Genomic DNA, 57347 nt, shown 5'->3' on the forward strand with positions numbered 1-57347 from the left:
AAGCTCGTCAACCACTTGGCCACGCGAGCGATGACGTCCTCAACAGACTCGCCGCCGTGTGGTGCAGCAGAGGGATCTGTCAGCCACGAGAAGTCCGTGATGTCGTTGAGCGCACGGCCGCGCCACGACCCGAAATCCTGATCGGCCAACGCTTCGTCGACCGTGCCGGGCACGCCGAGCCCGGTGGCGGTCTGACGGCAGCGAAGCTCGGGCCCGGTCACGAATCGGGTGAACCGCCCAAGATCGACAGGGTGGAGGTCCTCGGGGCGTTCCACCGGTTCATCAGTGGGAAACGCCGCCCGCCGGGTCGCCGCCGTGGCCGCGTGACTGATCAAGATGACCCTGGTCGAGGCATTCGGGTGAGCAGCGTCTCCCAGCGTTGACACGGTGTGCGGCTCCTGCCTACGTTCCTGTGGCCATTGGACGGAGTAAGCCGGTGAGATCCCGGCACGGTCGCGCCACTGTATGCGGGCATCAGGTCCCGTGAGTCAGACACTCCGGCCTTCCACTACGAAGCCCCATTGGGTCGCGTCAGCCCGAGGAGGTCACGCCGGTGACTACAGCAGCTGTGCCCGTACCGGTCCCGATTTCGATTCCCGTTCGCGAGATCCTGCCGTGGGCAGTGCTCACCGCGATCCTGTCCCTGGTGCTGCTCTACTTCGTGGGTACCGCGCAGGGCGCGGACAGCATCATCCACGAGTTCGTGCACGACGGCCGGCACCTGCTCGGCTTCCCGTGCCACTGAAAGCAAAGCGCGGCGCCTAAATGAAAATCGGAACAGTTCTTGTCCGGGGCATGCTCGCCGGACTGCTGGCGGCTGTCCTCGCCTTCGCCTTCGCGTCGGTCTTCGGTGAGCCCCAGGTCGACAACGCCATCGCGGTCGAGGAAGCCGGAGCGGGCCACGACCATGGCGGCGCTGCTGAGCCCGGTGCTGAGGAAGAAGAGGTCGTCAGCCGCGGGGTGCAGAGCACCCTCGGTCTCGCGGTGGCCACTGGCGCGTACGGCCTGGCGTTCGGCGGGCTCTTCGCCCTCGCGTTCGCCTTCTCGTACGGCAGGGTCGGCCGCCTCAGCGCTCGCGCGACCGCGGGCGTGCTCGGAATTGTCGCTTTTGTGACGGTATTCCTCGTGCCGTTCTTGAAGTACCCGTCGAACCCGCCGGCGGTCGGGCAGCCGGACACCATCAACACCCGGACGACCTGGTACTTCGTGATGGTCCTGATCTCGGTGGTCGCGGCCATCGCGGCGACTGTGCTGGCCAGCCGCCTCGCCGCGCGCCTTGGCAGCTGGAACGCGGTGCTGCTCGGGGTGCTCGGCTACCTCGTGGTCGTCGGAGTGGCCGCGCTGCTGCTGCCCGTGGTCAACGAGGTGCCTGAGGGTTTCCCGGCCAGCTTGCTCTGGAACTTCCGGGTGGCCTCGCTCGGCACCCAGCTGCTCCTGTGGGCGGGGATAGGCCTGTTGTTCGGCGTATTCATCGAACGCGCTACCCGGCGTGTCGCGGCGGCGCGCGCATAGTGTCCCGTTGACCTGCGGATCCGCAACCTCTCTTGCCGGTTGGCCCCCTAACTTTCGTTGGGGGGCCAATCCTGTGTCCGGCGTCACGTTTGGTGACGTATCATAGGTCACAGCGAGCTCGGGGATCGCTCTAATGGAGCAACAGGCGAAGACAGGGGTAAGGGAATCCGTAATGACAACGATGACACAACCGGCTCCGGCCTGGCTGCGGGATTTGGCCGCCTCCCGGGCCCACTATGAGGAAACCTTCGGCTGGCCGGTGGCCGTCCAGGTCGGTCAGCGTCAGCTGGCCGTGGCCCTCGGTCAGGTGCTCGACGCGATCACCATGCCTGCCGACCTGGCGGATCAGGTGAACCAGCAGCTGGGCATCGCCATGCTGGCCGGCCCAGTCATCGCGCACGAGGACAGTGGGCGATGGACCTTCCTGACCCAGGCCGCGACGATGATGCGTGGGGACATCGTCGAAGGACTGGCTGACCACGAAGTGCGGCACGCGGGGGCGGGCTCGTACACGGTCGTTCCGACCGAATCCAGTGACGGGGGATGCCGCTGGATCACCGAGCCGCGACCGCACCAGATGCTTCCTTCGGCTTACGCCGTAATCGCGACCGCGCGCCGGCTCTGCGCAGCGGCGGCAGCGGCCAACGCGGCTTGATCCACCAGGTTTGACGACCGGGCGGGCATTCGTTCCGCCCGATTTTGTTATGACGGGATCGGATGCCGTGAAGGTCACCTTCGCGGCGTTGAACGCGTCAAACTCGGCCTTCGCGCCCCTGAACACGTCATGCCCGCACTCCTCGCCGGGCGGCCAGTCCCACCCGCGTCAGCCAGAGATTATCGCAGGTCAACCGCCCGAGCCCGTCGACAGTCTCGATCGAACTCCGAACCTCAAGTTCCTGGCATTGGCATCCAACGCGCCAAAGGAGGCCCTCGCGCATTCACGCAGGACAAAAAATCGTCCCGTCAGCCACATGTGCCACACCAGCCCCACCTACCACGGGACGGGATGCCGTCAAGGTCACCTTCGCGGCGTTCAACGCACCAAACTCGGCCCTCACACCCCTGAACGACGACAAGCAATACCCGCACCCCTGCCACGGCGGCCGGTTACAGCACCGACCCGCCCCGCCAGCCACAAGTATTCACAGGTCAACCACCCACGCCCGCCGTCAGCCTCGGCCAAACTCCAAACCCCAAGTTCCTGGCATTGGCGTTCAACGCTCCGAATCTCCCCCTCACAACGGCCCACTACCCGCACCGAGCCTTGGCAGGTCACTCTGACGCGCAGCCATAGCACCCTTTGCTTTGTCAGCAAACAAACCTGCAGGTCGAAGGCCGGAACGCCGGTCCAGCCACGCTCGATCAACGAGCCCTCAAGCTCCTGGCGTGGACCCTAGAACCAGTGCAGGACACGCTCCTTCGACGACGAGGACATGTGGACGACGAGGTATGACTTGTCCACGAAGTCGAGCCGCAGACCGTCGCGAGTGGGCTGCATGTCGATCAGCCCGTTGCCGACCGAGTTCCACCTGACCTGACCGGTCGCGTCCGCGATGGCCACGACATCCTTCGCCACCGCCAGCCAGAACGTCTCTCCCGGTTGGTCGTCGGTGATGAAGACCTGACGAGCCCCGTGACCAGGATCAGGGAGAACGTTCATACGTCGTGGACCGCGCGGGTAGAAGAACCCGCCGCCAAAAAGAGCCGTCATCACGACAGCGCCCAATGCTTTCTCGATGCCTGAGGGCTGCACTTCAGGCAAGGGATCCCGGCGCGGCGCGCTCGGGGACCGCAATCCACACGGCTCGACCGCGCGCGGCTGCCACTGCAAATCCAGCGACTGCCGTATCCGCCTGCGAGATCCCCACATGCCGTGTCAACGCTGCTCCTGGACCTGAGGTTCCAACAGGATGATCGGGATCTCACGGTCGGTTTTCTGCTGGTACTCGCCGTAAAGCGGGAAGATGCCGACCATCTTGGGCCAGAGGTGCTCACGCTCGGCCGAGGACGCGACGCGGGCGCGAGCGGTGAACCGGCGGGGCCCGACCTGCACCCCGACGCTCGGGTCTGCCTCGAGGTTCATGAACCAAGCCGGGTTCTCGTCCGCACCGCCCTTGGATGCGACGACGACGTAATCGTCGCCGGACGTGCCGTAGATCAGGCAGTTGCGGCGGGGCGTTCCCGTTCGGCGCCCGGTTGTGGCGATCACGAGGGTGTGCAAGCCGTTGTTCTCATGGCCTTCGGTGCCACCCGAGGCCAGGTACGTGCGGGTTTGCTCGGCGACCCAGCCCCACTGTGAGTCGGTCGCGCGGTCGAGGTCGTCAGCGGTGGCCATGATGGCTGTCCTTCCGGTTAGTTCTTGATCTCGTAGCGCAGGATGACCACGCCGTTGTCGTACCCGGCGGCGTCGACGAGCTTCAGGTCCTGACGATCCTCGAAAAGGCGCGTTCCCTTGCCGCGGGACACCGGGCAGACCATCAGCCGGATCTCGTCGACAACGCCCGCATCCAGCAAGGAGTGCATCAACGTCAGGCTTCCCCACAGCCAGATGTCCTTGCCGTCCTGGCTTTTGAGTTCCTGGATGGTGGCGATCGGGTCGCGTGTCACGGTCGCGGCCGGAAAGTCGCCCCATTGAGCGTCAGCCAGCTTGGACGAGGCGACGAACTTGGTCAGGTTGTTGAGCTTCTGGCCGTATTTGCCCTGGTCTTCGGCGTGCGGCCAGTAGTCCTTTGTCGCGTTGTAGGTGTTCGCGCCGAGGATCATCGTGTCGACCGAGTCGATGAAACCCATCACGGCGTTCTGGTAGGGGTTGTCGGTGACCTCGTCGTCGAACGGTGCCACGGAGACAAAGCTGAGGCCGCCGTCCTCCTCCGCGGCGATGTTGTCGACGGTGACCCACTGCTGGACGATGAGCTTTCGCATGGCCGGTATCTCCTCGGGCTGGTTGGTTCTGGCCCTGGGACGCGGCCGTCACGCCGGTTTCGACAACCCGGTCAGATATTTTTGACGACACCGAACGGTTCATAGCCGGAACCGTCAGAGTCGGACCATTCCTCGGTGACGATGACCTCGGTCTGGTCGTGGCTGATGGCGACCGTGGCACGCACCAGACCAGGAGGTTGTTCGTCGTGCAGCTGGGCAGCGTGGTCTGCGGCGGGGAATCGCCGAACTGTCCACCTTCGGGCGTCCGTGTCGGCGTACGTGGCCGCGTCGACGACTTCGGTCAGCGAGCGTTGCCGCTCGATATTGGGCACTTGGTCGTCGATCGAGGTACGAGGGATCGTCGCGACGTGGTGGACGTAGTGGTCGCGTGCGGCGGCCCGCCACCAGCTGTCGATCCGGCCAGTCGATTGATCATGAGTTCACTCTGGAAGATGAACCTCGGTTGAGGTCAAGGCGACTACAGAAAAGCCCCTGGTTGTTTCCCCGGTCAGCCGTTCTTCATGGCCGTGACGAGTTCACCGTTGGTCGTGTCGCCGGACAGTTCCCAGAAGAAGGAGCCGCCGAGGCCCTGGCTGCGGGCCCAGCTCATCTTTCCGGTGATCGTGGACGGCGTGTCGTAGCTCCACCATTGCGAGCCACACTTCGCGTAAGCGGTCCCCGCGATGGTTCCGTTCGCCGGGCACCGCGTCTTCAGGACCTTGTAGTCCTCAATACCTGCTTCATACGTTCCCGGCGCGGCGCCTGTGGCCGAACCGCCTGGCGCGGCCTGCGAGACGCCGGTCCAGCCGCGTCCGTAGAAGCCGATGCCGATCCACAGCTTGCTGGCCGGAACGCCCTTGGCTTTCAGTTTCGCGATCGCATCGGCCGTCGTGAAGCCGGATTGCGGGATTCCGGCGTACGACGTCAGTGGCGAGTGCGGTGCGGTCGGGCCGGTCGCCGCCCACGCGCCGAAGAAGTCGTAGGACATCACGTTGTACCAGTTGAAGTACTGGGCGGCGGACGCGTAGTTCGCCTTGTCGATCTTGCCGCCCGCTGAGGCGTCGGCCGTGATCGCCGCGGTGACCAGCTTCGACGAGCCGAACCGGGCGCGCATGGCCTGCGCGACCCTGGTCAGGGCCTCCGGACCGCTGGCGTCGCAGGTCAGACCGCAGGCGTTGGGGTATTCCCAGTCGAGGTCGATGCCGTCGAACACGCCTGCCCAGCGCGGGTCGTTGACCAGGTTGTAACAGGAGTTCGCGAAGGCCGTCGGGTTCTGCGCGGCCTGGGTGAAGCCGCTTGACCAGGTCCAGCCGCCGAACGAGAACAGCACCTTGATCTGCGGGTGCAGCCGCTTCAACTTGCGCAGCTGGTTGAAGTTGCCGCGCAACGCACCCGCGTCCCACGTGTCGGATACGCCGTCCACACTGGACGCCGCGTCGTAGAACTTGTTGTAGTCGGCCTCGGCGTCGCCGATGGCGCACTGGCCGTTGACGACGTTGCCGAACGCGTAGTTGATGTGGGTGAGCTTGGTGGCGGCGCCGCTCGTCCTGATGTTCTTCACGTGGTAGTTGCGCTGGTAGACGCCCCATTGGGCAAAGTAACCGAGGACGTTGCCGTTCGGTGCGGCTTGCGCCGCCGGTGTCGCTGTCGGGACTGCGGTCACTACCGCGAGCGCTGTGACCAGTGCGCTCGAGAAAGCCAGAAATCTTCTGGACATGCGTTCTCCGTAGGTGACGCGGTGCGCCAATGCACCGCACCCAGCAGAGAACCGCAGAGCCCGCGCCTGGCCGGCGGTTTGGTCGAACCATGTTCAAAGTAGAGTGGACTAGACCAATACGTCAACCATTACCAGTGGCCGTCTTCCAGCACTCGCTTGAGGACCTTGCCGGTCGCGTTGCGCGGCAGGCCGTCGACGAACACGACGTCCCGGGGAACGGCGAAGCGTGCCAGTCGTTGGTGCACGTATCCCCGCACGGTATCGGCGTCGATGCGGGCGCCGGGTTTGAGCACGATGTACGCGGCCAGCCGTTGCCCGTACTCGTTGTCCGGCACGCCGATCACGGCGGCCTCGCGGACCTGGGGCAGCGCGACCAAGGCTTCTTCGACGGGCCGTGGGAACACGTTTTCGCCGCCGGACACGATCATTTCGTCGTCCCGGCCCGCGACGAACAGGCGGCCGTCGGCGTCGAGGTAGCCGCGATCGCCCGTGTCCATCAGCGAATGGCGCAAGGCCAGGTTGGCGCCGTTGGTGTAGCCGTCGAACAGCATGTCGTTGCCGACGAAGATCCGTCCTACCGCGCCGGGCGGCGACGGATATCCCTCGCTGTCGAGGATTCCGATGCGGGTTCCGTTCGGCGGCAGGCCTGCCGTAGTGCGTGCGGCCCGAAGGTCCGACGGGTCGGCGATGGTCGCCCATGACACTTCGGTTGAGCCATAGAGGTTGTAGAGCACGTCGCCGAACGTGTCCATGAACTGCTCGACCAACCGGCCAGGCAGCGCCGAGCCGCTGCTCGCCACGACCCGCAGCGAGGAAGTGTCATAATTGGACCGCACGCGTTCCGGTAGATCCAGCATGCGCTGCAACATGATCGGCACCGCGAACATCGATGTGACACGGTGTTTCTCGATCGCCTGCAAAGCCGACTGCGGGTCGAAACGGCGTTGTAGTACCAAACTCGCCCGCAACGGCATACCCAGCTGCATCGCGGCCAGTCCCCATGTGTGGAACAGTGGCGCGGCCACGAGCATTCTTTCCCCGGCACGCAAAGGGATTCGTGACAGGACGGCGGCAGCGTCACCGAGGCCGCGCGGCGTCGGTCGGCGTGCGCCCTTCGGCGGGCCGGAGGTGCCGGACGTCAGCACCACGATCCGTCCGGGCTGCTTGGGCGGCGTGAGCTTGTCCTTGGCGCCGTTGGCGATCAGGTCGTCCACGGTCGGCCCGGAACCCGTTGGCTCGGCCCATGTCCGGACGCGCGGCAACTCCGGCGGGAGGTACGTCGTGAGGCTCGCGAACTCGTCGTCCGCCATGAGCAGTACGGGATCGTGGTTGCGGACGACCTCGGCGACCTGGTTGGCGGCCAGGCCCGTGTTCATCAGCACGACGTCCGCACCGAGTTTCCCGCACGCGATGAACGATTCGACCATCCGGCCGTGGTTGCGCGACATCACCGCAACCCTCGATCCTGCTGTCACCCGGTATCGGGACAGCGCGTTGGCCAGGCGGCTCGTGCGTTCGTCGATCTCGGCGAAGGTCCGTGGGCCATCCTCGTCGTAGTACGCGATCTCATGCGGACCCCGTGCCGCGGAAGCCTGGTAGCCGCCGACAACCGTGGCGCCCCAGCGCGCCAAGGATGCCAGTTGCCGCAAGGTCCGGTCGGGCCGCGCTGGCGTGAGGACACCGGCTTTGACCAGCGTTTTCGCGATGCTGAGGGTGGATCCACGAGCCGAGGACGGGTCGCGCGGCTCGGGTGGCAGGTGAGCGGGGGCGCCGTCGAGATGGTCACGTAGACGCGCCAGCGCGTCGTCGATCCTGCGCCGGAGCGCGGTCACGTTCTGGTCAGCCGACTGCAACGACACCAAAACGCTGATTTCCGTGCCTTTGGGTGTCGGCCTGAGCTGGATCGACAGCCGGTGCGTCTGGCGGCGGACGCTGGACCATACCAGGTGCTCGTCCTGTCGGAAGATCAGCAACTCGACTTCGTCCTCGTATCCGACGCGCACCAAATACCGTGCACCACGGCCCTGATGCGGCGTCACACGCTCACACCAGCTCAACCCGCGGACGTAACGCGGGTACAACTCCGGGTCGCTGATGACCGCCCACACCTCTGCGGGTGGTTGGCTCACGACCGCTTGCGCCTCAACGCTGTCGGATCCCATTACCTACTGATGAGTAGCAGTGTTCCGCTGGGCGGTGCAACCCTGTCGCCCGAACGGACTAGCGGTGAGAAAAGGCCACCCGTGCCGGATGTTCGGGCACGAGCGGCCTTTCCCCGCTGAAGACCTTAGAAGGTCAGCCGCCACAGATCGACGAATCCGACATCAGCCGAATAAATGTCCTGGACTTTTAGCTGCCAGGTGCCGTTGGCGGCCTCCGAGGAGGCGTCGACGGTGTACGTCTCGTTCACGTTGTCCGCCGAGTCGCCCGAGCTCGCGCCCTTCAGGCGATACGCGGTGCCGTCCGGCGCGACCAGGTCGATCACCAGGTCACCGCGGTAGCTGTGCTTGATGTCCACGGCCACCTTCAACGCGGCTGGCGCGTTGCCGTCCCGGTTGGCCACCGTGATCGAGCTGGTCACGGCCGAGCCGCCGTCCGGAATCTGCACGTCGGTCGTGTTCTCGTACGGGCCAGGGCCCGGCGGCGGCGTGGTGCCGCAGTACTGCTGCTCCTTGCCGATCGCCCGTTGTGGACAGTCCGAGACCTCGAGCAGCTGCAGCACGGCCTCCTTGTTGCGGGCGGTTTCCCGGTCGATCACCTCGTCCGGCGGGTAGAACCCGCCGCCGCTCGCGCCCTTCGGGTACATCTCGAAGGTATAGCCGAAGATCTTCTGGTCGCCCCACAGCCAGTCGTCGATCGAGCCGTCCGTGATGTACAAATCGGACGATTGCTCAGGCGTGTAGTTGTTGGTGGCGGCCATGTCCCGGCCGATCCGGGCGAACGTGGCCTGATCGTCAGCGGTCATCCCAGGAGCGAGATCGTCGTACGTGTAGCCGTACGGCCACAGGACGAGCTCGCTGTAGGTGTGGAAGTCGATCCCGGTCCTGATCTGTTGCTTGCCACCGATGTTGCGGCCGCGGACGAAGTCGGCGAACGCCTTGACCTCAGGCGAGGACTCGGCCGAGGGGCCACGGTAGGTCTCACTGCTCGTGCTGCCGGAGGAACCGTTGCAGCAGCCCCATTTGAAGGCCCAGTTGCGGTTCAGGTCAGTGCCCACATTGGACGAACCGGCGTTCGGCTGCCGGTTCTTGCGCCAGGAGCGGTACGAGCCGGTGGCGATGTCGTACTCGCCGCCGTCCGGGTTGAGGTCGGGCAGCAGCCAGATCTCGCGGGAGTTGACGATGTTGGTGATCCGCTGGTCCGAGCCGTAGCCCGTGGTCAGCTGGTTGAGCAGGTAGAGGCCCATTTCCTTGGTCAGGTGCTCACGCGCGTGCTGGTGCGCGGTGAACAGGACCTCGGGCTCGTTCTCGTCGGTGGCCACGTTGTCGGAGATCTTGATGGCGATCAGGTCGCGGCCCTCGTAGGACTTGCCGATCACCTGCTTGGACACGATCGCCGGGAAGTTCTGCGCGGCCGCGTTCACTTCGGCGGTGAGCTCGCCGAAGTTGTGGTACTTCGAGTCGGCGGGCGGGAAGTCCAGCGTGCCCGTGTCCGGCTGGGTCGGCGCGGCCTGCGGGCGCACGGTGAAGCCGAACTGCTTGATCTGCTCGACTTCCTCGGGGGTGGCCGTGATACCGACGACGCCGTGCTCGACATACGTGACGGCGGCGCCGGTCGAGGCGATCCGGCTGCGCTGCTTGCTGGTCTTGGCGCCTTCGACCTGGTATTCGGCCGACGTGCGCTGCGGCGCGCTCGACGACGGCCAGCGGTGCCTGGCGACAGCACGACGAAACTCAGCGCGACCGCGAGTGCCAGCGAAACGGACAATCTACTTCGGATCACGCAGGGCCTCCTGGGTTCAGGGCGTCCGCAAGATCTTGCGGTGGCGCGCCGATGCGCGCCATCCGTCGCCCGAGGGCAGTAATTGCCAGATTCCCAGCTCACAGGTCGCGGTGACTGAAAATCAATGCCCCTTGGTCAATCCCTTCTTCTCCCATGTCCCGTTTGAACTCAAGCCGTAGAGGTGCTTGATCGGTCCCGCTGCCCGCGTATCGAAGTGCATGATGTCGCGGCCACCACCGATCGTGTCGTCGCCGAGCCACGTCAGACCCGCGTCCACCATGGCCATCACAAGGCGCTTGTCCAGGTCGAGGAAACCCTGTTCCGGCTTGGCCCAGTCCTTGCTCGCACTGATGGCCGGGAGCTTCTTGCGGTCATCCGCGATGGCCTTCGCCCACTGGTCAACCGTGCGTTTCTTCGGATCCGTGCCGCCGAGCGCGGCCACTTTCTCCTCAAGGTCGGCACGGCGTTCCTTGGCGCCAAGCGCGAAGTACTCCTGCATGGCGTCCGATGCCTCGTCCAGCTTGTCGTACGACGCCTCGGCCCGCTCATGCGCGCCATCGCCAGCCGGACGCTCCTGGAACTTCTCCACATCGGCCGTCTTCTGCTCGATCAGCAGCACCGCGCGGTCGATGATCCCGCGCACAATGGACTTCTCATTCTGCTGTTTCGGATCGGCCTCATTGGACGTCGCGTTGAAGATGTACGGATTCGTCGACGCGTTCACATCGATCGCCAAGCCGAGGCCATGCAACCCGGAGCCGGGTGGACGCAGGCCGCTGAGTTCACGTGCCACCGGGACTTGTTGACCGGCAATGGATTGCTCGACAGCCGCCAGTTTCTCGGCGAGAATCTTGTGCACCTGCACCGGCTTCCCGAGAAACGTGATCGTGACGATCTCGGCGAACCATTCCTCCGGCGTGACGTTGATGTCCGCCAAGGCCCTTGCTTCGGCTGAGCGCAGCAAGGCGTTGTTCCGGTCCGGAGTGAGGAACGCGGACAGTTGGAACAGCTCGTCTTCCTGTTCCTTGGTCCGTTTGGTGCCAAGGGCGGTCAGCTCCGCGCGCCGGGTGCGGGCCTTGATGATCTCCGCTTCGCCGCCGTTGCCAAGCAGTTCAGCGTCGTTTGCAGTCGGAATGTGGTTTGGTGCCCCGGTTTTCTCCCCGCCCGGTGCTGGTGTCGCGGCACGGGCTCTCGCCAGACCGTCCACAAAGTCCGGGATCTGCCCGTTCTTGACAGTCTGGCTGCTGCCGGAACCCGGATCGAGGTTCTGCGCGGCCAGTGCCCGATAGGTACGGTCATACTGCTCGTTGGTGAGGAACCATTTGACGTGCATCGAGTTCATCGCCAGCACGACGTCGTCACTGCGCGACGAGCCGCCGCCGATGGCCGCGTGCAGCCGGACGCCAAGGATCCGCTTGGCTTCCTCCGGGCTCATCTCGGCACGGGCGATCATGCCTGCTATTGCGTGATTGCCCGCCTCGGCGATCGGATCCCGCTGTACCCGGACCGGGTTCGGCTGGTTTTGCGCAGCGTCGGGCCGGTCGGATTTCTCCCGCTCCACGTCAGTCCCCTAGTGTCCAGCCCCAGCGAAAACGAGTGTACAGCCGCGCTATGGTTGGGTCACTCGAACGATCACGCTCTCTTCGCAAGTACGCCGCAGATGGAGAGCGACGCCCGGTGAAGGGCGGCAGAGGGGCGGCAGCACTGTCACGCACCCTCTACAAAGGATCAACCTTGACGAACACAGGTCTCGGTCTGCCCATCGCAGACCCGGAATCGCTACTCACCTGGGCCCGTCTCGCCGACGAAGGCCCATTCTCCACCCTCGGTCTGCTCGACCGGCTCGTGTACGACAACCCTGAACCCCTGGTCACGCTGGCCGCGATCGCCGGTGCCACGACACGAATCCGCGTGCAGACCGAGGTTCTGCTGGCGCCGTTGCGATCCACAGTGCTGCTGGCCAAACAGGCCGCGACGCTCGACCGGATCTCCGGCGGCCGCTTCACTCTTGGTCTTGGCGTCGGCGGCCGCATCGACGACCACCTCGCCGCAGGAACGGATATTCGCACTCGCGGCCGTCGGCTCGACGAACAAATGTCCGAGATGCGCCGGATATGGTCCGGTTCGGCGTGGAATGCCGAAGTAGGCCCGATCGGGCCGAAGCCTTTTCGGGCTGGTGGCCCCGAAGTATTGTTCGGCGCCTTTCGTGATCGCGCATTGGCGCGTGTCGCTCAGTGGGGTGACGGCTTTCTTTCCGCAGCTCCTGTTGAATGGTGTGGCCGCCTTTTCGATACGGTCCGTGAGTCATGGGCGGCCGCTGGTCGTCTTGGCGCGCCAAGGTTGGTTGCCCAGGTCAACGTTGCTTTAGGGCATACGGTGGACGACGCGCGCCGGAACATCGCCGACTACTACGGACAAGATGCGCGATGGGCGCTGGATCGTTTGGTGACCAATTCCCGGCAACTCCGGGACACGGTGGCCGCGTTCGCTGATCTCGGTGCGGACGAAGTGATGCTTTATTGCTGGTCACCGGATATTAGCCAGCTGGGTATTATTGCGGAAGCGTGTGCCGTCAAGAACGGGATCTGAGGATCTCGGCGGCCCACTCGCACCATTCGGCCTGGTCCTCGTGGTACATCTTGCCGCGGGTGCACGCCAGGTACGCGCCGACGTTGTCGGCTGACGCGAGGTAGTCCGTTTCTGTTTTGTCGCCGCGCAGCTTCTCGAGCTGGGAGCCGAGGAACTCGGCCTTGGCTCGGGACTGCGCGGCGCGGTCGGTCAGCTGTTTGATCAGCGTGCCGGGGTCGGCGGCCTGTTCGGCGTACGCCTTGACCATCAGGTCGTCGCGGATCGATGTTGGCTTTGTCGGGGCGCTGGTGAAGCGTGCGAGCTCGTGGCGGCCCTCGTCGGTGAGCACGAACACGCGCTTGTTCGGGCGGCCTTGCTGGACGACTTCGTGGCCGGTGAGCAGGCCGTCGGCTTCGAGTTTGGCGAGTTCGGCGTAGAGCTGCTGGGACGACGCGTGCCAGAACGAGGACGCGCCGAGGTCGAACAGCTTGCTTAGCTGGTAGCCGCTCAACTCCCGGTCGAGGAGGGCGGCAAGCAGTGCGTGCCGAAGCGCCATGTGTCTCCCGTCTCTTGTGAAGATGATACTCAAGGATATGATTACTCAAGAAATTGAGTAGCGGGAGGCGCTCGTGAAGCTCGGATTCCACACCGGCTACTGGTCATCGGGCCCGCCCGCGGGTGTCGAAGAGGCCATTGCCGAGGCAGAACGGCTTGGCCTCGACTCGATCTGGGCCGCGGAGGCGTACGGATCCGACTGCCTGACGCCGCTGGCCTGGTGGGGCTCGCGAACCAAGACGGTCCGGCTCGGCACGAACATCCTGCAGATGTCCGCGCGCACGCCCACCGCGACCGCGATGGCGGCACTGACCCTGGACCACCTGTCCGGTGGACGGTTCGTGCTGGGGATCGGCGCGTCCGGGCCTCAGGTGGTCGAAGGCTGGTACGGGCAGCCGTATCCCAAGCCGCTCGCGCGCACGCGTGAGTACGTCGACATCGTGCGCAAGGTCGTGGCCCGTGAGCGAGTGGAGTACTCCGGGCAGTTCTTCCAGTTGCCGTACCAAGGTGGCGCCGGGCTCGGCAAGCCGCTGAAGTCCACAGTGCATCCACTTCGGACGGACATCCCGATCTACCTCGCCGCGGAAGGCCCGAAGAACGTGGCGTTGTCCGCGGAGATCGCCGACGGCTGGCTGCCAATGTTCTTTTCCCCGCGCAGCAACGATTTCTTCCGCACGGCGTTGCAGGAAGGCTTCTCCCGCCCTGGCGCGCGGCGTAACTGGGACACCTTCGAGGTGCCCGCGTTCCTGCCGGTGATCGTGAACGACGACGTGGAGAAAGCGGCCGACTGGGTGCGGCCGATGCTCGCGCTCTACATCGGCGGGATGGGCGCGAAGGGCGCGAACTTCCACTTCGACGTGTTCGTCCGGCTCGGCTACGAAGCCGAATGCCAGAAGATCCAGGAACTCTACCTCGACGGTCACAAAGCGGAAGCCGTCGCGGCCGTGCCGACGAAAATGGTCGAAGACATCGCGTTGGTCGGACCACTGGCCAAGATCCGGGACGAACTGCCCGCATGGCAGGAAAGCGTGGTGACGTCCCTTTTGGTCAACACGGACGTGCAAACGTTGCGTGCGTTGGCGGAGCTCGTCGCATGAGCACCGCCCCGGCCGAGCCGAGCGCGCAGGGTCAGTGGGAAGCGTGGAAGCGCAAGGAATTACCGCCGGTTGAGCGAGTGCGGGACGACCTGTGGTCGATCCCGGTGCCGATCCCGCACAATCCCTTGCGATACACGATCACGTACCTGTCGGTGTCGGACTCCGGTGTCGTCGTGGTCGACCCAGGCTGGTTCGCGACCGAGACATGGGACGCTTTGGTTGCGGGACTTGAGATCGCGGGCGCGTCAGTGTCCGATGTGGTCGGTGTGGTGGTCACTCACATCCACGCGGACCACCACGGCCTGAGCGCGCGGCTGAAGCAAGAGTCGGGCGCGTGGATCGCGATGCACCCGGCAGAGCGTGAAGTCCTGCCGGTTCGGCTGTCCCAGACCACTTCGGACAATTTTGACCGAGACTGGTTGCGTGCTTCGGGCGTGCCCGTCGATGTCACGGAGAAGCTGTCCTTCAGCCCGGACACGATGAAACCGTTTATGGAACTGGCGTTGCCGGACATTCTATTGTCCGATGGCGACGTGGTCCCGGATGCCTCAGGGACAATGCGTGCAGTGTGGACACCTGGGCACACGCCCGGCCACATCTGTCTGCACGACTCGGTTCGTGGCGTGTTGCTGACCGGCGACCACGTGTTGCCCCGGATCAGCCCGAACATCGGGATGATGGTCGGCGATGACGATCCGTTGTCGAGTTACATCGCTTCTCTTGAACGTATCGCGGCTTACGACTCCGCTGAGGTTCTGCCCGCTCACGAATACCGGTTCCACGGTGTCGCCCGCCGGACGCTGGCGTTGATCAAGCATCATCAGGAACGCTGCGACGAGATTTCCACGGTGCTCCGAACACATGGGGACATGAACACGTGGCAGATCACGGAACGTTTGACCTGGTCACGCGGCTGGGAGAACGTCCGCGGGATGATGCGGCGCAGCGCGATCGCGGAAACCGCGGCGCACCTGCAGTACATGCGCAAACTAGGCTCGGTGGAGTTGATCGACGGTGACGTGCGCCGCTGGCGCGCAGGCATGTAACCACCCACCGCCGTGTCCACCTTTCCAGCACACCGTGTCCACCGTTGCAACACCATGAGTTGACCATTCCGGCACAGTGAAGTCGCACTTTGCTGGCCACACTGCGATTTCAAGGTGCCGGAGTGGCGGACACAGTGTGTCGGAACGTGCATTTCGGTGTGTCGCAACGGTGGACACGGTGTGCTGGAGTGGTGGACACGGTGTGTCGGAACGTGCATTTCGGTGTGTCGCAACGGTGGACACGGTGTGCCGGAACGGTGGACACGGGCTTGGGTATGACACTGCCGGTGGGAGGCCGTGTGTGGCCTTCCACCGGCAGGTGTCGGTTATCAGGCGTCTTCGCCCAGGTCGGCGAGAGCCTGCTTGACCCTGGCCATCTCTTCCTGGAGCTCACGCAGCCGGGACTCGTGCTGCTCACGGGCCGCGTTGATCACCTCTTCGATCTGCGCGGCGATGTCCGGGTGCAGCTCGTGCGCGGCCTTGACGACAGCCGTCGCGGGAATCGTGAGTCCCTGCACGACGCGGGTGCTGCCGTGCATCAGGTCTGCCTGCCAGGCACCGTCGAGGGTGCCTGTCACCGTCAGCGTGAGCTCGACGGTCCGGGTCTTCTTCGCGGTGCTCTTGGCCCGAGTGGCCTTCTTGGGCTTCTCCTCGGCTGCGGGAGTCTCCTCCGCGGGAGCTTCGGTGCCCTGTCCGTTGGTCGAGGCAGGCACCTCCTCGTCACCGGGAGCGCTTGCCGCCTCGGCGGTAGGAGCGGTCATCCTGGTCCTTTCGTGGTCACGTGGAGGGAGTATCACATCCTAGAACACGTGTTCGACCGTGCGTGTTCCAGGGGGTGTCAAGACACTATCCCGATAGGGTTCGCCGGGTGAGCGGAGGCCTGCTGGTGGCCGGCACGTCGTCGGATGCCGGGAAGAGTGTGCTGGTCGCCGGCCTGTGCCGGTGGTTGGCGCGGCAAGGTGTGCGGGTCGCGCCGTTCAAGGCGCAGAACATGTCGAACAACTCCGTCGTGACGATGGAGGGTGGTGAGATCGGCCGGGCGCAGGCGCTGCAGTCGGCCGCGGCCGGGTTGGTGCCGAGTGTCCGGTTCAATCCGGTCCTGCTCAAGCCGGGCGGTGACCGTACTTCCCAAGTTGTCCTGCTGGGCAAGGCCATTGGGCAGACGAGTGCGTTGTCCTATCGGGACCGCAAGCCCGAGTTGTTCGAGACGGTTCTGGCCACTTTGGAGGGCCTGCGGGCCGAGTACGACGTGGTCATCTGTGAGGGCGCGGGCTCGCCGACCGAGATCAACCTCAGGCGTGACGACATCGCCAACATGGGCCTGGCCAGGGCCGCGAACCTGCCTGTGCTCGTGGTCGGCGACATCGACAGGGGCGGGGTCTTCGCCCATCTCTACGGCACGGTCGCGCTGCTCTCGCCCGCCGACCAAGCGCTTGTTTCAGGGTTTGTGATCAACAAGTTCCGTGGCGACCCGGCGCTGCTCAAGCCGGGGCTTGATCAGATCAACCAGCTGACCGGCCGACCGGTCCTCGGGGTCGTGCCGTGGAACGTGGATCTCTGGCTGGATGCCGAGGATTCGTTGTCCTACACCGCGGACGGCGTGGTTGGCAGGCCGAAGCCGCCGGTGGGGGAGCAGTGGCTGCGGGTCGCGGTGATCAGGCTGCCGAGGATCTCCAACGGCACCGACGTCGAGGCGTTGGCCTGCGAGCCGGGGGTTTCGGTGCGGTTCGTGACCGAGCCGTCCCGGCTTGCGGACGCCGACGTGATCGTGATCCCTGGTTCCAAGGCGACCATTCACGACCTGGAATGGCTGCGGCACAACGGGCTCGCGGACGCGATCGGCGACCACGCGGCACGCGGGCTCCCAGTGATCGGGATCTGCGGCGGGTTCCAGATGCTGGGCACGAAGATCACCGATTCGTATGAATCCGGCGCGGGCACCGTGCCCGGGCTAGGTCTGCTAGACGTCGAGTTCGAGTTCCAGCGGGAGAAAATCCTCCGTCGCCTGGACGGGTTCGTTTTCGGCGAAGTCGCGACGGGCTACGAAATCCACCACGGTACGGTCGTGAACCAACCGGGCAACGGGCTCGTGACTCTGCCGGACGGTTCCCCCGAAGGTGTACTCAAGGGCGCGATCGCGGGCACGCACTGGCACGGTCTACTCGAGAACGACAAACCCCGACGGCACATCCTCGAGTGGGCGGCAGGACATGCGAACCGGAATTTCCGAGCGGCGGAAGACACGTCGTTCGCGCAGATCCGTGAGGCACAGCTGGATCTGCTGGCGGACTTGGTCGCCGAGCACCTCGACACCGACTTCCTACGCCGCCTGCTCGCCGATGGCGCGCCGTCCGGCTTGCCGATCTTGCCGCCTGGCGCACCGTAACCAAGTTTCAACCGCGCGGCGGCTTTCCTCCGAATGGCCCCAAATGCAAAAATAGGGCCAGTTGACAACGTTGTCAGCCTCCGTCCTTGCAGGAGGAACGCCATGCGTGTACTCGCCGCGTTGGTAGGACTCGCGGCGGCGCTCATGTTCGCCGCCGTTCCCGCTTCGGCACAGCCAAGCCGAATAGCTGTCAGCGATCCCGCGCAGTACGTCAATCCCTTTGTCGGTACCAAACCCGGCGGGCCGGACTTCGGCCACGGCGGCGGGGCAGGCAACACCTTCCCCGGTTCGGTCGCGCCCTTCGGGATGATGCAGTGGAGCCCGGACACCGTGCTGCATCAGCATGGCGGCTACCACTACGACGACAACCGAATCAAAGGCTTCAGCCTGACGCACCTGTCCGGCCCCGGCTGCAGCGACTTCGGCAACATCCCGTTCATGCCGACCCTTGGTTCGAGTCCGGTCAGCAACTACACGTTCTCCCACGCGAACGAGTCCGCGTCGCCTGGCTACTACTCCGTCGGCTTCACCAACGGTCTGCGCACCGAGTTGACCACGACAACTCGCTCCGGGATGGCCCGATTCACCTATCCCGCAGGGCAACAGGCATCGTTGTCCGTGGACGCGGCGAAGGCGTTCAACGCGGCCAGCGGAACGATCACCATCGGGTCCAACACGATGTCGGGCTACACCGACAGCGGCGGCTTCTGCGGCGCCGGGAACCGGTACCGCCTGTTCTTCCACGCCGTTTTCGACACTCCATTCGCGACATCCGGTGTCGCGGGCGCGGACGGCAAGGTCGACAAGAGCCGCAAATCCATCAGTGGCAAGAGTGGCGTGCTCCAGCAGCGTAAAGGCGCGGAAACGCGTAAGGGCCCGGCGGTCACGAGCGACATCACTCCGCTCGCGGCCTCAGCGTTCGTGTCCTTCAACGCGACCACAGTGACTGCCAGGGTGGGGATCTCCTTCGTCAGCCTGGAAGGCGCGCAGGCGAACCTGAACTCGGAGCAAGGATCCAGGAGCTTCGACGAGGTCCGGACCAGCACGCGCAACGCATGGAACACCCTGCTCGGCCGGATCGATGTCAGCGGCGGCACCGACACGCAGCTGCGTACCCTCTACACCAGTCTGTACCACTCCTTGATACACCCCAACGTGTTCAGTGACGTCAGCGGCCAGTACATGGGCTTCGACCGGCAGGTCCACTCGGTGTCCGGCGGGAGGGCGCAGTACGCCAACTTCTCCGGCTGGGACGTCTACCGGTCCCAAGTCGCGCTCATAGCGCTGATCGCGCCCTCGCAAGCGGCCGACATAGCGCAGTCGGCGATCAACCAAGCCGTGTACGGCGGATATTACGACCGGTGGACGGTCGCCAACGGCGGAACTGGCGTGATGAACGGCGATCCATTGCCGATCATCGTGTCCACAATGCACGCCTTCGGTGCCACGAACTTCGCCGCGGCCGACGGTCTGAGGAGAATGGTCGCCGGCGTCAACGACATTCGGGAACGACCTGGCTGGTTGCAGTTCAACCAGTACGGCTACGTCCCGACCGGTTTGCCGGACGTATGGGGATCGGCGTCCACCACGCTCGAATACACCAGCGCGGACTTCGCGATCTCGCAGCTGGCAGCCAGACTCGGTGACAGCGCGACCGCCGAGAACTTCCTGCGGCGCGCCCAGAACTGGCGCAGTATCTTCGAATCGGGCAGCAAGTACATCCAGCCGCGCAACGCCGACACGTCGTTCCCGCCGTTCAGCCCGACCCAGGAGAACGAGTTCGTCGAAGGCAACGGCGGCCAGTACGCCTGGATGGTTCCCTACAACCACCGAGGCCTGTTCGACGCCATGGGCGGCAACGGTCCCGTAGTGTCCCGATTGGACTCGTTCTTCACCGAGCTGAACGCGGGCCCGACCAAGAACAAGGCCTATCTCGGCAACGAGCCGACGCTGAACACACCGTGGGCGTACGCCTACGCGGGCGCGCCGTACAAGACCCAGGATGTCGTCCGGCGAGCGTTGACCACGTTGTTCACGCCGCTGCCGGAAGGCATCGTCGGCAACGACGACCTCGGCCAGATGTCGTCGTGGGCAGTCTGGGCGGCGCTCGGGATGTACCCGCAGGCGCCGGGCCGGGCCGAGCTAGTGCTTGCTTCGCCACAGTTCCCGAGCATCACGATCAGCCGGGGCAACGGCCGCACGATCACGATCAACGCCCCGAACGCCTCGGACAGCGCCAAATATGTGCAAAGCCTGCGCGTGAACGGCCAGAGCTCGAACAGGGCGTGGCTGCCACAGTCCTTTGTGGCCAACGGTGGCACGCTGGACTTCACGCTCGGCACCAGCCCGAACACCTCATGGGCCAGCGCGCCGGGCGACGCTCCGCCGTCCTTCGACGTCGGCCCGGCGACACCGAGGAGCGGCGGAATCGTCGGCCTTGCCAACAAGTGCGTTGACGCCGAGCCCGCCCAGACCACCAACGGCGCCCCGATCCGGCTGTGGGACTGCAACGGATCGCCCGCACAGCAATGGTCATTCGCGTCCGACGGCACGGTCCGAGCCCTCGGGCGGTGTATGGACGTCGCCAGCAGCGGACGTAACAACGGCACGAAGGTCCATTTGTGGGACTGCAACGGAACCGGCGCGCAGCAATGGTGGCCACGGCCGAACGGCGCCTTGGTGAATCCGCCGTCCAGCAAGTGCCTTGACGTCCCGAACAGCAACTCCGCCAACGGAACCCAGCTGCAGATCTACGACTGCAACGGAACCGGAGCCCAGACCTGGCGGCTGCCGTAAACCCAAGGGCCGGTCATTCCCGCAGCATGGGAATGACCGGCCCAAATGCCTCGTAAGCCGGTTCGAGCACGGTGACGTAACTGATCCCGAACCGGTCCCGCTGTGCCCGCAGCTGCTCGGCGATCTGCTCGTACGTACCGACCAGCATCGCCGGGACGTCCAGCAGGAAATCAGCGGTGATATCCAGCCCGAACTGCCGGATTTGCTCCTCGATCGCACCACGCCGGTCGTCGGTCACGACCACCGACTGGATCAACAGGTTCGACTCGTAGTCACGGCCGCCTGCCGCTTGCTGAACGAACTTCACCCGTTCATCGAGCTCATCGGCCGTGATGAAGGCCAGCGGCGGCGTCTGGTCCGGCACGGCCTTGAGCCCGGCGAACGCCACGATGTCGGCTTGCTCGGCGGCCAATCGCAGTACACGGTCGCCGTTGCCGCCGACCATGATCGGCATGGACTGGCCGACCTTTTCCGCTGCCGTACGGATTTTGTGGACCGTGTCGACCAGATGCGTGACGCGTTCGCCCGCACTGGGCCAGCCGAGACCGGCCTCCACGAACTCCTCGCGGACATACCCGGCCCCCAAGCCGAGTTCAAGCCTGCCTTCGGAGTACGTGTTCACCGCGAACGCGTCGCGGGCAAGCAGTGTGGGGTTCCAGAAACCGGCGTTGAGCACGAACGTCCCCAGTCGCGGGCGGGTGGTGACCTCCGCGGTGAGCGTCAACGACGGGAACGGCGCTCCCATGGACAGGTGATCTGGCATCAGGATCACGTCGTAGCCGAGTTCCTCCGCCCGGCGGCCCAGCGCGATCAACACTGTGCGATCCACTCGGCGCGGTCACCGACCGCGGTCATGTTGACACCGAACCGAAATGCGCGAGTCATGGCCGCAACGTACCAAGATGTGGTGCTCGACACGGCCCCGTTGTTGGGGATCGGGCATGCGGGATGCGACGATGGCTTCAGGTCGTGTCTCGAAGTCCCCGTTCGATGAGAGGCGGGGCTATCGCGGACGGGGGCTTTGAGACATGGCCTAGTGCGATCGCGGAGGAAACCGGTGCGATTCCGGTGCGGTCCCGCCACTGTGACCAGGCCTGACGGCTTGGGAGCCAGACACTCCGCCCGCGCTCGGGTACGCGCCCGCGTGCCCGTGGCTCTCGACTTCGGGCGTGGACACCCGGGGAAAGGATCTCGCTGTGCGCTTCCCGTTCTCCGCGATCGTCGGGCACGACGACATGCGGATGGCCCTGCTTCTCAACGCGGTGCATCCGGGCATCGGGGGAGTGCTGGTCAGAGGCGAGAAAGGCACCGCGAAATCGACGATCGTCCGTGCCCTCGCGGCTCTGCTGCCCGCCGTTGACGTCGTCCCGAGCTGCCGTTTCGCGTGCGACCCGGCCAACCCTGATCCCGCTTGCCCTGACGCGCCGCACACCGGCGCTGACCAGCGCCCGGCCCGTCTGGTGGAGCTGCCGGTCGGCGCGACCGAGGACCGCCTGGTCGGATCGCTGGACCTGGAGCGCGCGTTGACCGAGGGCGTCCGGGCGTACCAGCCAGGTCTGCTCGCGGCCGCGCATCGTGGAGTTTTGTACGTCGACGAGGTCAACCTGCTGCACGATCACCTGGTCGACCTGCTGCTGGACGCGGCCGCGATGGGCCGTGCGCACGTCGAGCGGGAGGGCGTCTCGATCTCGCACGCGGCGAGCTTCCTCCTGGTCGGGACCATGAACCCGGAGGAAGGCGAGCTGCGGCCGCAGCTGCTGGACCGGTTCGGGCTGACCGTGCACGTGGTGTCGTCGCGCGATGTGGCGACCCGGACCGAGGTGATCCGTCGCCGATTGGCGTTCGAAACGGATCCTTCAGGTTTCGCGGCGCAATGGGCTGCCGCGGACGCGGATCTGGCGGCGCAGATTGTCAAGGCGCGCAATGCTTTGCCTGGTGTCGTGTTGCCGGATTCCGAGCTTCGCCGGATTGCTTCGGTTTGCGCTTCGTTCGAAGTGGACGGTATGCGGGCCGACCTCGTCGTCGCTCGTACGGCGATCGCGCACGCTGCCTGGCGCGGCGGCGATGCCGTGAACGCGGATGACGTCGAAGTCGCTGTGCGGCTCGCTTTGCCGCATCGTCGGCGCCGGGATCCCTTCGACGAGCCGGGAATCGACGAGCAGCAGCTTCAGGAAGCCTTGCAGAACGCGGCCGAGCAGGAAGGCCCCGAGGACGATCCGGACGGCCCGGACGATGGCGGCGGCGAACTTCCGAGTAACGCTGAGCAGCCGCAGGGACCGTCGAGTGGCGGCGGTGATCAGCCGCCGGTGCCACCCGCGCCCGCTTTCAAAGCCAGGCTCTTGCAGGTTCCGGGCGTCGGTGAGGGTGCCCCTGGGCGCCGATCCCGTGCCACCGCACGCAATGGCTATACGGTTCGTCCGTCCACTGTAGAGGGCAACGGATTGCACATCGTGGGCACGTTGTCGGCAGCCGCGCCACATCAGGCCGCGCGAGGCCGGGACAGCGCCGGATTGGTGCTGCGCGGCGAGGACCTGAGGCTGGCTGTCCGTGAGGGCAAGGAAAGCAACCTTGTTCTGTTCTGTGTGGACGCTTCCGGGTCGATGGCTGCCCGCAAACGTATGTCGGCGGTGACTGGCGCCGTTTTGTCGTTGCTGCGGGACGCGTATCAACGGCGTGACAAGGTTGGTGTGGTTACCTTCCGGGGTAACTCGGCTGAGGTGACGTTGCCTCCGACGTCCTCTGTGGACGCAGCCGCGGCCAGGTTGAAGGGGCTGCGGACCGGTGGCCGCACACCGCTTGCCGACGGTTTGTTGCGAGCGCGTCGAGTCCTTGCGGCTGAACGGCTTCGCGACCCGCGCAGGCGGCCTCTGCTCGTGCTGCTGACCGATGGCCGGGCGACGCAGACCGCCGGTGGCCGCGACCCGATGGACGACGCGATGCGCGCGGCCGGAATGCTTGCCGCGGACGGGATCCCGAACATCGTGGTCGACTGCGAGCAGGGCTACGTCAAGCTCGGCCTGGCTGCCAGGCTGGCCGCGGTGATGGGCGGGACCTGCCTGCGGCTGGCCGAACTGTCGGCCGACCAGGTCACCGGCGTGGTCCGGGCAGCGCGCGCGGCGTAAGGAGAAACCGAAGTGCCACAAGGAAAACCCGCCGCGGTCCCACAGGACGGCCTGACTACCAGGCAGCGCCGCAACCGACCGTTGCTGATGCTGCACACGGGCGAGATGAAGGGGAAATCCACGGCCGCGTTCGGTCTCGCGCTGCGCGCGTGGAACCAGGGCTGGCCGATCGGCGTTTTCCAGTTCGTCAAGTCCGCCAAATGGAAGGTCGGCGAGGAGAACGCCTTCAAGGCTCTTGGCAGGCTGCACGCTGAAACTGGTGAGGGCGCACCGGTCGAGTGGCACAAGATGGGCGAAGGCTGGTCCTGGAGCCGTAAGCAGGGCACCGAGGAGGACCACGCGGCCGCCGCCCTCGAAGGCTGGCACGAGATCGCCCGCCGCCTCGCCGCGCAGCAGCACGGGTTGTACGTGCTCGACGAGTTCACGTACCCCATGCACTGGGGTTGGGTCGATGTGGACGAGGTCGTGGCGACTTTGCGCGACCGGCCAGGGCATCAGCACGTCGTGATCACCGGACGGCACGCGCCGCAGGCCCTGATCGACGCGGCCGACCTCGTGGTGACCATGACCAAGATCAAGCACCCGATGGACGCCGGGCAAAAGGGTCAACGAGGCATCGAGTGGTGATTCCGCGGGTAGTGATCGCGGCTCCGGCGTCCGGCAGTGGCAAGACCACAGTGGCGACCGGGCTGATGGCGGCGCTGCGGCGGCGTGGCGACAAGGTCGCGCCGTTCAAGGTCGGCCCCGACTACATCGATCCTGGGTATCACACGCTCGCGGCAGGCAGGCCCGGTCGTAACCTCGACCCCGTCCTTGTCGGCGAATCCACGGTCGCGCCGCTGTTCCTGCGCGGTTCGCAGGGCGCGGACATCGCAGTGATCGAAGGCGTGATGGGCATGTTCGACGGCCGTGACCCGGCCTCGGACTTCGGCTCGACCGCGCATATCGCCAAGCTCCTGCAGGCCCCGGTCATCCTCGTGGTCGACGCGTGGGGCCAGGCCCGCAGCATGGCCGCGCTGGTGCACGGATTCCGCGCGTTCGACACCTCGATCCGGCTGGCTGGTGTGATCGCCAACCGCGTGGGGTCGACGTATCACGCCTCGATCTTGGCCCAGGCGTGCGAGGAAGTCGGATTGCCGCTGCTCGGGGCCTTGCGGCGGGCCGAGAGCCTGCAGGTTCCGTCGCGGCATCTCGGCCTGGTGACCGCCGCCGAGCATGGCCCTGAGGCTATCCGGGTGATCGACTCGATGGCTCATCTCGTCGCTGGCGGGGTCGACCTGGACGCCGTGACCTCGGTGGCCCGGTCCGCTGGGCCGCTGGACGGGACACCGTGGGAATCGGGGGTCACGGAGGTCGGACGGCCGGTCATCGCGGTGGCCGGTGGACCGGCTTTCACGTTCGGGTACGCCGAACACGCCGAGCTCCTGGCCGCTGCTGGGGCTGACGTCGCCGTGTTCGACCCGATGCACGACTCGGCTCTGCCTGAGGGCGCCCGTGGCCTGGTGCTGCCGGGCGGGTTCCCGGAGCAGCACGCCGAGGCGCTGTCGGCCAATGTCGGGCTACGGCGTGCGGTCGCGGAGTTCCGCGGACCCGTCCACGCCGAGTGCGGCGGACTGTTGTTCCTGGTCAAGAGCTTGGACGGGCATCCGATGTGCGGGGTTTTGGACGCATGCGCCGAGATGACACCGTCGCTGTCGTTGGGTTACCGCGACGCCGTTGCGGCCGCTGACTCGCCGTTGGGAACCGAAGGCATGCGCTGGACCGGGCACGAGTTCCACCGGACGGTCGTGCAGCCGGTTCATGGCGCGAAACCCGCGTGGATCTGGCGTGACCGGGCGGGCGATGTCGTGCGTGAGGGCTTCGTGTCGGGCCAGGTGCACGCCTCCTACCTGCACACTCACCCGGTTGCCAACCCCAGGGCGATCGCCCGGTTCGTCGGTTGCGCGTCTGCTTGAACAAGATGTGGCAGGGTAGTCCCCGGCTCTCATGAAACGGGGTGAGCTGACCAATGACGGTGACCGTGATCGGCGTCGACGGCAAGACCCTGCCTGCCGGTGCCTCGGCCGCGTTGGGCGAGGCCGACCTGGTGGTCGGTACCCGGCGTCAGTTGGACGCACACGCGCCGGACACAGCACGGACCATCGAACTGGGATCGATCGAGTCCCTGGTGACCGACCTGACGGTCGCCGCGCACGCGGTGGTGCTCGCGGACGGCGATCCCGGATTCTTCGGAGTCGTCCGGTCTCTGCGGGAGAAAAACGTCCGGCTGACTGTGTTGCCCGCGGTGTCGAGCGTGCAGCGGGTATTGGCCGCGATCGGCCGCCCGTCCGACGACGTTGTCGTGGTCAACGCGGTTGATACGGACACCGTGCGTGCGTTGAACGTGTGCCGCGCGCGTCCCGCTGTCGCGGTATTGGGGCTCAGCCCTGCTGCACTAGCGCTTGCTTTGCGCGGCTGGCGGCGAACCCTTGTCGTCGCCGAGGATCTGGGCGGCCCGGACGAGAAGGTGTCCACTGTGGACGCCGCTGAGGGCGCGTCGCGAACCTGGGGTGAAGTGAACGTCGTGGTGTGCCTCGCGGAAGCGGAGCGGGTGCCAGCGCGTGGCTGGATCGCTGGCGCACAACCGACTTCCGACGGCTGGGCGTTGCCGGAGGACGACTTCTCGCACCGCGACGGCATGGTGACGTCGCCGGAACTGCGTGCACTCGCCTTGGCACGTCTCGCTCCCGCCCCTGGGACCTTGGTGTGGGACGTTGGCGCTGGATCGGGCGCCCTTGGTGTGGAGTGCGCGCGGCTGGGCGCTGCCGTGCTCGCGGTCGAGCGCGATCCCATGCAGTGCCTGCGAATCATGGCCAACGCCAGTCATTACGGCGTGGATGTCCGGGTCGTCGAGGCCGAACTGCTGGCTGCGATCAGCGGTTTGCCCGCACCGGATTCGGTGTTCATTGGCGGCGGAGGCGAGGCCGTGGTCCGGGCCTGCACGACCGTTGGCGCGGCGCGCATCGTGGTCGCCCTTGCCTCGATCGACCGGGTGGGCCCTACCCGGTCGGCGCTGAAGTCGGCCGACTATCGTGTTGACGGCTGCCAATTGAGCGTGGCGCGGATGACCGAGAACTCCGACGGCTCGACCCGGCTGGCAGCGGATGATCCGGTGACACTGGTTTGGGGCGTTAGGTGATCGGTCTGTTCGCGGCGACAGCACAAGGAAAGAAAGCTGCCGCCTCACTGTCCCTCGGGCCCGACGCGGTCCTGGTGGACGGTCCCGTCAAGCCTGCGCTGCACCGGCTGTGGCCGTCGCTGGGGACGGCGGTGTTCTTCATGGGCGCGGGTGCTGTCACGCGGCTCGTGGCGCCATTGCTGGAAAACCGGCGTGACGACCCAGGCATCGTCTGCGTGCACGAAGGTTTCGTGGTGGCGTTGACCAGTGCGGGGAACATGTTGGCCGCGGAGATCGCGGACACGTTGAACCTGACCGCGGTCCCGACTTCGGACTATGTCGGCGAATCCCCGCTCGACGAGATCGTGGAATCCCTCGACACCGCGATCGACGGTGACATAACAGCATGCGGTGCCGCGGTCCTTGCCGGTGACCCGATCCGCCTGCTCAACCCGCTCGGTTTCGTGTTGCCGGACCTGCCGTCGACCATGCAGCCGGACAATTACGGTACAGAGTGGACAGTCCTGATCGACGACCGTCTGCCATCCATGCGGCCCAAGGGAAAACTGCTCCGGTTGATCCCGAAGACCCTGGTCGTCGGCGTCGGATCGAGCCGTGGCGTGACACAGGAAGCTGTCCAGGCCGCGCTGGCTTTGCTCGAGTCGGAGCATGATCTGGACCCGCGTGCCGTCAGGTCGTTCGCCACGATCGACGTGAAGGCCGACGAAGCCGGAATCCAGGATGCCGTGGCGGACTGGGGTTTCTGGCACGGCGAGGACGACGGCTGCACGCCGCCGATCACCATCCACACGGCAGCCGAACTGGCGGCCGTCGAGGTCCCGAATCCTTCGGTAGCTGTCGCCGATGAGGTCGGCACGGCGAGTGTTGCCGAGGCTGCGGCGCTGCTTTCCGCGCGTGAACTGGGAAACCGGGTGGAGTTGGCTGCGCCGAAGACCAGCAGCGCCAACGTGACGATCGCGGCAGCCCGGATCCTGCCGGACTAAAATTGTCGGTGGGTGCCGCTAGCGTGTCCGCATGGCGTTGTTGGAGACCTACCTAGAAGACGAATACCTCCCTGAGTACGGACTGATAGTCCTCAGGGACACACCGGTCGAAGGCTCATGGCCAGAGTTGCCGGAGTCCGTGCTGAACGAGAACGGGTCGGCGGCTGGCCGGATCGGCACGTTCGCCGGCAGTGGAAACAGCTGGCTACAGGCGTCGGCTGGCGACGGCGAACACACAGTCACCTTGGAGAGCCACGATTCCGAGCCGCCGGAGGACGGCTCGTGGGATGACATCGCGGAGACGCTGTACCGGTCGTGGTCCGGCGTCGTGGGGTTCGCCATGCTCACCGGATCTGCGGTGCAGCCGGACTTGCGCCTCAGCGGTCCGGGCGTGCACCGAGTTCGGGTGGCCCGCAGAAAAGGCGAGGACTTCGGCGACACCTGGCGCCTGCAGTTCTGGCCTTCACCAGTCGCGCCACCAAGATGGCTCAAGCGCGGCAGCCCGGCCGTGCCCGAACCGGATTCGGGCTGGAGCACTGTGTTCCGTTGGCATATTTGGGAACTGCTGTTCATCATGGCGCACGCGGCTGGTTCGCAGGGAGCCACGGTCGAGGAAGTGGCTGCGTGGGGCGTCGAGCATCAACGGCCCGCTGACTGGTTGGAGGAACGCCTGTTCACGGCACCGGCCGGTCGCACCGATCTGGAAAAGCAAGCCGCGGAGGAAGAAGCGACAATCGCGGGTTACGCCGCCCAGTTGGGTGTTCCCGCGCCGGTCACCCGCCTCGGACTGCTGACTTTCTTTGTGGCGGCAGGGCTTTTGACCTTTGACGGCAGCAAGTATCGACTTGTGACTCCGCAACCGCTTGCGCGCGAGGTGCTGACCTTACCGTCCGACTTGATCGCGTCACTCGCCATCCAGAGCGACCTTCACCAGTTCCAGTCGTTCGCCAGGGACATCGCGGCCGTGGCCGCATGGCTGGACCGTCCGGTCCCGATCGATTGGCTGGCTGAGCAGTTATTGGCAACGCCGGACGAAGTGCGCGCGACTCTGCACCACGCCCGGTCCGCCGCGATGCTCAAGGTGACCGGTGATGACCTCCTGAGCTTGGAGGTCTTACCCGTTTGAGTTGTCGCCGTGGGTGAGGCGCTGGAACTGCCCTTCGTGGATGTCGCTCACCCATTCCCAGCCGGGCTTGGCCGCCGGGCCGATCCGCGGGTCGTCGTCAGGGACCTGGGCGTCACGCAGGGCGTGCACGTACGCGCGATCGAGGTTGATCCGTGCGCGTACCTCAGCACCTCTGCCGACGGACCCGTGACCGGGGATGACGACGTCAACGTCGTCCACAACGGCCTCGAGCAGTCGCAGCCCGACGAGGTAGTCCTCGATCGGATTGGCGGTGCCAAGGTCGAGCATCGGAACGAAAAGATCGGAGAGCATATCGCCAGCGACGAGAACCCCATCGACCACCAGTGCCGCGTGCCCCGGGGCGTGCGCGGGATGCTCGATGATCCGAACCCGAGGGCCATCCCAGGCAATCTCTGCGGCCTCAGCGGGAAGAGCAGTGATGCGACCGAACAGATCCAGGGGCGTTTCGTCGGCGATTTCCGGCGGCAACCCCTCGGCGGCGCGGGCTTTCCAGTCCGCTTTGGAGAGGAGGTCTTGCATGAAGGCAGCGCAGCGAGCCGTGCCATAGCGAGGCACGTCGCCGAGTTCGGCATGCCAGAGCACGTGATCCCAGTCAGGATGCGTCGAGAAGCCCGCCACAACGGGCTGCCCCAGCTCACGAAGATCGTTTGCCAGACAGCGCATTTCGTCGCCCGTGATCCCGGGGTCCACGAGCAACACGCCGTCGTTGCCCTGCACGACAGCGGTGTTGTTCTGGAGTAACTCGCTCTGGTGGATCAGCACACCTTCGGCGACCTGCGTCAGCATGGCGGATCCTTCCGCTCGTGGTCCAGAATGGGCCTTGCCAGCATAGTGATCCACGGACACCGAACAGCTGGATTGACGCCGACTGCTCTTCATAGGCAGTACACGAATTGGTCATTGTCACGGCTAAGGCTGCATCCCGTTGATCGAGGAGGCAAAATGCGTTGGCTCACGCCGCTGATCGCAGCGGTCCTGGTTCTGACCGGCCTGACAGCCCCGGCTTCCGCCGCGCCGGACGGCACATTGACGTTGGCGTCGACGACGGTGAGCGCGGGTGAACCGATCACGGCGACCTACAGCACGCCCAGGCCAAACGCGACCAACTGGCTCGGCCTCTACACCGATCCAGGCAACGGTCCGGTGAACGAGAAGTACGTTGGCCCGTCGCTGAAATGGGTCTACGTCACGGCAGGCAGCGGAACGGCGACCCTGCCGACCGACGGACTGGAACCGGGCACCTACATCGTCTTCGCCTTGGCCCAGGATGGCTACCAATGGCTGGCGACCCCGGTGAAACTGCGCATCACGAGCAACGCGCCACTGCACTTCATCACCGACACGTTCGACCTGCGCAATGCCCGTGCCGCGGCGCCATACCAGGCGACAATCCGCGGCCTGGTCCGTGGAAACACCGATGGCCTGACGTTCCGCAAAACCGGTGGCGCCCAGTGGATCGACGTATCCGCGAACGGTGACATCACCGGAACGCCGCGCACAGGCGACAAGTGGTTGCGGGTCGAGGCGCGTAACGCAAGCGGCGAAACCAGCACGGCGACCGTGGGCATCGAGGTGCGGTCGCCGGGAACACGCCTGGTGCCGGAGCTCAAGACGATGACCTTCAACCTGTGGCACGGCGGCAGCCAGGTCTTCAACGGCAGGGAAAAGCAGCTGCGGACCCTGCTCAAGTCCGATGTGGACATCGTAGGACTCCAGGAGACCTCGGCGACGTCCACGCGTGAGCTGGCCGAGGCATTGGGCTGGGACTACCACCAGACCGGCAGCGACCTCGGGGTGATCAGCCGATACCCGATCGTCGAACGGAAAGACGGCCCTGCGGCCGCGATGAAGGTGCGGGTACGGTTCGAAGACCGGCACGAGGTCGTGGTGTGGAACGTGCACCTCGGCTACACCCCATACGGCCCGTACGACGCATGCTTCGGCAAGATGACCCAGGAACAGTTGCTGGCCAACGAGGAAAAGTCCGGCCGCACACCCCAGATCAAGGGCGTCCTGCAGGAAATGAAGCCGGACCTCGCGGCCGCATCGCGCGCGGCCGTGCTGCTGACCGGAGACTTCAACGCTCCGTCCCATTTGGACTGGACAAACCGATGCGGCTACGACACGGTCCCGTGGCCGACCTCAGTCCTGCCGACACAGGCTGGACTGCGTGATTCATTCCGAGCGGTGAACCCGGTGAGCACGCTGGGCAACACCTGGTCGCCCGTGTACCCGATCTTCACCGGTGGCTACGGACACGACGAGCACAAGGGCGAACCGGAGCCGCAGGACCGGATCGACTTTGTGTACTACGCCGGAATGTTGAGCGTGGCAGACTCGAAAACGGTCGTAGAGGGCAAGCCGACGGCGGTTCCCAACCACCGCGGCAACGCGTGGCCATCCGACCACGCCGCCGTCCTGACCACGTTCCAGGTTCCAGGCCGGTGAGAGATCTGGCGTCGTCGTTCGGCGCAGCGGCGGCCGCGTACGCCGAGCATCGCCCGAACTGCGCGCCCGCCGCGGTGCGCTGGGCACTGGAGCACGCGCCTGGCCCTCGAGTGCTCGACCTAGGGGCCGGGACAGGCAAGTTGACCGGTGCGCTGGGAGATGACGTCATCGCCGTCGAGCCGGACCCGGCAATGCTGGCCGAGTTGCGTCGCGAGCTTCCGCACGTCCGTGCCCTTGCCGGGAGTGCCGAAGCGATCCCGCTGCCGGACGCGTCCGTCGATGCCGTGCTGGCCGGGAACGCTCTGCACTGGTTTGACATGGCCATCGCGGGGCCGGAGATAGCCAGGGTCCTCGCGTCCGGCGGCGTCCTGGCTGGGTTGTGGAACGTCATGGGCGACCGGGTCGACTGGGTTGCGGGACTCGCGCGGGTCCGTGGAAGCGCGGCCATCGGCCCGCGTGACACTTTCAGCACCTGGCGCGCCGCGACCCACCTTCCCGGCACGCCCGAGCAGGCCGAGTTCCCGCACGGACAGCGACGCACGGCCGACTCGCTGGTCGCGACCCTCGCGACGCGCGCGGGGATGTTGGTCATGCCGGAATCGGAACGGGAAGCGACGCTCAATCGGATCCGTGGCTTCCTCGCGAGCAGGCCCGAAACCGCCACGGGCGAGTTCACCCTCCCGATGCTGACGGGTGTGCTGCGCATTGTTGCCGCTCGGCAATAATCGCTGTCGATGAGCGCCACACTTGTTGCCAAAGACCTTGCCGCCGGCCACGGCGATCGTGTCCTTTTCGCCGGGCTTGACCTGGTTGTCGCGCCGGGTGACGTGGTCGGCCTGGTGGGCGTCAACGGCGCTGGCAAGTCGACCTTGCTGCGGACGCTGGCCGGTCTGATCCCCGCTGAGCAGGGATCGGTCCGGCTTAGCCCGGCGTCGGCGAACGTCGGCTACCTGCCGCAGGAGCCAGAGCGTCGAGCTGGCGAGACCGTCAGGGAGTTCCTGGGCAGGCGAACCGGGGTCACGCAGGCACAGCACGCGATGGACACGGCGGCAGAGGCGCTCGGTGGCGACGACCCCCAAGCAGACGACGTATACGCCGACAGCCTGGAACGCTGGCTAGCCCTCGGTGGCGCGGACCTCACCGAACGCATGGAGGACGTAGGCCTCGCGCTGAGCCTGGACCTGCCGATGACCGCACTGTCCGGCGGCCAGGCCGCACGGGTCGGAATGGCGTCCCTGCTGCTCAGCCGCTACGACATCTTCCTGCTCGACGAGCCGACCAACGACCTCGACCTGGAAGGCCTCGAACGGCTGGAGAAGTTCGTCACCGAGCTGCGCGCGGGCACGGTCCTGGTCAGCCACGACCGGGAATTCCTCAACCGGACCGTCACCAGGGTCGTCGAACTCGACCTCGCCCAGCAGCAGATCCGTAGTTACGGTGGCGGCTACCAGGCCTACCTGACCGAGCGGGAAGTCGACCGGCGGCACGCCCGGCAGCAGTACGAGGAATACGCCGACACAGTCGCCGGATTGCAGGCCCGGGCCCAAGTTCAACGGTCCTGGATGGACAAAGGTGTGCGCAATGCCCGCCGCAAGGCAGGCGACAACGACAAGCTCGGCCGCAAGTTCCGCAGCGAGGCCAGCGAGAAGCAGGCGTCCAAGGTCCGGCAGACCGAGCGGATGATCGAGCGCCTGGACACGGTCGAGGAACCCCGCAAGGAATGGGAGCTGCGGATGACCATCGCGGCCGCGCCCAGGGCGGGCGCGGTCGTGGCCACGTTGAGAAACGCGATCGTTAGGCGCGGCGACTTCACCCTCGGCCCGGTCGACCTGCAGATCGACTGGGCGGACCGCGTGGCGATCACCGGCGCGAACGGATCGGGCAAATCGACCCTGCTGGCCGCCCTACTCGGCCGTGTACCCCTCACCGAGGGCACCGGAGCCCTCGGTCCAGGCGTGGTTGTCGGCGAAGTGGATCAGGCGCGCGCCCTGTTCGACGGCAACGAGAACCTGATCGACGCCTTCAATGCGGCCGTTCCCGATTGGACACCGGCCGACGTGCGAACACTGCTGGCCAAGTTCGGCTTGAAGGCCGCACATGTGACCCGCTCGGCCCGGAGTCTGTCGCCCGGCGAGCGGACCCGCGCGGCGCTGGCATTGTTGCAGGCCAAGGGCGTGAACCTGCTCGTGCTGGACGAGCCGACGAACCACTTGGACCTGCCAGCGATCGAGCAGTTGGAGTCCGCTTTGGCCACGTACAACGGAACCCTGCTGCTGGTCACGCACGACCGCCGCATGCTGGCAGCGGTTGAGACCAACCGCCACGTCGAAGTGGCCGAAGGCAAGGTCACAGATATGCCGTGAAGGTCACCTTCGCGGCGTTGAACGCACGTAACTAGGCCCTCACGTAGTTGATCAGCGGCCGGTCCAGCGCGGCTTGCGGCCTGCGGTCCAAGCCGCGTAGAACTCGGCGTGGTCCTCGGACTTCATCAGCAGCGCCTGCGTGATGGCCTCCAGTTCGATCGACGAGCCCAGGTCCATGTCGAGTTCCCGGGTGAGCAGGACCTTGGTCGTGGAGTACGCCAAAGCAGGCCCCGAAGCCAACCGCGTTGCCAGAGCGGCAGCCTCTGCCGGGAGATCCTCAACGACCTTGGTAGCCAAGCCAATCCCCAAAGCGGTAGCCGCATCCACCTTGTCGCCCAAAAGCAACAGCTCGGTCGCACGGCCAAGGCCGACGAGCCGCGGCAGCAGGTAAGCCGAACCCATGTCGGCGCCCGCGAGACCAACCTTCGTGAACAGGAAAGCAAAAGAAGCCGACGGCGCCAGCAAACGGAAGTCGCTGGCCAAAGCGATGACCGAACCCGCGCCAGCGGCGATGCCATTGACAGCCGCGATCACCGGCAACGGACACTCGCGCAACGCTTTCACGACAGCGCCGGTCATCCGGGTGAACTCAAGCAGCTCAGCGGGTTCCATCTTCTGCAGCTCGCCGATGATCTCCTCGACGTCACCACCCGAGCAGAAACCCCTGCCCTCACCCGTGATCACGAGCACCCGGGCATCACCCCGGTGCGGCAACTCCAGGATCAGATCACGCAAGTCCGCGTATACATCGAAAGTCAGCGCGTTCAGCTTGTCGGGACGGGAGAACGTCACCGTCGCCACACCGTCCACAACGGAGAAGCCGAAGTGGTCCCATGAGGACGTAATGCCCGCGGATGCCCGGAAGACCATCAGTTCGTTCCTTTCAGCGCTCGGCGATCCAGCTTGCCCGAGGCGGTTTTCGGCAACGCGGACACGAATCGAACGTCCCGCGGGTATTTGTGCGGCGCCAACCGGGACTTGACGTAGTCCTGCAGCTCCGCACCGGAAACTTCCACAGACGCGACAACAAAGGCGCGCGGACGAGTAAGACCGTCCTCTTGGTACCCGACGACCGCGCACTCGACGACAGCGTCGTGTGACAGTAGACAGTTCTCGATCTCCGCGGGCGCGACCCAGACCCCGCCGACCTTCAACAGATCGTCTGCCCGGCCTTGGTAGTAAAAGAAACCGTCGGCGTCACGAGTCACGAGATCGCCCGAACGAACTGTGTGCGCACGCGGGAACGTCTCCGCGGACTTCTCCGGCGCCTGCCAATACTCCAGCGCCACAGTCTCACCGGTGATTTCCAGACGACCAGCAGTGCCATCCGGCACAGGCACGCCATCCAGGTCCACAACCTGAGCCTGGTAACCAGGAACGACCTGGCCGAGGCTGCCCTGCCGGGAATGACCAGGCCGGTTGGACAAGTAGATGTGATATGCCTCCGACGAGCCGATCCCGTCGATCACTTCCACGCCGAAAGTGTCCATCCAGCGCCGGTACAGCTCGGCTGGCAAGGCCTCACCGGCCGAAGTGCACAGTCGCAGCGAGCTGAAGTCCTGTGAGGAAGCCAAAGGATGCGAAACCATCGCGCTCATCATGGTCGGCACGTTTACCAGCACCGTCGGCCGGTGCTCGGCGATCAGCGAGAACAGTGTCTCGACCGTACTACGCTCGGGGAACACGATCCCAGTCGCACCAACGCCAAACGGGAACAAAGCCGTGAGATCCCTTGCGTATCCAAAGAACAGCTTCGGCACGGGCAGAACGATGTCCGACGGCTGCAAGTCCAGCACGCCCTGCGCGTACCATGCGAAGCTCAACAGTGGACTGCGGGCGATCAGCACGCAAGCCTTGGGAGCGCCCGTGCTTCCCGTGGTGAACTTCCAGATCGCCACATCGTCCTTTGTGGTCGGCGCAGCCGCCAAAGTAGACGATTGGCGGCCGAACACCGGGTCGTCCAAAGAGACCACATTGGACGCACCAGCTTCCCGCATCTTCGAGAAGGTTGACGAATCGGCCACGACAGCCCGGGGCGAAACATAGTCCACGTAGTACTTGAAATCCTTGACCTGGAGATACGTGTACACCTCAGCCGTGACCGCGCCGATCTTCTGCGCGCCATACCAAGCAGCGACGAAGTCCACACTGTCACTCAACGCCAACAGGACCCGATCACCTTGTCGTACGCCAAGTTCAAGCAAAGCGTTGCCCATCTGGTTGACCCGCGAAGCCAGTTCGCCATAGGTAACCGGACCGGCAGAAGTGAGTAAAGCCGTACGGTCGGGAGAGTTACGGTCCACAAAGTACGAAGCGATGTTGAACGACGTTGGAATGTCCGAATATCGCATCAGACGTCCCCAATCAGTTCGAGGACCATGTCGGCAAGCACGGCATAGGTCTGCTCGCCTTCCTCGGCCGTGGCCGAAGCGGGCGAGCCGCAGTACGCCTGTTCCATCCCCATCGCGACGAAATCCTTGTGCCCAGCGGACATCGCGGCAGGCATATCGACCTCAAAGGACGGCAGCGAGGCCATTGTCTCCCGGTCGACAAGATCCGGGCGGGAAGCCAGTACCAGCGAGGTCTCGTACTGCCCCGCGTGGCACGAACCGGACTGGAACTCAGGCGTCAGCCGGGCCGCGTTCGCCCTGCGGACAAGATCCAGATACCCCACGCCCGCGGCCGCCGTCGCCCGGCGCAAAGTTGCCACATGCTCCGGCTCGAAGTGGTTGTTCACCACGATGATGTCCACGAAACCCTGCTTGACCAGCGATCCGCAGACATCCGTGACGATCGCGTACAGCGTCTCCTCGCTGACGTGCACAGCGCCAGGGAAAGCCGAGGCGTAGCGTGTCACACCGTAGGGGAGTGGCGGCAGGATCAGCGCCCGGATCGACGGGTGGTCGGCCAGCCGTTCCGCCACTCGTTCGCAGACGCCGATCGAGATCATCGGGTCGGTAGCAAGCGGCGCGTGGGGGCCGTGTGGCTCGATCGCGCCAACCGGCAGCAGCAGGACAGGCCGCCGCGGTGCCGTCAACAGCCCGGCGACCTGCGGCGAGGTCAGCTCGGCGAAGTAGAGCACCCGCGAAACATTACGGTTGACCCCGCTGATGAGTCAACTATGCTCGGCGGCATGCCCGAGGCCCCACAGGACCTGGTGATGACGCTGCTCGGCGCGCATCTGCGCCCGCGCGACCGTCAGGCGTGGTCAGGTGGCCTTGTCGAACTGCTCGGCGACTTCGGGTTCTCCGAAGGCGCCGCCAGGGTCGCGCTGACCAGGCTCGTCCGGCGCGAACTGCTGGCCAAGGTCAAGGACGGCCGCCTGGTGCACTACACCGTGACGCCCCGCAGCGCGGCCGTGTTCGAAGAGGGCGACAACCGGATCTTCGCGCTGGGCCGTCACGAGCAGGAACCGGCCCAGTGGACTGTGCTGTGGCACGCGATCCCCGAGGATCAGAAGGTCGCGCGGACCCGGCTGGTGCGCAGGCTGCGGTTCCTCGGGTTCGGGCCGGTCCAAGACGGCACGTGGATCGCGCCGCGAGACCGGGAACGCGAGGTCACGGCCCTGCTCAAGGAACAGGGAGTCGAGCAGCACGCCGGGCTGCTGCTCGGCAATCCGGCTGGTTCGCTGGATTTCAGCACGTTCGTCAGCCGGGTGTGGGACCTCGACGAGCTGGCCGCCCGGTACGGCGCGTTCGTCGACGAATTCAGCGGACACGACCCGGACACGCTGTCCGGACGGGCCGCGTTGCTGTTGCGTACCAAGCTGACCCACCAGTTCCGGCAGTTCCCGTTCCTCGACCCAGAACTGCCCGCGTGCCTGGTGGCGCCGCCAGTTCACCGCGCGCAGGCCGTGCGGTTGTTCCATGATCTCTACACCGCGCTGGCCCCCGCGGCGATGCGCCATTTCGACGAGGTGATGCAGCCGTGACCGAGCACAACGCCGCTCTGACGTACTCCTCCTACCTTGCGCTCGACGAGATCCTCGGCGCGCAGAAGCCGCGGTCGGACGAGCACGACGAGATGCTGTTCATCGTCATCCACCAGGTCTACGAGCTCTGGTTCAAGCAGCTGCTGCACGAGTTCGGCCGCACGCAACAGGTGCTGTCCAACGGTGAAACCGCGCACGCTCTGCACACACTGGGCCGCGCGTTGAGCATTCTGAAGGTTGTCGTTGCCCAGATCGATGTGCTCGAAACGATGACACCGCGCCAGTTCACCAGCTTCCGTGCGCGCCTCGACGCGTCAAGCGGCTTTCAGTCCGCGCAGTTCCGTGAGGTCGAGGCGGTGCTCGGGCGCAGGGATACGCGTGTGTTCAAACACTATCCGCCAGGCGAGCAACACGATCGGATCAAGGCGGCGATGAGCCGTCCGTCCCTTTTCGACTCGTTCATGACTTACCTGTCGCTGCACCACTACGACGTCCCAAGCGAATGCTTGCACCGGGACGTCGCCGAGCCGATCGAGCCGTCGAAGCAGCTGCAGCAGGTGCTGTTGCAGGTCTACAAGGACGACACGGGTCCGGCGCAGGTTTGTGAGCGGCTCGTCGACCTGGACGAGGGCCTGCAGGAATGGCGGTACCGGCACGTGAAGATGGTCGAGCGGGTGATCGGTCACAAGGTCGGCACCGGCGGATCGGCTGGCGCGGAGTACCTGAAGTCGACCCTGTTCACGCCCATGTTCCCCGACCTGTGGGAAGTTCGGAGCCAGTTGTGACTGACCAGTCCGCGAGACTCGCGCCGTTCTACTCCAACTTCGGTGTGTCGCACCGGTTACTGCTGTCCGGGCACTCGCACCAGGCATGGCCGGACGTGGCGTTGGAAGGTCTCGCCGAGGCGTTCGACGATGCCGCGCAACAGGTCGACGAGAAGTGGAACCGCGCCTTCGCCAAGGCCGAACGGATGCGCAACGGGTTCCGGGTGTTCCTCGACGAGCCGGACGCCGAGATCGCGTTCGCCGCCAACACCCACGAACTCGTACTCCGGTTCCTGTCCTGTTTGGACCTGCGTGCGCGGCCGCGACTGATCACATCGGACGGCGAGTTCCACACACTGCGCAGGCAACTGGGCAGGCTCGCCGAAGAAGGCCTCGACGTGGTGAAGATCCCGGCGACACCAACGGACACGTTGGCCGAGCGGATGGCCGAAGCAGTTGACGACCGAACCAGTGCGGTACTTGTCTCGGCTGTCCTTTTTGAAACGTCCAGGATCGTGCCAGGGCTGGATTATCTCGCCGCGGAGTGCCAGCGGCGAGGTGTCGAGTTGCTTGTGGACGCTTACCACGCCCTTGGCCCAGTGCCATTCTCCACAGCGGACATTCCCAACGCCTGGGTGGTCGGCGGTGGCTACAAGTATCTCCAACTCGGTGAAGGCAACTGCTTCATGCGGCTGCCGCCACACTCCGACACCATGCGACCGGTGATCACCGGCTGGTACGCGGAGTTCGCCGAACTGTCCGAGCACCACGACGGAGCCGTGGGCTACGGGCGCGGCGCGGTCAGGTTCGCGGGCTCGACCTACGACCCGACCAGTCACTACCGGGGCGCGCGGGTGTTCGACTTCTTCGCCGAGCACGGGCTGACCCCGGACCTGCTGCGTAAAGTCGCGTTGCACCAGGTCGGTTTGCTGGCCTCGCAGTTCGACCAGATCGGCGCGCCGGACGACGTGATCACACGTGACCGTTCCGCGTGTGAGAACTTCGGCGGATTCCTCTCCTTGCGCACGCCACACGCGCGACGGTTACAGGCACAACTCACCGAACGCGGCGTGCTGACCGACGCCCGCGGCGACTACCTGCGGTTCGGGCCAGCGCCTTACCTGTCCGACCGGCAGTTGGAGGCCGCGATGGACGTGCTGGCCAGGCTGGTCACGTAGACCCAAGCAAACGCATGGCGCGCAGCGAGATCTCGATCCGGAAGCGGTCATCCGGGTCGGTCAACCGGTCCCCGAACAGCGCTTCCAGTTGGTGCAATCGATAGCGCACGGTCTGCGGGTGCACGTTGAGCCTGCCCGCGATCTCCGGCGCACTGCCGCTCGTCTCCAGCCAGGCAAGCAGAGTCTCGCTGAGCCGGGCCCGTTGCTTGGCCGTCAGGCCCGCCAACGGTTTCAACGTCCGCTCGGCCAGTTCGCGCGCCAGGAACTCGTCGGTGAGCAGCCACAATGTCGACAGGTGATCGTGGCTGAAGATCACCGGCTCGTCCGGGATCAGCTCGCGGTGCACGTACGACAACGCCCGCCGGGCCAGCCGCAACGACGTCCTGGCATCGGAGAGTGGCACGCGCGGGCCGACGACCGCGCGCCAGCCGGGCAACGGTTCCCGCAGGGTGTGATCGGCCGCCATCAGCAGACATGGCTCGGTGGCGTCGAAATCCTCGAGAACGCCGTCATCGAACGACGGGATGTCGGGATCGCTTTCGCGGCGTTCCAACGCGACGGCGACGACGTGCTCGGGAACGGTCCAGCCCGCGGTGGCGGCGAGTTCCGTGAGATTTGCGGTGGCGACAGGGGTTTCCGACAGCAGGAGTTCCAGCAGGCGTCTGCGTCTGCGTTCCAACGCGCCCGCGACCTTGGCTTGCGCGGCCGCGAAGCCTTCGAGCGACAGGACGGAAATCTCGTCGACGTAGTCGAACACTGCCTCGGCGAGTTGGCAGATCGTCACCGTCGGCAGGTTGACCGACTGCCCGAACTCGGCGATCCGGCGCCACGCCACCCGCGCGCCGATCCGGTACGCGCTCTGCAACGTGTCGATGTTGCGGCCCTGCGCGACTTCCAGCTTGCCGAGGTGCCGGAAGATCTTGGCACGATCCTCGCGCGGCGCCGACGGATCGGCGAGCCGGTCGATGAACTGCGCGATCGTCTCCTCGACACCGCCGGTCACGATCGGACCGAACGGCCCTTCTAGCAGCCGTGCGTACTCCGGGATGGATCGCCGGATCTCTTGCACCACAGCGACTGCGACGTCGTTCGCGCGCGGCCGGAACATACTCGCCAGCTCGCGGGGCAGTGTCGACCAGATCCGGGTGGACGCCGCCGCCGAACGTGGTGGTACTAAAGTCTCGAGGCGCGGGGGAGGAACGGTGGTCACCCGGCGAACGCTCGACTCAGTCACGGCGTCTTCCTTATGAGCGGCAACAGAAACCTGTCGAATCATCGGTGATATCGCCCAATAGTTATAACTCGCGCACTATATTTTGACGAAACCTTTGCTGTCAACGGCTCACCGGCCGTATCCACAGGTCGTGAAGGCTATTCGGGTTACCCTCGCGGGATTGTCACCCGCGTGACAAGTTCTGCTTCGGTGACTGTCTTCCGGTCGGCAAGTGTGGTCCGAACGGGTGCTATTGGTCTACTCCACAGTCGATCGCGCGCAGTGGCGTGACAACCAGGTTCGGCGCTTTTCGCAACGCGATGACAATTTTCCGGCGCGGTCTCGTGTTATTTGACAAGCACTTGTTACCCCGGAGTGCTTGGAAGTAATCTACTCGGCGGTAGGTATGCCGTGTGAATCCAATCTCCGCCCTGTGGGTGAGAGCCCGAGGAGGTAGGTAAATGAAGTCACGGTTTTCCGGGAGACGCAGTGCCGCCATAGTCGCCGTCGCCGCACTGGCCGCCGGAGGGTTCGTGGCCAGCGCGCAAGCGGCTGTGTCGATGGGCGAGGTGACCAAGAACCTCACCTACAGATGTGCCTTCCCGCTGGTCGGCCAGCAGGACGTCAATGCGACCGTGAATATCACGATCCCGGACACCGGTACGACCGGCACCCGCATAGTCAATGGTGATCTGAAGATCACGGCGACCTTGAGCGCCAATATCGTGAACGCGTTGCGTGCGTTCCAGACGGCCACTACCGAAGGGACGGCCGTCGCGGATGTGGACGCGGCGTACGACAGCAAAAACATGACGCTTGGAATTCCCGGACTGAAAATCGCAAAACAAACCGTGCCGCCGTCCGGCACGATGCCAGTCGATATTTCTGGACCGGTTCCGAGCCTGATCGTATACAAAACCGGCAGTGTCAGCCTGGCCGCTGGCGCCGTTTTCACGGCCAAAGTCGACACCCGTAAAGCCGACGGGACACCCACCGCACTGGGTGTTCTGAACGTCCCTTGCACCGTCAAGGCGACCACGCCGCCGCAGGACAGGTCGCTGGCTTCCATCGCGGTCAGCGGCGACGAGATCACCCCGCCCGCCCCCGGCACGCCACCGTCGCAGCCCATTGACAAGTCCCTGACGTACAGCTGCGTGTTCCCCGAGACCGGGGCGGTGAACGTGGCAGGCCGGATCACCGGCACGATCCCGGCGACCGGCACGGTCAACAACCGCGTCCAGCCGAGCCTGTCGGTCACCGCCACACTGCCCATTTCGGTCGTTGACGTGCTGCGAAACAACAGCGCGGCAACGGTTTCCGGCAAGGGCGTGGCCGATGCGGACAACGCCTACAACGGAACGTCCATCACTGTGGGGATTCCGGGACCGGTTCCGTCGGTGAACGTGCCCGCGTCCGGTGAGCTGACCGCGACCCTGTCGCCCGCCGTGCCGAGCGTGGCCGTCGGCGCGGCCGGAGTGCTCACGATCAGTGCAGGTCAGCAGCTCAACGGCACCTTCACACCGCTGAAGGCGGACGGCACCCCGACCGCCCTTGGCACCTTCGATGTTCCGTGCACGTTGGCCGCGGGCCAGGACCCGACGCTCGGCGCCATCACATTCAGCTGATCAGCCCTCGTGAGTGGTTAGCCGTGTTCTAACACTGCTAACCACTCACGAGTCCCAAGGAGCGCAGATGCGAGCTGGACTGGCCGTTTTACTGGCAGTGGCTTTTGTTGTGCCTGCCGCTGCTGGATCCGCGCAGCCCACCGCGGAGTCGCATGTGGTCAAGCCGGTTCGTGGCACGTGCGACATCGAGCCGGTCGGCAAGCAGGCGATCACCGCCGAGCTGGCGATGACCTTGCCCGCTTCCGTCCCCGTCGGGACACCGGTGCGGGCAAGGGACATCAAGCTCAAGGTCGTTTTCCCGGCTGAAACCGTGCAGGCGTTGAAGGACAAGCAGATCGCCACGGTTGAAGGCATCCTTGGCATCCAGCTCAAGGGCAACGACAAGCAGTTCCCCAGCCGAGGGCCACTGGCGAAGACCGCGCTGCCGGAGACCGGCCCGCTGACCGTCGAAGTGCCGCTGAAGTCCACTGTGGAGGTTTCGACGCCACAGCCGGGCAAGGTCGTCTTCACGGTCGGTCCACTTGAGATGCTGCTGGCCCAGGTAAAGGCGTTGGAGGAGCCGACAGGGGAAGCGACTCCAGTCGCATGCGTACCGGACTCGGAGCAGGACACGGCTCTTGGCACCGTCCGGGTGCTGAACCCCGTGACGTCATCCTCGTCGGCAGCGCCACCAACATCCCGTGCCGTTGTGCCGCCGAAGGAGCGGAAGAAACAGCAGACAGCTGCGGAGCCGTGCCAGATCATCCCGCCGGACGCGTACAACTTCTGGTCGTATTACGACCTTTCCGGTCATGCGGAGGTGCGGAAACTCAAGTCCGGTATCGACTTCGGGCCTGGGTATCTCAGTGCGCAGCTGTTCTTCTGGTTCGAGAACGAGATCGCCTGTGGCGCGGTCTTCGGGGATCTACTGTGGCCACCGTCCAGTGGCTCGTTCGTGGCTTTCGGCTTCATGCCGACGACGGCTGTGGTCACGGTAGTCCCGGTTGGACGTGCCGAAGGCCGGTTGCAGGACGGCGTTTTCACCGGAACCGCCAAGGTCCACTTGGTACTCGGCAACGTCAAGGTCAATGGCACACCGCTGCCGGTCGGCAGCAAGTGCCAGACGGCAGAGCCGGTCGTGATGCCGCTGAAGTCCGTGCCGGGGGAGTGGGACGTGTTCGCCGGCGGCACGATCGAGACCGACGTGACCATCCCGCCCTACCTCGGCTGTTTCGGCACGGAGAACCTCGACCCGCTGTTCACCGGCCTGATCTCCGGCCCAGGCAACCACGTCAAGCTCAAGTTCGGCGAGATCCACTTCTGCGAACCGCCGGACAAGGGCTGCGTGCCGCCGTTGCCGGGGAGGCGGTGAGCCGTGACGACGCCACAGTTCGCGGTGAAAGGCCTGGCTGGACTGCGTGAAATCGGCAAACTCTGTTCGCTCGGCCTTGACGTGTTCCGGTTGACCTTCCGGCGGCCGTTCCAGGTGCGCGAGTTCGTGCAGCAATGCTGGTTCATCGTCTCGGTGACGATCCTGCCAGCGGCACTGGTCGCGATCCCGTTCGGTGGCGTGATCGCCTTGCAGCTCGGATCCCTGACCAGGCAAATCGGAGCGCAGTCGGTCACCGGCTCGGCGAGTGTGCTCGCGGTGATCCAGCAGGCCAGCCCGATCATCACGGCGTTGCTGATCGCGGGCGCTGGCGGCTCGGCGATGTGCGCGGACCTCGGCTCACGCAAGATCCGCGAGGAAATCGACGCGATGGAAGCACTGGCCGTCTCGCCGATCCACCGGCTGGTCGTGCCACGGGTGTACGCGGCAATCGTGATCTGCGTGCTGCTGAACGGGATGGTCAGCGTGGTCGGCGTGCTCGGCGGCTACTTCTTCAACGTCATCCTGCAGGGAGGCACTCCTGGCGCCTATCTGGCCACGTTCTCGGCGCTGGCGCAGCTACCGGACCTGTGGATCAGCGAGATCAAGGCCGTGCTGTTCGGCTTCGTGGCCGGGGTGGTCGCGGCCTATCGCGGGCTGAATCCCAAGGGCGGCCCGAAAGGCGTCGGTGACGCGGTCAACCAAGCCGTCGTGATCACGTTCCTGCTGCTGTTCTTCCTGAACTTCGTGCTGACCACCATTTACCTGCAGGTCGTGCCGCGGAAGGGGCTGTAGCGATGGTGCTGGAGCGGCAACTCGACCAAGCCGGGAAGCTCGGCGACCGGCTTTCGTTCTATGTCAAGGCATTGCTGTGGATCCCGCGCGCGTCCCGTCGATACATCAGGGAGATCGTCCGGCTGCTGTCGGAGGTCAGCTTCGGTACCGGTGCGCTCGCGGTGATCGGCGGAACCATCGGCGTGATGGTCGGAATGTCCGTCTTCACCGGCACAGTCGTCGGCCTGCAGGGGTTTTCGGCGTTGAACCAGGTTGGTACATCGGCCTTCGCCGGGTTCCTGTCGGCTTACTTCAACACGCGGGAAATCGCGCCGCTCGTCGCCGGGCTCGCATTGTCGGCGACCGTGGGCGCCGGGTTCACCGCTCAGCTCGGCGCGATGCGGATTTCCGAGGAGATCGACGCGCTGGAGACGATGGGTGTCCCCAGTTTGCCGTACCTGGTCACGTGCCGGGTGATCGCCGGGTTCATCGCGATCATTCCGCTGTACGTGATCGGGCTGTTGACGTCCTATTTGGCCGCTCGAACGATCACGGTTGAGTTCTACGAGCAGTCGGCCGGTACCTACGACCACTACTTCACGCTGTTCCTGCCGCCGGAGGACGTCATCTGGTCGTTCGTCAAGGTGATCATCTTCAGCGTCGCGGTCATCCTGGCGCACTGTTACTACGGCTACCGCGCCACCGGCGGTCCCGCTGGTGTGGGCATGGCCGTCGGTCGCGCGGTGCGCTGGTCGATCGTGGCCATCAGCATCCTCGACTTCTTCCTGAGTCTGGCGATCTGGGGCACGGAGACGACAGTGAGGATCGCCGGATGACCGAGGAGCGCTACCAGAAAACCAGCATGCGCTTGCTGGGGCTGGTGTATGTCGTGATCGTCGCCGCGTTCCTGGCATTGACTGTCGCGATCTATGCGGATGCTTTCTCGGACGACCCCACAGTGACCTTGCGGACGGCTCATGTGGGCAACCAGATGCAGGCCGATGCCGACGTGAAGTTGCGTGGGATCAACGTCGGCAGGGTCGTTTCGGTGGAGACCCGTGGCGATGGCGCTGTTCTTTCGTTGGCGATGGATCCGTCCACACTCGACCGGATCCCAGCCAACGTGTCTGTCCGGCTGCTGCCGAAGACCTTGTTTGGTGAGAGGTATGTGAGTTTGACGCTGCCTGAGCGCCCTCATGGCAAGCTGGCCTCGGGCGACGTTGTCGCTCATGACAGCTCGGCGGCTGGCGTGGAGATGGAACGTGTGCTCAACAATCTGTTGCCGCTACTGCAATCCGTGCGGCCGGACAAGCTCGCGGAGATGCTGGACGCTTTGTCGCAGGCTTTGGACGGCCGTGGCGAGAAACTGGGCGACACGCTGGTCCAGGTTGGACAGTACGTCGGTGAGCTGAACCCGAAGCTGCCACAGATCAAAGAGGATATCAGCCGGTTCGCTTCGGTCGCGGACACCTACAACGCCGCCGCAAGCGATTTCCTGTCCGCGCTGTCCGATTTCACTGTGACCAGTAAGACCATTGTGGACCAACGAAACTCGCTGTTGAGTCTTTACAGCACATTGGGTGCGGCGAGTACCGACCTGACCGCCTTCTTGTCCGCGAACCAGAACACGATCATCTCTCTGGCTGATATGAGCCGGGGGACCTTGGAGCTGTTGGCCAAGTACGCGCCTTCCTACGCGTGCATGCTGACAGCCGTCGCTGACTTCAAACCCAGGGTGGACAAGGCGTTCGCTAACGGTGGTCTGAAAGTCAAGTTGAAGGTTGTGCAGGATCGGGGCAAGTACGCCCCTGGCCGTGACGAGCCGGTATACAACGCCAAGCCAGGACCGCGTTGTTTCGGGCCCGAGGCGCCGAAGTTCCGGCCGGTGGGTATTGAGCCCAATTCGCCCGCTGAACAGGAAATGCTGGGCGCTCTGACCGGTGACATGCCTGCTTGGGGCAGCTTGCTGGTCGGTCCGCTGTACCGCGGTGCGGAGGTGACTGCCGAATGAGGAGCCTTCTCGCGCCGCTGGTGAAACTGGTCCTGTTCGCGATCGTCACGATCACGTCAACCGGTTTGCTGGGCCTGACCATCGCGAACGTCGACCTGCGGCCCTCTGTGGAGTATTCGGCACGGTTCGATGACGTCACTTCGCTGTCGGTCGGCGACGATGTCCGGATCGCGGGTGTCCGGGTTGGACAGGTGGAAACCATTGACCTCGTGGATAAACGCCTCGCCCGTGTCGCGTTCACCGTGGACGCTCGCCGCAAGCTTCCGGTGTCGGTTAAAGCGACCATCAAGTACCGGAACATGATCGGCCAGCGGTACATCGCACTGGATCGCGGCGTCGGCCCGGTCAACCAGACCATTGCCCCCGGAGCCGAGATTCCCCTTGACAGGACGAAGTCCGCCCTCGATTTGACGGTGTTGTTCAACGGGTTCAAGCCGCTTTTCCAGGCCTTGTCACCGCAGGACGTGAACACCCTCTCGCGCGAGATCATCCAGGTCCTCCAAGGCGAAGGCGGGACAGTGGAGAACTTGTTGCGGCACACCGCCTCGCTGACGTCCGCACTGGCCGAAAAGGACAAGGTGATCGGCGAGGTGATCGGCAACCTCAACCAGGTGCTTGATACGGTCAACACGCACAGCGACCAGCTCGGCGGCCTGATCACGACGTTGCAGCAGTTCGTGACCGGGTTCGCCAAGGACCGCGAACCTATCGGCGACGCGATTTCCTCTTTGGACTCACTTGCCGGTGCGACGGCAGGACTCCTCGACGATAGCCGAGCACCACTGAAAGACAGTATCGCCGCACTCGGACAGGTGTCGAAAAACCTGACGGACAACGAAAAAGTCGTCGAAACGGCGTTGCGGAACCTCCCGATCAAGATGGAGAGTATCGGTAGGACAGTCAGCTACGGGTCGTGGCTGAACACGTTCCTGTGCTCGGCGGAGGCGGGAACTCCACTACCCATGCCGTTCACGGGTATCCCGGTGACGCAGCCGAGGTGCAAGTCATGAGGTCCTTTCAGGAGCGAAACCAAGTGATGGCCGGCTCGATCAGCCTGGCCGTGCTGACGCTGATCGGCCTGGTGGCGTTCTATTCGGACGATCTGCCGATCATCGGCGGGGGCAGGACGTACACGGCCCAGTTCAGCGAGGCCGCCGGGCTGATCTCCGGGACGGAAGTGCGGGCCGCGGGCGTCAAAATCGGGACGGTCAAAAAGGTTGACCTGGACGGAGATCACGTGCGGGTCCGGTTCCGGGTGAAGGACGCGTGGATCGGCAACGAGACCACGATAGCGATCCGAATCAAGACCTTGCTTGGTTCGAAATACCTGGCCGTTGACCCGCAAGGCGGCGCCGAGCAGGATCCGGAAACGCCGATCCCGATGAGCCGAACGACCGCGCCATACGACATCAACCAGGTCTTCGACCAGCTGGCGAACACCGTCACCGAGATCGACACGAACAAACTGGCTGGCGCCTTGGGAGTACTCGCCGACACCTTCGCCGATTCGCCGCAGGAGATCCGGTCAGCATTGCAGGGGCTTTCGGCGTTGTCGAAGACGATCTCCACGCGTGACCAGGAACTGGCCAAGCTGTTCGCGAACACCCAAGAGATCAGTCGGACGTTCGCGGACCGCAATGCAGACGTCGAGAAGTTGTTGCGTGATGGGGAATTGCTGCTTGCCGAGATCCACAAGCGACGGGACTCGATCAGTTCTCTGCTCGCTGGTACCCGTTCTCTGGCAACGCAACTGTCCGGTTTGGTCGCCGACAACACGGCTCAGCTTCGACCAGCGCTCGAACAACTGGATCGGGTGAACGCTGTGCTGCAACGTAACCGGGACAACCTGAACCGCAGCCTCCAACTCGCCGGACCGTACTACCGCTTGCTTGGTAACGCGGGTGGCAATGGCCGGTGGCTGGACATGTACGTATGCGGCCTGATCACCCCGCCGGATCCGGCTGAATGCATGCCGCCGAGGAGGCCTCGATGAACCGGGGACTTCGAGCAATCGCTGTGCTGTCCATTGTCGCGTTGGTCCTGACCGCAGTCACCTACTTGGTCTTCCGGGCTTCGGGCGGACTGCGCTTGACGGTTTACTTCTCTTCTGCTGTCGGGTTGTATGAGGGATCGACCGTCCGGGTTCTAGGCGTTCCTGTTGGCACAGTCGATTCGGTTGTCCCAACAGGACGGTTGGTGCGTGTGGAGTTGTCGGTCGATTCCGCGCGCCCGATCCCGGCTGTGGCATCAGCCGTGGTGGTCGCGCCAAGCCTTGTCAGCGACCGCTTCGTCCAGCTATCGCCTGCCTATGCCGGTGGGACAAAGATGTCGAGCGGCGCCATGATCCCAGTCGAACGCACGGTCACCCCGGTGGAACTGGACGATCTGTACAAAAGCCTCAGCCAGTTGTCGACCGCGTTGGGCCCAGATGGCGCGAACTCCAAGGGGGAATTGGCACGGCTGCTGGACGTGATGGCTGCGAACACCAAAGGCAACGGCGCCTTGATCGGCGAGACGATCAAGCAGTTCGCCGATGCTTCACGAACCTTGGCCGCGGCCAAGGATCAGCTGTTCGGCACAGTGGACGGTCTGCAGCAGTTCACATCTATGTTGGCACGCAACGACAACACCGTTGTCCGGTTCACCAACCAACTTCGTGATGTCTCGGCTTCCTTGGCGGCTTCCCGCTTGGACCTCGGCGGCGCCTTGTCTGAGCTAGCGATTGCTTTGGACCAGGTTCGAGGGTTCGTCAAGGACAATCGGGCTGCCCTTCGGTCCAATGTAGACAAGCTGGTCTCGGTGACTCAGGTGCTCGTTGACCAACGGAAGTCGTTGGCTGAAGCGTTGGACACCGCACCGAACGCCGTAATGAACCTGTCCAACGCGATAAACCCATTGACCGGAGCTTTTGAGACCCGAGGGAACCTGCTGGAGTTCTTCGATTCCGGTGGCCCGCCTTTGCCGCTGCCGCCGATGGGAGTCCGCTGATGCTTGCCTTCGTCTTGGCATTGATACTGCTCGCGTCGGGTTGTGGCGCGGGCGGCTTCAACGGCGTCTACAACCTGCCGCTGCCCGGCGGCGCGGACCTCGGCGACAACCCGTATCGCGTTCGAGTGCAGTTCACTGATGTCCTAGATCTCGTGCCCCAAGCAGGCGTGAAGGTCAACGATGTGCCCGTCGGCCGCGTCGACTCGATCGATATCGGCGCGGACGGATGGACAGCCGAAGTCGTGCTCTTGGTCAACAGCGATGTGGTCCTGCCCGCGAACGCTCATGCTTCGGTTCGCCAGTCAAGCCTGCTCGGCGAGAAGTTCGTGGAACTCCGCGCCCCCAGCTCACCCGTTGGCCGATTCACCGACTCCGACCTGATCCCCGCCACGCGTACAAACCGCAACGCCGAGATCGAAGAGGTCTTCGGCGGGCTGTCCTTGTTGCTGAACGGCGGCGGAGTCGGCCAGTTCCAGCAGATCGCCCGCGAGGTCAACAATGCGTTGTCCGGCAATGAGACCGGGTTGCGAGCATTGCTGTCCAACGTGGACCAGTTCATTGGCGAGCTGGACAACCATCGTTCCGAGATCACGCGCGCGCTCACCAGTTTGAATCGGCTCGCAGCGACCGTGGCTTCGCAACGCGGCCGGATTACAGGTGTCCTTCAGGACTTGGGGCCGGGCATCGACGTGCTTACCCAGCAACGGTCCCAGCTCGTCACCTTGCTCAAGTCCCTCGACCGGCTGTCACAGGTGGCGGTGTCCACGGTTCATCGGTCGCGGGATGACATCGTGGCCGATTTGAAGGCGCTCGCCCCGACCTTGCGCGCGCTGGCTTCGGCGGGCGAGAAACTCCCGCAGTCGTTCGAGCTGCTGTTGACGTATCCGTTCACCGATGTCGCGGCGCAGGCGATCAAGGGCGACTACCTGAACGTCTTCATCGGCTTGGCGCCCCCGGCGACCGCCCCAGACCCGGTCGCCCCAGCCGTGCCCCTGCGGCCGATGGATCCCCCAGTCCACGCAACCCCGACAAACCCCGCCATCCAGGGGAGCCCCTGATTTCTACGTTACCGGAGGGATACGACAGTGCTGAGTTTTCGCGAGCCGGGCCCGATGCTCGGACAGCGGGCAGCGTTGACCGCAACGGCATTTCGGCCCGGGGAACCCCCTGATTTCTACGTTACCCGAGGGGTACGACAATGCTGAGTCTTCGCAGGCCAGGCTCAATGCTCGAGCAGCGGGCAGCACTGACCGCAACAGCAATTCGCCCGGGGGGACCCCCTTGATTTCACGTTACCGGAGGGGTCTGACAATTTCGGAGGCTGGCAGTGCTGACCAGGCGGATCAAGGTGCAGGTGGCGATCTTCATCGTGATCGCCCTTGTCGGCGTGAGCTATGTGGGCGCCAGCTATGCGGGCCTCGACCAGCTCTTCGGCGGGCGGGGCATGGTTGTCACCGCGAAAATGCCGGAGTCCGGCGGCCTCTTCACCAACTCCGAGGTCACTTACCGAGGTGTGCGCGTCGGCCGCGTCGGGCCGATGCGGCTGAGTGATGACGGCATCGAGGCCGAACTCCGCCTCGAACCCGGCGCGCCCGACATCCCTGCTGACCTTGTGGCGGTGGTGGCGAACAGGTCCGCGGTCGGTGAGCAGTACATCGACCTCAGGCCGCGCCGCGACGACGGTCCGTATCTCAAGAACGGCACGGTGATCACCGGCGTGCAACTGCCGATGCCCGTGCAGACCGTGCTGTCCGATTTGGACGGTTTGATTGCCTCGGTGCCGATCGAGTCGCTGCAAACTGTCGTCGACGAGATGAGCGACGCCTTCCGAGGTCGAGGCGCCGACCTGCAGAACCTGCTGGACAACCAAGGCGAGTTCGTCCAGACAGCCAAGCAATTCCTGCCGCAGACGCATCGGCTGATCGACGACGGCGGTGCGGTTCTGCAGACCCAGCAAGAACTGTCGTCGTCGATCAAAGGGTTCAGCCAGGATGCGCAGCTGCTGGCCGAGCAGCTCAAGAAGTCCGACGGGGACCTGCGCAAGCTGATCAAAGCGACGCCTGAAGTCTCTGCCGAGGTCAGCGGGTTGCTCAAAGAATCGGGTACGGGCATTGGCGTCATTCTCGCGAACCTGTTGACGCCCGCGCAGATCTTCGCGATGCGCGGCGACGCGTTCGAGCAATTGCTTGGTACGTATCCGAAGGCTGTCAGCGACGGGTATCGCGTGATCGGGTCCGATGGGTCGACGAACACAGCGCTGGTCCTCAACTTCAACAACCCGCCGCCATGCCGTGCTGGCTATGAGGGCACGCAATATCGGCCGGGCAAGGTCGTCGATCCGGGGCCGTTCAACACCGGCGCCCGATGCACCTTGCCGCGCGGGAATCCGAGTTCGGTGCGTGGTTCACAGAACGCACCCACCAGCCTGATCGAAGTTCTTGGAGGTGTCCGGTGAAGGTATTCGCCATCGTCCTGGTGGTCGCGGCCGCCGCGTTCGCCGGGTGGTTCGGGTGGGAGTGGGCGCGTGCGACCGACAGCGCCGACGAGTACACCGAAACCAGACAGGAAGTGCTGCGTGCTGGCGAGCAGGGCATCGCCAATCTGACCACTTTGGACTATCAGCGGGTTGATGAAGGCTTGGACCGCTGGATCGAGTCGTCGACCGGGACGTTGCGCGACAGTTTGCGGCAGAGCCGGGATGACAGCCGCAAGCGCCTTGAGGAAGGCAAGTCCACGACCGTCGGCAAGGTTGTGGACGCGGCCGTGACCGAGTTCGACCAGGAGAACGCCCAGGTCATTGCTGCTGTCGAGGTCACGGTGACGCCTGCAGGCAGCGAACCGGTGGTCAAGCGCAACAGGTTTGAGGCTGGGCTGAGCCGGACCGAGTCCGGCTGGAAGCTCAGCTCATTGCGGGCAGTGGAGGTAGGGACATGAGGGTGAAACAGCGACCGGTTCGTCGGCCCAAGGTCGCTGGCCGGAATCGCCCGACGGCACGGCAAGCATCGGAACGCCAAGGCGAAGTGGACGCGGTTGAGGGTGGCCACGCGGCGGGCCAAGGCGAAGTGGCCCGAGCTCCCGGGCTTGATGGCCCTGTGACCCACGGTCACGCGGCGGATGAACGGGAGGCGGTCGGAGCTACGGGGCGCGATGTCCTTGCGAGTGATGGCCGAGGAAATGCCGTGAAGCGAGGCGGAGGAGCTGCTGGGCTTGATGGCTCTGTGGGTGAGGCGGAAGCATCAGAGCATCGGGGCCACCATCAGGTTCAAACCCTCGAACCTCGGTCTGCATTCCCTTGGGTCCTCGTCATCGCTGCCGCCGTACTGGTCGGCTTGGGTGTGTTTTTCCTGGTCAAGGCGCAGTCCGCTGACTCTGGCCGCCACACCCAGGCCATGACCGAGGTGAACGGCCAGGTCAAGGCCGGGTTGGAGAAGATCTTCTCCTTCAGCTACGACAATCTCGACACGACCGGCGCGCACGACGTCCTTGCCGGGCAGGCGGTCAGCGAGTACGACAAGCTGATCGAGCAGGTTCGCGCCCAGGCTCCAGCGCAGAAACTCGTCCTGGCTACCCGCGTGACCACCACCGGCGTGAAGTCGGTCGATGGCGATAAGGCCGAGCTTCTCGTGTTCCTCGATCAGGTTGCGACTCGGGTTGATACCGGTAAGACCAATGGCTCTGCTGCCGCGCTGAGTGTTACCGCCGAGAAACAGAATGGAGGCTGGAAAATCGTCTCCCTTGTCCCGCGTTAAAAGCCTCGTGGTCGCCGTCGGGGGGCGTCCACGAGGCTTTTCTTCACCCTACCACTTGATGGCGAGGGTGAGTCCCAATGAGTTTCCTGGTCCTGGGATCAGACCGTTCAGAACCAGGGTTGACAGGCCGCAGTCCGTGAATTCCGGAATTGTGTACGACGCCGCCGTCAGGTCTCCGCCTTCCAGCGGGTTGAAGCCGGGTTCGGAGTTCAGGTCTATCGACGCTGGCTTTCCTGTCCGGCAGTTGTCTCCGACGAACAGCGGGAAGCCGACCGCTTTCACCTCTGTCAGGCGGATGATCACGTCCGCGTGTGCGGCCACCGCGCCGTCGGTTATCGTTCCGGTTACCTTTCCGACCTGCTGCATCGTCACTGTCGCGGTCGTGGGGAAGACTCCGAAGATCTTGAAGCTGCCCTGCGTCGGCGGCAGGTGCATGTCCGCGGTGAACCGGCCGGTCGCTCCTTCGAGGTCGGCCACGAGCCAGCCAGGGCCCAATGGCAGGGTCGCGTTCAGTTTCTTGATTGTCGACGAGCCCTTGGTGATGTCGTAGGTGAACACTGGATCGGCGGCCGCTGTCCCGGCTCCGAGCATCGTTGCCGTCAGGACGATCGCGCCGATCGACGCGGGTCTGAGCATGGGTCGATCTCCTTGTCGAAAATCGCACTCCTCAGGTTCGTGAAAATAAACCTACTCGCGAGTACATTGCGCCACAAGATGTGCCGCGACAAGGCAAAGGAATTATCATTGAGGTGCGGGTTTTACTGCTTTGGCCTCGCGCGGATGTGCATTTTCTCGCCTTGCCTGCCGAACAGGCTCAGAATTTCGACCGGGCGCCGGTCCGCGCTGCCGAACCAATGCGGCAGCCGGGTGTCGAACTCGGCCGCTTCGCCCGTCTTGAGGATCACGTCCTTGTCCGCCAACAACATCCTGAGCTGTCCGGATAGGACATACAGCCATTCGTAGCCCTCGTGGGTGACCATGTTCGGCTCGCAGCGCTCCCCGGGCAGGATCATCTTGTACGCCTGCAGGCCGCCTGGCTGTTTGGTCAGCGGCAGGATGGTGACGTAGCTGCCGTCGTGCTGCTTCATTCGGCGCGGCGCGATGCGGACGCGCGGGTCGCCGACTTCCGGCGCGCCGACGAGTTCGTCGAGCGGCACCTGGTGGGCTTGGGCGATGGGCAGGAGCAGCTCAAGGCTGGGTTTTCGCAGGCCCGACTCGAGCCTGGACAGCGTGCTCTTCGAGATGCCCGTGACCGCCGCGAGCTCGGTCAGCGTAACGCCGCGTTCGGTGCGGACGCGCTTGAGGCGCGGCCCGACCTCGGCCAGGGTTTCCGCGAGTTCCATGGCTCCCAGTGTTGCAGAAATGGCAACAAAAGTTGTCATGATGGCATCCTGCTGGGCAACCTCGCCGTATGACTACCTATGACGTCGTTGTGATCGGGGCCGGTGTGGCCGGCCTCAACGCTGCCCTGGTGCTGACCAGGGCCCGCCGATCGGTCCTCGTTGTGGACTCTGGCCAGCCGCGCAACGCGCCCGCTGCGCACTCCCACGGCTTCCTGACCAGGGACGGCGTTCCGCCAAGCGAGCTCTACGCACTCGGGCGCAAGGAGGTGGAAGGATACGGCGGCGAGTTCATCGATGGCGAAGTCACCGCGATCACCCGTGGGTTCACTGTGGACCTTGCCGACGGCACGAAACTCAAGGCGCGCAGGGTCTTGGTCGCGACCGGTCTGCGCGACGAACTGCCCGACATCCCGGGATTGGCTGAGCGGTGGGGCAAGGACGCGATCGCCTGCCCGTACTGCCATGGATACGAGTTCGCGGATCGGCCGATCGGCGTACTCCACGACGCCAATCACGCGTTGCTGCTGCGGCAATGGTCGTCGGATATCGTCTTCGTCACGCCGACCAAGGACATCCCGGAACGGCTGAAGCTGGAAGCGCGAGGCATCCGGATCGTCGAGGGCACGGTGAGTGGGCTGCTGGTCGAGGACGACCGGCTGCGCGGCGTCGAGCTGACCGATGGCCGTTGCGTCCCAACGGAAGCAGTGTTTCTGAGGCCGAACTTCGTGGCACGGGACGAGTTCCTGAAACCGCTCGGCTACGACCCGGCGCTCACCGGATTTGCTGGCAAGACCAATGTTGACGGCATCTGGGTGGCAGGCAACGTCGGAAACATGATGGCCAACTTGATCAGCTCGGCGGCCGAAGGGTCGACCGCGGCCGCGATGATCAACTCCGACCTTGTGCAAGCCGACACCAACGACGCACCTGTATCACTCGTGAGTGGTTAGCAGGGTTAGAACACGACTAACCACTCACGAAGGACTAGCTGGGGTTATGTGTCACTTTGCGGGATGACAGTGGGTCGTTCCCGCGAAGGATGTGGCAGTACTGGCTTTCGCACTAGCTTTCCAGTGGATTTTCCACGAGGGGAGAACGATGCGAAGATCTTTGCCGGTGCTGCTCGCGGCCGTCGCGGTGGGAGCGGAAGATCTCCTACACAAGTGGGGCGTATGGAAGTTATCTCGGTGCTGTCTACGCGACGATGTTTCCTGACAAGACCGATCGGTTCGTCATCGACTTTGCGCGATCCGCGAAGCAAACCGGTTCCTGGCAACGGGTGTGCTTCCCGCGCGGGACATGTTCTGTGAACCAGACCCAGTTTCATGAGGGGTGAACGAATGCGAAGAACGTTACTTTTACCCGTGGCGGCAGCGACCTTGGCCGTGCTTGCGCCACAGGCTTCCGCTGAGCCGAAAGCGCCCGAGCTGACGTGGAGCAAATGCCCGCCGTCGTTGATCGGGATCGAGGATCCTCGGCTTGTCTGTGCGACTTTGCCGGTTCCGTTGGACTATCGGAACCCCAAGGGGCGCACGATCGACGTCCAGGTCTCGAAGTTGACGACGGCCAAGCCGGAGAAGCGGCGAGGAGTGTTGCTGCACAACGCGGGCGGGCCCGGTGGGCCGAGCCTGCACCTCCCCGCCATCTACACCCGGATCTACCCGCAGGAAATACTCGACCGGTACGACCTGATCGGCTTCGATCCCCGCGGGGTCGGCTACAGCACGCCGGTCACGTGCGGTCGTCCGATGGAGGGGTATCCGCCGGACCTGTACTTCCCGTTCCCGTCCACTGACGGGTCGATCGCGCGGAACATCGAGTTCGGCAAAGCGTTGTCGCGGGACTGCGAGCTGCACGGCGGGGATATCCGGCCGCACATCACCACCGCGAACACCGCGCGTGATATGGATCGGATCCGGTCCGCGTTGGGGGAGAAGAAGATCTCCTACAACAGCGGTTCGTATGGCAGCTATTTGGGTGCTGTGTACGCGACGATGTTCGCGGACAAGTCCGACCGGTTCGTCATCGACTCCAATGTGGACCCCAACCGGGTCTGGCACGACCAATGGGCGTTGTGGGACCACGGTTTCGAGTTGCGGTTCGCCGACATCGCCAGTTGGTTCGCCGAGCGCGACGATACGTACAAGTTCGGCGCGACGCCAGCTGAGGTACGTAAGAAATACGAGTCACTACTGGCCAAACTGGACACTAACCCGATCAACGACCCGGTGTTCGGCCGGTTCGACGGAAACGTGTTGCGGGTAGCCACTTTCGGCTCGTCGTACCACACGCTCTTCTTCCCGGACATCGCCAAGTACTGGATATTCGCGGACACCGGCGTCTATCCGCCAGGGCTTGCCGCGAAAGTCCCCACCGTGCCAGGTGACAACGTGCGAGCCTCGCAGTTGGCTGTGGTCTGTGGCGACGCGGGCGCTCCACGCGATATGCGGCACTATCAAAGGGAAGTAGCGATCAACCGCGAGCTTTTTCCCTTGATGGCAGGGATGGGAACGAACGTGTGGTCGTGCGCGTTCGGGCGCGGCCCGGTCGAGCCGCCGGTGAAGGTCACCAGCAAAGGCCCGGCCAACGTCCTGATCATCCAGACTCTTCGGGACCCGGCCACGCCTTACGTTGGAGCCCT

At 64.8% G+C, this 57347-nt stretch carries 55 protein-coding genes and 1 riboswitch (2 of these 56 running past the window's edge); of the genes, 35 read left to right on the forward strand and 20 right to left on the reverse strand.

The genetic code is table 11. The features are described 5' to 3' along the window. Positions 1-386: the 5' portion of a histidine phosphatase family protein gene (locus tag LWC34_RS52690; protein WP_233733897.1), read on the reverse strand. 184 nt of this gene lie to the left of the window's left edge; the window shows 386 of its 570 coding nt (coding positions 1-386); its start codon is at positions 384-386; its stop codon lies off the left edge, out of view. Between the two features lie 167 nt (positions 387-553). Between LWC34_RS52690 and LWC34_RS52695 the strand changes: the two genes are divergently transcribed. From LWC34_RS52695 to LWC34_RS52705, 3 genes are all read left to right on the forward strand, one after another. Continuing rightward, positions 554-745, forward strand: a complete 192-nt coding sequence (locus LWC34_RS52695; RefSeq protein WP_233733899.1) for a CbtB domain-containing protein — start codon at positions 554-556, stop codon at positions 743-745. A 20-nt stretch (positions 746-765) separates the two neighbouring features. Continuing rightward, the gene (locus LWC34_RS52700; protein ID WP_233733901.1) at positions 766-1512 is read left to right on the forward strand and encodes a CbtA family protein; all 747 of its coding nucleotides are present in this window, start codon (positions 766-768) and stop codon (positions 1510-1512) included. A 172-nt stretch (positions 1513-1684) separates the two neighbouring features. Then, entirely contained in the window at positions 1685-2167 is a 483-nt protein-coding gene (locus LWC34_RS52705; RefSeq protein WP_233733903.1) for a hypothetical protein, read from the forward strand. A 738-nt stretch (positions 2168-2905) separates the two neighbouring features. Here LWC34_RS52705 and LWC34_RS52710 read toward each other — a convergent pair. From LWC34_RS52710 to LWC34_RS52740, 7 genes are all read right to left on the reverse strand, one after another. Next, entirely contained in the window at positions 2906-3382 is a 477-nt protein-coding gene (locus LWC34_RS52710; RefSeq protein WP_233733905.1) for a hypothetical protein, read from the reverse strand. A 6-nt stretch (positions 3383-3388) separates the two neighbouring features. After that, positions 3389-3847 (reverse strand): nitroreductase family deazaflavin-dependent oxidoreductase, encoded by a 459-nt coding sequence (locus LWC34_RS52715; RefSeq protein ID WP_233733907.1) that lies wholly within the window; start codon positions 3845-3847, stop codon positions 3389-3391. Positions 3848-3864: 17 nt separating this feature from the next. Beyond that, on the reverse strand, positions 3865-4434 hold the full coding sequence (locus LWC34_RS52720) for a dihydrofolate reductase family protein (RefSeq protein WP_233733909.1): 570 nt from the start codon (positions 4432-4434) through the stop codon (positions 3865-3867). Between the two features lie 71 nt (positions 4435-4505). Continuing rightward, the gene (locus LWC34_RS52725; RefSeq protein ID WP_233733911.1) at positions 4506-4766 is read right to left on the reverse strand and encodes a hypothetical protein; all 261 of its coding nucleotides are present in this window, start codon (positions 4764-4766) and stop codon (positions 4506-4508) included. A gap of 176 nt (positions 4767-4942) precedes the next feature. Further along, positions 4943-6151 carry a glycoside hydrolase family 18 protein gene (locus LWC34_RS52730; protein ID WP_233733920.1) on the reverse strand — a complete coding sequence of 403 codons (1209 nt, stop codon included), beginning with the start codon at positions 6149-6151 and terminating at the stop codon, positions 4943-4945. Positions 6152-6279: 128 nt separating this feature from the next. After that, complete coding sequence (locus LWC34_RS52735) at positions 6280-8313, reverse strand: AMP-binding protein (RefSeq protein ID WP_233733921.1); 2034 nt, start codon at positions 8311-8313, stop codon at positions 6280-6282. Positions 8314-8438: 125 nt separating this feature from the next. Then, positions 8439-9833, reverse strand: coding sequence for a M14 family metallopeptidase (locus tag LWC34_RS52740; RefSeq protein WP_233733922.1), 1395 nt, complete (start codon positions 9831-9833; stop codon positions 8439-8441). Between the two features lie 63 nt (positions 9834-9896). Between LWC34_RS52740 and LWC34_RS52745 the strand changes: the two genes are divergently transcribed. Next, positions 9897-10175 (forward strand): hypothetical protein, encoded by a 279-nt coding sequence (locus LWC34_RS52745; protein WP_233733923.1) that lies wholly within the window; start codon positions 9897-9899, stop codon positions 10173-10175. Between the two features lie 39 nt (positions 10176-10214). Here LWC34_RS52745 and LWC34_RS52750 read toward each other — a convergent pair whose 3' ends face one another. After that, positions 10215-11654 carry a hypothetical protein gene (locus LWC34_RS52750; protein ID WP_233733925.1) on the reverse strand — a complete coding sequence of 480 codons (1440 nt, stop codon included), beginning with the start codon at positions 11652-11654 and terminating at the stop codon, positions 10215-10217. A 173-nt stretch (positions 11655-11827) separates the two neighbouring features. On the opposite strand from LWC34_RS52750, the gene LWC34_RS52755 reads away from it, so the two are divergent. After that, a complete protein-coding gene (locus tag LWC34_RS52755) occupies positions 11828-12682 on the forward strand; it encodes an LLM class flavin-dependent oxidoreductase (protein WP_233733927.1) in 855 nt (284 codons plus the stop codon). Here the strand turns inward: LWC34_RS52755 and LWC34_RS52760 are convergent. After that, positions 12666-13217 carry a PadR family transcriptional regulator gene (locus LWC34_RS52760; RefSeq protein ID WP_233733929.1) on the reverse strand — a complete coding sequence of 184 codons (552 nt, stop codon included), beginning with the start codon at positions 13215-13217 and terminating at the stop codon, positions 12666-12668. The genes LWC34_RS52755 and LWC34_RS52760 overlap by 17 nt on opposite strands. Before the next feature lie 73 nt (positions 13218-13290). On the opposite strand from LWC34_RS52760, the gene LWC34_RS52765 reads away from it, so the two are divergent. Further along, positions 13291-14313 carry an LLM class F420-dependent oxidoreductase gene (locus LWC34_RS52765; RefSeq protein WP_233733931.1) on the forward strand — a complete coding sequence of 341 codons (1023 nt, stop codon included), beginning with the start codon at positions 13291-13293 and terminating at the stop codon, positions 14311-14313. After that, on the forward strand, positions 14310-15359 hold the full coding sequence (locus tag LWC34_RS52770) for an MBL fold metallo-hydrolase (protein ID WP_233733933.1): 1050 nt from the start codon (positions 14310-14312) through the stop codon (positions 15357-15359). The genes LWC34_RS52765 and LWC34_RS52770 overlap by 4 nt, the downstream gene beginning before the upstream one ends. A 329-nt stretch (positions 15360-15688) precedes the next feature. On the opposite strand, the gene LWC34_RS52775 is transcribed toward LWC34_RS52770, so the two are convergent. Continuing rightward, positions 15689-16120, reverse strand: coding sequence for a DUF6319 family protein (locus tag LWC34_RS52775; RefSeq protein WP_233733935.1), 432 nt, complete (start codon positions 16118-16120; stop codon positions 15689-15691). Positions 16121-16227: 107 nt separating this feature from the next. On the opposite strand from LWC34_RS52775, the gene LWC34_RS52780 reads away from it, so the two are divergent. After that, positions 16228-17745, forward strand: a complete 1518-nt coding sequence (locus LWC34_RS52780) for a cobyric acid synthase (protein ID WP_233733936.1) — start codon at positions 16228-16230, stop codon at positions 17743-17745. Positions 17746-17847: 102 nt separating this feature from the next. Continuing rightward, the gene (locus LWC34_RS52785; protein ID WP_233733938.1) at positions 17848-20541 is read left to right on the forward strand and encodes a lectin; all 2694 of its coding nucleotides are present in this window, start codon (positions 17848-17850) and stop codon (positions 20539-20541) included. A gap of 13 nt (positions 20542-20554) precedes the next feature. Here LWC34_RS52785 and LWC34_RS52790 read toward each other — a convergent pair whose 3' ends face one another. Continuing rightward, positions 20555-21358 (reverse strand): TIGR03621 family F420-dependent LLM class oxidoreductase, encoded by an 804-nt coding sequence (locus LWC34_RS52790; protein WP_233733940.1) that lies wholly within the window; start codon positions 21356-21358, stop codon positions 20555-20557. Positions 21359-21540: 182 nt separating this feature from the next. After that, positions 21541-21681, forward strand: a riboswitch (cobalamin riboswitch). Between the two features lie 95 nt (positions 21682-21776). On the opposite strand from LWC34_RS52790, the gene LWC34_RS52795 reads away from it, so the two are divergent. From LWC34_RS52795 to LWC34_RS52820, 6 genes are read left to right on the forward strand one after another with little or no spacing between them, the layout of a single operon-like run. Next, positions 21777-23663, forward strand: coding sequence for a VWA domain-containing protein (locus LWC34_RS52795; protein ID WP_233734198.1), 1887 nt, complete (start codon positions 21777-21779; stop codon positions 23661-23663). A gap of 12 nt (positions 23664-23675) precedes the next feature. Then, the gene (gene cobO, locus LWC34_RS52800; RefSeq protein WP_233733942.1) at positions 23676-24290 is read left to right on the forward strand and encodes a cob(I)yrinic acid a,c-diamide adenosyltransferase; all 615 of its coding nucleotides are present in this window, start codon (positions 23676-23678) and stop codon (positions 24288-24290) included. Continuing rightward, entirely contained in the window at positions 24287-25618 is a 1332-nt protein-coding gene (locus LWC34_RS52805; RefSeq protein WP_233734199.1) for a cobyrinic acid a,c-diamide synthase CobB, read from the forward strand. The genes cobO and LWC34_RS52805 overlap by 4 nt, the downstream gene beginning before the upstream one ends. A gap of 53 nt (positions 25619-25671) precedes the next feature. Beyond that, positions 25672-26841 (forward strand): bifunctional cobalt-precorrin-7 (C(5))-methyltransferase/cobalt-precorrin-6B (C(15))-methyltransferase, encoded by a 1170-nt coding sequence (locus LWC34_RS52810; protein ID WP_233733944.1) that lies wholly within the window; start codon positions 25672-25674, stop codon positions 26839-26841. Then, positions 26838-27824: a cobalamin biosynthesis protein gene (locus LWC34_RS52815; RefSeq protein WP_233733945.1), complete on the forward strand. Its 987-nt coding sequence runs from the start codon at positions 26838-26840 to the stop codon at positions 27822-27824. The genes LWC34_RS52810 and LWC34_RS52815 overlap by 4 nt, the downstream gene beginning before the upstream one ends. A gap of 31 nt (positions 27825-27855) precedes the next feature. Further along, positions 27856-28950 carry a DUF6042 family protein gene (locus LWC34_RS52820; RefSeq protein ID WP_233733946.1) on the forward strand — a complete coding sequence of 365 codons (1095 nt, stop codon included), beginning with the start codon at positions 27856-27858 and terminating at the stop codon, positions 28948-28950. On the opposite strand, the gene LWC34_RS52825 is transcribed toward LWC34_RS52820, so the two are convergent. Beyond that, the gene (locus LWC34_RS52825) at positions 28939-29757 is read right to left on the reverse strand and encodes an MBL fold metallo-hydrolase (protein ID WP_233733947.1); all 819 of its coding nucleotides are present in this window, start codon (positions 29755-29757) and stop codon (positions 28939-28941) included. The genes LWC34_RS52820 and LWC34_RS52825 overlap by 12 nt on opposite strands. Positions 29758-29913: 156 nt before the next feature. Here LWC34_RS52825 and LWC34_RS52830 point away from each other — a divergent pair, with 156 nt between their 5' ends. From LWC34_RS52830 to LWC34_RS52840, 3 genes are read left to right on the forward strand one after another with little or no spacing between them, the layout of a single operon-like run. Then, positions 29914-31419, forward strand: coding sequence for an endonuclease/exonuclease/phosphatase family protein (locus LWC34_RS52830; RefSeq protein WP_233733948.1), 1506 nt, complete (start codon positions 29914-29916; stop codon positions 31417-31419). Further along, on the forward strand, positions 31416-32144 hold the full coding sequence (locus LWC34_RS52835; protein WP_233733949.1) for a class I SAM-dependent methyltransferase: 729 nt from the start codon (positions 31416-31418) through the stop codon (positions 32142-32144). Before LWC34_RS52830 ends, LWC34_RS52835 begins: the two co-directional genes overlap by 4 nt. A 9-nt stretch (positions 32145-32153) precedes the next feature. Further along, positions 32154-33782, forward strand: coding sequence for an ABC-F family ATP-binding cassette domain-containing protein (locus tag LWC34_RS52840; RefSeq protein ID WP_233733950.1), 1629 nt, complete (start codon positions 32154-32156; stop codon positions 33780-33782). 51 nt (positions 33783-33833) lie between these two features. Here LWC34_RS52840 and LWC34_RS52845 read toward each other — a convergent pair whose 3' ends face one another. From LWC34_RS52845 to LWC34_RS52855, 3 genes are read right to left on the reverse strand one after another with little or no spacing between them, the layout of a single operon-like run. Continuing rightward, positions 33834-34655 carry an enoyl-CoA hydratase family protein gene (locus LWC34_RS52845; protein WP_233734200.1) on the reverse strand — a complete coding sequence of 274 codons (822 nt, stop codon included), beginning with the start codon at positions 34653-34655 and terminating at the stop codon, positions 33834-33836. Next, a complete protein-coding gene (locus LWC34_RS52850) occupies positions 34652-36133 on the reverse strand; it encodes a benzoate-CoA ligase family protein (protein ID WP_233733951.1) in 1482 nt (493 codons plus the stop codon). The genes LWC34_RS52845 and LWC34_RS52850 overlap by 4 nt, the downstream gene beginning before the upstream one ends. Further along, positions 36133-36864 carry a creatininase family protein gene (locus LWC34_RS52855; RefSeq protein ID WP_233733953.1) on the reverse strand — a complete coding sequence of 244 codons (732 nt, stop codon included), beginning with the start codon at positions 36862-36864 and terminating at the stop codon, positions 36133-36135. Before LWC34_RS52855 ends, LWC34_RS52850 begins: the two co-directional genes overlap by 1 nt. Positions 36865-36915: 51 nt before the next feature. Between LWC34_RS52855 and LWC34_RS52860 the strand changes: the two genes are divergently transcribed. The 3 genes from LWC34_RS52860 to LWC34_RS52870 are packed head-to-tail and all read left to right on the forward strand — an operon-like array spanning position 36916 to position 39655. Then, entirely contained in the window at positions 36916-37713 is a 798-nt protein-coding gene (locus LWC34_RS52860; protein WP_233733955.1) for a PaaX family transcriptional regulator, read from the forward strand. Continuing rightward, complete coding sequence (locus tag LWC34_RS52865; protein ID WP_233733957.1) at positions 37710-38498, forward strand: tryptophan 2,3-dioxygenase; 789 nt, start codon at positions 37710-37712, stop codon at positions 38496-38498. Before LWC34_RS52860 ends, LWC34_RS52865 begins: the two co-directional genes overlap by 4 nt. Then, the gene (locus LWC34_RS52870; protein ID WP_233733959.1) at positions 38495-39655 is read left to right on the forward strand and encodes an aminotransferase class V-fold PLP-dependent enzyme; all 1161 of its coding nucleotides are present in this window, start codon (positions 38495-38497) and stop codon (positions 39653-39655) included. Before LWC34_RS52865 ends, LWC34_RS52870 begins: the two co-directional genes overlap by 4 nt. Here LWC34_RS52870 and LWC34_RS52875 read toward each other — a convergent pair. Beyond that, the gene (locus tag LWC34_RS52875) at positions 39648-40889 is read right to left on the reverse strand and encodes a PucR family transcriptional regulator (RefSeq protein ID WP_233733960.1); all 1242 of its coding nucleotides are present in this window, start codon (positions 40887-40889) and stop codon (positions 39648-39650) included. The genes LWC34_RS52870 and LWC34_RS52875 overlap by 8 nt on opposite strands. A 440-nt stretch (positions 40890-41329) precedes the next feature. Between LWC34_RS52875 and LWC34_RS52880 the strand changes: the two genes are divergently transcribed. From LWC34_RS52880 to LWC34_RS52930, 11 genes are all read left to right on the forward strand, one after another. Next, positions 41330-42493: a DUF6801 domain-containing protein gene (locus LWC34_RS52880; RefSeq protein ID WP_233733961.1), complete on the forward strand. Its 1164-nt coding sequence runs from the start codon at positions 41330-41332 to the stop codon at positions 42491-42493. A 67-nt stretch (positions 42494-42560) separates the two neighbouring features. Beyond that, entirely contained in the window at positions 42561-43844 is a 1284-nt protein-coding gene (locus LWC34_RS52885; RefSeq protein ID WP_233733962.1) for a DUF6801 domain-containing protein, read from the forward strand. Positions 43845-43847: 3 nt separating this feature from the next. Next, positions 43848-44636, forward strand: a complete 789-nt coding sequence (locus tag LWC34_RS52890; protein WP_233733963.1) for an MlaE family ABC transporter permease — start codon at positions 43848-43850, stop codon at positions 44634-44636. Between the two features lie 2 nt (positions 44637-44638). Then, complete coding sequence (locus tag LWC34_RS52895; protein ID WP_233733964.1) at positions 44639-45451, forward strand: MlaE family ABC transporter permease; 813 nt, start codon at positions 44639-44641, stop codon at positions 45449-45451. Next, positions 45448-46626, forward strand: a complete 1179-nt coding sequence (locus tag LWC34_RS52900) for an MCE family protein (protein WP_233733965.1) — start codon at positions 45448-45450, stop codon at positions 46624-46626. The genes LWC34_RS52895 and LWC34_RS52900 overlap by 4 nt, the downstream gene beginning before the upstream one ends. Next, positions 46623-47636: an MCE family protein gene (locus tag LWC34_RS52905; protein WP_233733966.1), complete on the forward strand. Its 1014-nt coding sequence runs from the start codon at positions 46623-46625 to the stop codon at positions 47634-47636. Before LWC34_RS52900 ends, LWC34_RS52905 begins: the two co-directional genes overlap by 4 nt. Further along, a complete protein-coding gene (locus tag LWC34_RS52910; protein WP_233733967.1) occupies positions 47633-48619 on the forward strand; it encodes an MCE family protein in 987 nt (328 codons plus the stop codon). Before LWC34_RS52905 ends, LWC34_RS52910 begins: the two co-directional genes overlap by 4 nt. Then, complete coding sequence (locus LWC34_RS52915; RefSeq protein WP_233733968.1) at positions 48616-49614, forward strand: MCE family protein; 999 nt, start codon at positions 48616-48618, stop codon at positions 49612-49614. The genes LWC34_RS52910 and LWC34_RS52915 overlap by 4 nt, the downstream gene beginning before the upstream one ends. Beyond that, positions 49614-50672 carry an MCE family protein gene (locus LWC34_RS52920; RefSeq protein WP_233733970.1) on the forward strand — a complete coding sequence of 353 codons (1059 nt, stop codon included), beginning with the start codon at positions 49614-49616 and terminating at the stop codon, positions 50670-50672. Before LWC34_RS52915 ends, LWC34_RS52920 begins: the two co-directional genes overlap by 1 nt. Before the next feature lie 269 nt (positions 50673-50941). After that, on the forward strand, positions 50942-52069 hold the full coding sequence (locus LWC34_RS52925) for an MlaD family protein (RefSeq protein ID WP_233733971.1): 1128 nt from the start codon (positions 50942-50944) through the stop codon (positions 52067-52069). Next, a complete protein-coding gene (locus LWC34_RS52930) occupies positions 52066-52548 on the forward strand; it encodes an Rv1363c family protein (RefSeq protein ID WP_233733973.1) in 483 nt (160 codons plus the stop codon). Before LWC34_RS52925 ends, LWC34_RS52930 begins: the two co-directional genes overlap by 4 nt. A 302-nt stretch (positions 52549-52850) precedes the next feature. Here the strand turns inward: LWC34_RS52930 and LWC34_RS52935 are convergent, their stop codons facing one another. Then, positions 52851-52994, reverse strand: coding sequence for a hypothetical protein (locus LWC34_RS52935; RefSeq protein WP_233733975.1), 144 nt, complete (start codon positions 52992-52994; stop codon positions 52851-52853). A 9-nt stretch (positions 52995-53003) separates the two neighbouring features. On the opposite strand from LWC34_RS52935, the gene LWC34_RS52940 reads away from it, so the two are divergent. Continuing rightward, positions 53004-53363, forward strand: coding sequence for an ARC6/PARC6 family protein (locus LWC34_RS52940; protein WP_233733977.1), 360 nt, complete (start codon positions 53004-53006; stop codon positions 53361-53363). Positions 53364-53411: 48 nt separating this feature from the next. On the opposite strand, the gene LWC34_RS52945 is transcribed toward LWC34_RS52940, so the two are convergent. Further along, positions 53412-53999 carry a hypothetical protein gene (locus LWC34_RS52945; RefSeq protein ID WP_233733979.1) on the reverse strand — a complete coding sequence of 196 codons (588 nt, stop codon included), beginning with the start codon at positions 53997-53999 and terminating at the stop codon, positions 53412-53414. Positions 54000-54121: 122 nt separating this feature from the next. Continuing rightward, on the reverse strand, positions 54122-54706 hold the full coding sequence (locus tag LWC34_RS52950) for a helix-turn-helix domain-containing protein (protein ID WP_233733980.1): 585 nt from the start codon (positions 54704-54706) through the stop codon (positions 54122-54124). Positions 54707-54774: 68 nt separating this feature from the next. Between LWC34_RS52950 and LWC34_RS52955 the strand changes: the two genes are divergently transcribed. Both LWC34_RS52955 and LWC34_RS52960 read left to right on the forward strand, forming a co-directional pair. Further along, positions 54775-55656, forward strand: coding sequence for an NAD(P)/FAD-dependent oxidoreductase (locus LWC34_RS52955; protein WP_233733981.1), 882 nt, complete (start codon positions 54775-54777; stop codon positions 55654-55656). 390 nt (positions 55657-56046) lie between these two features. Next, positions 56047-57347, forward strand: the 5' portion of a protein-coding gene (locus LWC34_RS52960) for an alpha/beta hydrolase (protein ID WP_233733982.1). The gene runs 214 nt beyond the window's last position; only the first 1301 of its 1515 coding nucleotides appear in the window; the start codon lies at positions 56047-56049; the stop codon falls past the right edge of the window.

The sequence above is a fragment of the Kibdelosporangium philippinense genome (assembly GCF_021390435.2).
In the GTDB taxonomy this organism is placed as follows: Bacteria; Actinomycetota; Actinomycetes; order Mycobacteriales; family Pseudonocardiaceae; genus Kibdelosporangium; species Kibdelosporangium philippinense.

Coding starts and splice junctions, on each gene's coding strand:
- LWC34_RS52735 (WP_233733921.1), bottom strand. CDS start 8,313: ATGGGATCCGACAGCGTTGAGGCGCAAGCGGTCGTGAGCCAACCACCC.
- LWC34_RS52775 (WP_233733935.1), bottom strand. CDS start 16,120: ATGACCGCTCCTACCGCCGAGGCGGCAAGCGCTCCCGGTGACGAGGAG.
- LWC34_RS52850 (WP_233733951.1), bottom strand. CDS start 36,133: ATGCGATATTCGGACATTCCAACGTCGTTCAACATCGCTTCGTACTTT.
- LWC34_RS52905 (WP_233733966.1), top strand. CDS start 46,623: ATGAGGAGCCTTCTCGCGCCGCTGGTGAAACTGGTCCTGTTCGCGATC.
- LWC34_RS52915 (WP_233733968.1), top strand. CDS start 48,616: ATGAACCGGGGACTTCGAGCAATCGCTGTGCTGTCCATTGTCGCGTTG.
- LWC34_RS52810 (WP_233733944.1), top strand. CDS start 25,672: ATGACGGTGACCGTGATCGGCGTCGACGGCAAGACCCTGCCTGCCGGT.
- LWC34_RS52715 (WP_233733907.1), bottom strand. CDS start 3,847: ATGGCCACCGCTGACGACCTCGACCGCGCGACCGACTCACAGTGGGGC.
- LWC34_RS52920 (WP_233733970.1), top strand. CDS start 49,614: ATGCTTGCCTTCGTCTTGGCATTGATACTGCTCGCGTCGGGTTGTGGC.
- LWC34_RS52820 (WP_233733946.1), top strand. CDS start 27,856: ATGGCGTTGTTGGAGACCTACCTAGAAGACGAATACCTCCCTGAGTAC.
- LWC34_RS52785 (WP_233733938.1), top strand. CDS start 17,848: ATGCGTGTACTCGCCGCGTTGGTAGGACTCGCGGCGGCGCTCATGTTC.
- LWC34_RS52910 (WP_233733967.1), top strand. CDS start 47,633: ATGAGGTCCTTTCAGGAGCGAAACCAAGTGATGGCCGGCTCGATCAGC.
- LWC34_RS52770 (WP_233733933.1), top strand. CDS start 14,310: ATGAGCACCGCCCCGGCCGAGCCGAGCGCGCAGGGTCAGTGGGAAGCG.
- LWC34_RS52880 (WP_233733961.1), top strand. CDS start 41,330: ATGAAGTCACGGTTTTCCGGGAGACGCAGTGCCGCCATAGTCGCCGTC.
- LWC34_RS52860 (WP_233733955.1), top strand. CDS start 36,916: ATGCCCGAGGCCCCACAGGACCTGGTGATGACGCTGCTCGGCGCGCAT.
- LWC34_RS52940 (WP_233733977.1), top strand. CDS start 53,004: ATGACCGAGGTGAACGGCCAGGTCAAGGCCGGGTTGGAGAAGATCTTC.
- LWC34_RS52840 (WP_233733950.1), top strand. CDS start 32,154: ATGAGCGCCACACTTGTTGCCAAAGACCTTGCCGCCGGCCACGGCGAT.
- LWC34_RS52730 (WP_233733920.1), bottom strand. CDS start 6,151: ATGTCCAGAAGATTTCTGGCTTTCTCGAGCGCACTGGTCACAGCGCTC.
- LWC34_RS52720 (WP_233733909.1), bottom strand. CDS start 4,434: ATGCGAAAGCTCATCGTCCAGCAGTGGGTCACCGTCGACAACATCGCC.
- LWC34_RS52900 (WP_233733965.1), top strand. CDS start 45,448: ATGACCGAGGAGCGCTACCAGAAAACCAGCATGCGCTTGCTGGGGCTG.
- LWC34_RS52760 (WP_233733929.1), bottom strand. CDS start 13,217: ATGGCGCTTCGGCACGCACTGCTTGCCGCCCTCCTCGACCGGGAGTTG.
- LWC34_RS52885 (WP_233733962.1), top strand. CDS start 42,561: ATGCGAGCTGGACTGGCCGTTTTACTGGCAGTGGCTTTTGTTGTGCCT.
- LWC34_RS52945 (WP_233733979.1), bottom strand. CDS start 53,999: ATGCTCAGACCCGCGTCGATCGGCGCGATCGTCCTGACGGCAACGATG.
- LWC34_RS52825 (WP_233733947.1), bottom strand. CDS start 29,757: ATGCTGACGCAGGTCGCCGAAGGTGTGCTGATCCACCAGAGCGAGTTA.
- LWC34_RS52700 (WP_233733901.1), top strand. CDS start 766: ATGAAAATCGGAACAGTTCTTGTCCGGGGCATGCTCGCCGGACTGCTG.
- LWC34_RS52705 (WP_233733903.1), top strand. CDS start 1,685: ATGACAACGATGACACAACCGGCTCCGGCCTGGCTGCGGGATTTGGCC.
- LWC34_RS52950 (WP_233733980.1), bottom strand. CDS start 54,706: ATGGAACTCGCGGAAACCCTGGCCGAGGTCGGGCCGCGCCTCAAGCGC.
- LWC34_RS52895 (WP_233733964.1), top strand. CDS start 44,639: ATGGTGCTGGAGCGGCAACTCGACCAAGCCGGGAAGCTCGGCGACCGG.
- LWC34_RS52830 (WP_233733948.1), top strand. CDS start 29,914: ATGCGTTGGCTCACGCCGCTGATCGCAGCGGTCCTGGTTCTGACCGGC.
- LWC34_RS52955 (WP_233733981.1), top strand. CDS start 54,775: ATGACTACCTATGACGTCGTTGTGATCGGGGCCGGTGTGGCCGGCCTC.
- LWC34_RS52710 (WP_233733905.1), bottom strand. CDS start 3,382: ATGTGGGGATCTCGCAGGCGGATACGGCAGTCGCTGGATTTGCAGTGG.
- LWC34_RS52795 (WP_233734198.1), top strand. CDS start 21,777: ATGCGGATGGCCCTGCTTCTCAACGCGGTGCATCCGGGCATCGGGGGA.